At 68.7% G+C, this 49,654-nt stretch carries 44 protein-coding genes; 22 read left to right on the forward strand and 22 right to left on the reverse strand.

The window, feature by feature from the left end:
• Positions 1-335: 335 nt before the first annotated feature.
• The gene (locus tag DMC61_RS40300) at positions 336-1,382 is read right to left on the reverse strand and encodes a LacI family DNA-binding transcriptional regulator (protein WP_199750224.1); all 1,047 of its coding nucleotides are present in this window, start codon (positions 1,380-1,382) and stop codon (positions 336-338) included.
• A 179-nt stretch (positions 1,383-1,561) separates the two neighbouring features.
• Here DMC61_RS40300 and DMC61_RS40305 point away from each other — a divergent pair, with 179 nt between their 5' ends.
• The 5 genes from DMC61_RS40305 (at position 1,562) to abc-f (ending at position 7,961) form a co-directional block, all read left to right on the forward strand.
• Positions 1,562-2,863: an ABC transporter substrate-binding protein gene (locus DMC61_RS40305; protein ID WP_125695685.1), complete on the forward strand. Its 1,302-nt coding sequence runs from the start codon at positions 1,562-1,564 to the stop codon at positions 2,861-2,863.
• 3 nt (positions 2,864-2,866) lie between these two features.
• The gene (locus tag DMC61_RS40310) at positions 2,867-3,847 is read left to right on the forward strand and encodes a carbohydrate ABC transporter permease (RefSeq protein ID WP_125695686.1); all 981 of its coding nucleotides are present in this window, start codon (positions 2,867-2,869) and stop codon (positions 3,845-3,847) included.
• Positions 3,844-4,701 carry a carbohydrate ABC transporter permease gene (locus tag DMC61_RS40315; RefSeq protein ID WP_125695687.1) on the forward strand — a complete coding sequence of 286 codons (858 nt, stop codon included), beginning with the start codon at positions 3,844-3,846 and terminating at the stop codon, positions 4,699-4,701. The genes DMC61_RS40310 and DMC61_RS40315 overlap by 4 nt, the downstream gene beginning before the upstream one ends.
• Positions 4,698-6,107: a GH1 family beta-glucosidase gene (locus DMC61_RS40320; RefSeq protein ID WP_370456454.1), complete on the forward strand. Its 1,410-nt coding sequence runs from the start codon at positions 4,698-4,700 to the stop codon at positions 6,105-6,107. Before DMC61_RS40315 ends, DMC61_RS40320 begins: the two co-directional genes overlap by 4 nt.
• 234 nt (positions 6,108-6,341) lie before the next feature.
• Positions 6,342-7,961, forward strand: a complete 1,620-nt coding sequence (gene abc-f / locus DMC61_RS40325; RefSeq protein WP_125695688.1) for a ribosomal protection-like ABC-F family protein — start codon at positions 6,342-6,344, stop codon at positions 7,959-7,961.
• A 644-nt stretch (positions 7,962-8,605) separates the two neighbouring features.
• Here the strand turns inward: abc-f and DMC61_RS40330 are convergent.
• Positions 8,606-8,950 carry an MmcQ/YjbR family DNA-binding protein gene (locus tag DMC61_RS40330; protein WP_016334665.1) on the reverse strand — a complete coding sequence of 115 codons (345 nt, stop codon included), beginning with the start codon at positions 8,948-8,950 and terminating at the stop codon, positions 8,606-8,608.
• A gap of 131 nt (positions 8,951-9,081) precedes the next feature.
• On the opposite strand from DMC61_RS40330, the gene DMC61_RS40335 reads away from it, so the two are divergent.
• The gene (locus DMC61_RS40335) at positions 9,082-9,711 is read left to right on the forward strand and encodes a class I SAM-dependent methyltransferase (protein ID WP_016334666.1); all 630 of its coding nucleotides are present in this window, start codon (positions 9,082-9,084) and stop codon (positions 9,709-9,711) included.
• A gap of 2 nt (positions 9,712-9,713) precedes the next feature.
• The gene (locus tag DMC61_RS40340) at positions 9,714-10,508 is read left to right on the forward strand and encodes a glycosyltransferase (protein WP_199750225.1); all 795 of its coding nucleotides are present in this window, start codon (positions 9,714-9,716) and stop codon (positions 10,506-10,508) included.
• Here the strand turns inward: DMC61_RS40340 and DMC61_RS40345 are convergent.
• Positions 10,426-11,022: a TetR/AcrR family transcriptional regulator gene (locus tag DMC61_RS40345; RefSeq protein ID WP_125695689.1), complete on the reverse strand. Its 597-nt coding sequence runs from the start codon at positions 11,020-11,022 to the stop codon at positions 10,426-10,428. The two genes, DMC61_RS40340 and DMC61_RS40345, sit on opposite strands and share 83 nt — an antisense overlap.
• Before the next feature lie 90 nt (positions 11,023-11,112).
• On the opposite strand from DMC61_RS40345, the gene DMC61_RS40350 reads away from it, so the two are divergent.
• Positions 11,113-12,489 (forward strand): cytochrome P450, encoded by a 1,377-nt coding sequence (locus DMC61_RS40350; RefSeq protein ID WP_125695690.1) that lies wholly within the window; start codon positions 11,113-11,115, stop codon positions 12,487-12,489.
• Between the two features lie 72 nt (positions 12,490-12,561).
• Complete coding sequence (locus tag DMC61_RS40355) at positions 12,562-13,014, forward strand: carboxymuconolactone decarboxylase family protein (RefSeq protein ID WP_125695691.1); 453 nt, start codon at positions 12,562-12,564, stop codon at positions 13,012-13,014.
• Positions 13,015-13,019: 5 nt separating this feature from the next.
• Here the strand turns inward: DMC61_RS40355 and DMC61_RS40360 are convergent, their stop codons facing one another.
• Complete coding sequence (locus DMC61_RS40360; RefSeq protein WP_125695716.1) at positions 13,020-13,736, reverse strand: metalloregulator ArsR/SmtB family transcription factor; 717 nt, start codon at positions 13,734-13,736, stop codon at positions 13,020-13,022.
• 136 nt (positions 13,737-13,872) lie between these two features.
• Between DMC61_RS40360 and folE the strand changes: the two genes are divergently transcribed.
• A complete protein-coding gene (gene folE, locus DMC61_RS40365; protein ID WP_016334671.1) occupies positions 13,873-14,469 on the forward strand; it encodes a GTP cyclohydrolase I FolE in 597 nt (198 codons plus the stop codon).
• Here folE and DMC61_RS40370 read toward each other — a convergent pair.
• Positions 14,459-15,700 (reverse strand): MFS transporter, encoded by a 1,242-nt coding sequence (locus tag DMC61_RS40370; protein ID WP_125695692.1) that lies wholly within the window; start codon positions 15,698-15,700, stop codon positions 14,459-14,461. The two genes, folE and DMC61_RS40370, sit on opposite strands and share 11 nt — an antisense overlap.
• A gap of 107 nt (positions 15,701-15,807) precedes the next feature.
• Here DMC61_RS40370 and DMC61_RS40375 point away from each other — a divergent pair, with 107 nt between their 5' ends.
• Complete coding sequence (locus tag DMC61_RS40375; RefSeq protein ID WP_125695693.1) at positions 15,808-18,363, forward strand: P-loop NTPase fold protein; 2,556 nt, start codon at positions 15,808-15,810, stop codon at positions 18,361-18,363.
• Here DMC61_RS40375 and DMC61_RS40380 read toward each other — a convergent pair.
• Complete coding sequence (locus tag DMC61_RS40380) at positions 18,294-19,019, reverse strand: flavin reductase family protein (RefSeq protein WP_199750226.1); 726 nt, start codon at positions 19,017-19,019, stop codon at positions 18,294-18,296. The genes DMC61_RS40375 and DMC61_RS40380 overlap by 70 nt on opposite strands.
• Positions 19,020-19,275: 256 nt before the next feature.
• Between DMC61_RS40380 and DMC61_RS40385 the strand changes: the two genes are divergently transcribed.
• Entirely contained in the window at positions 19,276-21,345 is a 2,070-nt protein-coding gene (locus tag DMC61_RS40385; protein ID WP_125695694.1) for an AMP-binding protein, read from the forward strand.
• A 94-nt stretch (positions 21,346-21,439) separates the two neighbouring features.
• Here DMC61_RS40385 and DMC61_RS40390 read toward each other — a convergent pair whose 3' ends face one another.
• Positions 21,440-23,065 carry an AMP-binding protein gene (locus DMC61_RS40390; protein ID WP_125695695.1) on the reverse strand — a complete coding sequence of 542 codons (1,626 nt, stop codon included), beginning with the start codon at positions 23,063-23,065 and terminating at the stop codon, positions 21,440-21,442.
• 107 nt (positions 23,066-23,172) lie between these two features.
• Between DMC61_RS40390 and DMC61_RS40395 the strand changes: the two genes are divergently transcribed.
• Positions 23,173-23,988: a helix-turn-helix transcriptional regulator gene (locus tag DMC61_RS40395; RefSeq protein ID WP_016334677.1), complete on the forward strand. Its 816-nt coding sequence runs from the start codon at positions 23,173-23,175 to the stop codon at positions 23,986-23,988.
• Position 23,989: 1 nt separating this feature from the next.
• On the opposite strand, the gene DMC61_RS40400 is transcribed toward DMC61_RS40395, so the two are convergent.
• The gene (locus DMC61_RS40400; RefSeq protein WP_125695696.1) at positions 23,990-24,568 is read right to left on the reverse strand and encodes a hypothetical protein; all 579 of its coding nucleotides are present in this window, start codon (positions 24,566-24,568) and stop codon (positions 23,990-23,992) included.
• Positions 24,569-24,673: 105 nt separating this feature from the next.
• On the opposite strand from DMC61_RS40400, the gene DMC61_RS40405 reads away from it, so the two are divergent.
• Together DMC61_RS40405 and DMC61_RS40410 are read left to right on the forward strand one after the other, a co-directional pair.
• Complete coding sequence (locus DMC61_RS40405) at positions 24,674-25,651, forward strand: GlxA family transcriptional regulator (protein ID WP_125695697.1); 978 nt, start codon at positions 24,674-24,676, stop codon at positions 25,649-25,651.
• A 64-nt stretch (positions 25,652-25,715) separates the two neighbouring features.
• A complete protein-coding gene (locus DMC61_RS40410; protein ID WP_125695698.1) occupies positions 25,716-26,702 on the forward strand; it encodes an alpha/beta fold hydrolase in 987 nt (328 codons plus the stop codon).
• A 168-nt stretch (positions 26,703-26,870) separates the two neighbouring features.
• On the opposite strand, the gene DMC61_RS40415 is transcribed toward DMC61_RS40410, so the two are convergent.
• The gene (locus tag DMC61_RS40415; protein ID WP_125695699.1) at positions 26,871-27,836 is read right to left on the reverse strand and encodes a DUF6528 family protein; all 966 of its coding nucleotides are present in this window, start codon (positions 27,834-27,836) and stop codon (positions 26,871-26,873) included.
• Positions 27,837-27,912: 76 nt separating this feature from the next.
• A complete protein-coding gene (locus DMC61_RS40420) occupies positions 27,913-28,869 on the reverse strand; it encodes a hypothetical protein (RefSeq protein WP_125695700.1) in 957 nt (318 codons plus the stop codon).
• A gap of 177 nt (positions 28,870-29,046) precedes the next feature.
• On the opposite strand from DMC61_RS40420, the gene DMC61_RS40425 reads away from it, so the two are divergent.
• Positions 29,047-29,322: a dsRBD fold-containing protein gene (locus DMC61_RS40425; protein ID WP_228688146.1), complete on the forward strand. Its 276-nt coding sequence runs from the start codon at positions 29,047-29,049 to the stop codon at positions 29,320-29,322.
• 7 nt (positions 29,323-29,329) lie between these two features.
• Here the strand turns inward: DMC61_RS40425 and DMC61_RS40430 are convergent, their stop codons facing one another.
• The gene (locus DMC61_RS40430) at positions 29,330-31,069 is read right to left on the reverse strand and encodes a GAF domain-containing sensor histidine kinase (RefSeq protein WP_125695701.1); all 1,740 of its coding nucleotides are present in this window, start codon (positions 31,067-31,069) and stop codon (positions 29,330-29,332) included.
• Between the two features lie 129 nt (positions 31,070-31,198).
• On the opposite strand from DMC61_RS40430, the gene DMC61_RS40435 reads away from it, so the two are divergent.
• Positions 31,199-32,176 carry a nitroreductase family protein gene (locus DMC61_RS40435; protein WP_125695702.1) on the forward strand — a complete coding sequence of 326 codons (978 nt, stop codon included), beginning with the start codon at positions 31,199-31,201 and terminating at the stop codon, positions 32,174-32,176.
• 61 nt (positions 32,177-32,237) lie between these two features.
• Here the strand turns inward: DMC61_RS40435 and DMC61_RS40440 are convergent, their stop codons facing one another.
• Positions 32,238-32,870, reverse strand: coding sequence for a response regulator transcription factor (locus DMC61_RS40440; protein ID WP_125695703.1), 633 nt, complete (start codon positions 32,868-32,870; stop codon positions 32,238-32,240).
• Positions 32,871-33,058: 188 nt separating this feature from the next.
• On the opposite strand from DMC61_RS40440, the gene DMC61_RS40445 reads away from it, so the two are divergent.
• Together DMC61_RS40445 and DMC61_RS40450 are read left to right on the forward strand one after the other, a co-directional pair.
• The gene (locus tag DMC61_RS40445) at positions 33,059-33,355 is read left to right on the forward strand and encodes an ANTAR domain-containing protein (RefSeq protein ID WP_072030882.1); all 297 of its coding nucleotides are present in this window, start codon (positions 33,059-33,061) and stop codon (positions 33,353-33,355) included.
• 101 nt (positions 33,356-33,456) lie between these two features.
• Positions 33,457-33,831, forward strand: a complete 375-nt coding sequence (locus DMC61_RS40450) for a response regulator transcription factor (protein WP_125695718.1) — start codon at positions 33,457-33,459, stop codon at positions 33,829-33,831.
• A gap of 8 nt (positions 33,832-33,839) precedes the next feature.
• Here DMC61_RS40450 and DMC61_RS40455 read toward each other — a convergent pair whose 3' ends face one another.
• Genes DMC61_RS40455 through DMC61_RS40465 form a run of 3 tightly spaced genes read right to left on the reverse strand, consistent with a single transcriptional unit; the run spans position 33,840 to position 40,164 of the window.
• Positions 33,840-38,354, reverse strand: a complete 4,515-nt coding sequence (locus tag DMC61_RS40455; RefSeq protein ID WP_125695704.1) for a HAMP domain-containing protein — start codon at positions 38,352-38,354, stop codon at positions 33,840-33,842.
• A gap of 23 nt (positions 38,355-38,377) precedes the next feature.
• On the reverse strand, positions 38,378-39,451 hold the full coding sequence (locus tag DMC61_RS40460) for a PAS domain S-box protein (protein WP_370456455.1): 1,074 nt from the start codon (positions 39,449-39,451) through the stop codon (positions 38,378-38,380).
• Between the two features lie 32 nt (positions 39,452-39,483).
• The gene (locus tag DMC61_RS40465; RefSeq protein ID WP_125695705.1) at positions 39,484-40,164 is read right to left on the reverse strand and encodes a response regulator transcription factor; all 681 of its coding nucleotides are present in this window, start codon (positions 40,162-40,164) and stop codon (positions 39,484-39,486) included.
• Between the two features lie 311 nt (positions 40,165-40,475).
• Here DMC61_RS40465 and DMC61_RS40470 point away from each other — a divergent pair, with 311 nt between their 5' ends.
• Positions 40,476-40,745, forward strand: coding sequence for a hypothetical protein (locus tag DMC61_RS40470; RefSeq protein ID WP_125695706.1), 270 nt, complete (start codon positions 40,476-40,478; stop codon positions 40,743-40,745).
• 129 nt (positions 40,746-40,874) lie between these two features.
• Here the strand turns inward: DMC61_RS40470 and DMC61_RS40475 are convergent, their stop codons facing one another.
• From DMC61_RS40475 to DMC61_RS40505, 7 genes are all read right to left on the reverse strand, one after another.
• Positions 40,875-41,432 (reverse strand): hypothetical protein, encoded by a 558-nt coding sequence (locus tag DMC61_RS40475; protein ID WP_125695707.1) that lies wholly within the window; start codon positions 41,430-41,432, stop codon positions 40,875-40,877.
• Between the two features lie 122 nt (positions 41,433-41,554).
• The gene (locus DMC61_RS40480) at positions 41,555-42,274 is read right to left on the reverse strand and encodes a GAF and ANTAR domain-containing protein (RefSeq protein ID WP_233595109.1); all 720 of its coding nucleotides are present in this window, start codon (positions 42,272-42,274) and stop codon (positions 41,555-41,557) included.
• Positions 42,275-42,391: 117 nt separating this feature from the next.
• The gene (locus DMC61_RS40485; RefSeq protein WP_125695708.1) at positions 42,392-43,252 is read right to left on the reverse strand and encodes a spermidine synthase; all 861 of its coding nucleotides are present in this window, start codon (positions 43,250-43,252) and stop codon (positions 42,392-42,394) included.
• Positions 43,252-43,623, reverse strand: a complete 372-nt coding sequence (gene speD, locus DMC61_RS40490) for an adenosylmethionine decarboxylase (RefSeq protein ID WP_016334696.1) — start codon at positions 43,621-43,623, stop codon at positions 43,252-43,254. Before speD ends, DMC61_RS40485 begins: the two co-directional genes overlap by 1 nt.
• Entirely contained in the window at positions 43,613-44,755 is a 1,143-nt protein-coding gene (locus DMC61_RS40495) for a type III PLP-dependent enzyme (RefSeq protein WP_125695709.1), read from the reverse strand. The genes speD and DMC61_RS40495 overlap by 11 nt, the downstream gene beginning before the upstream one ends.
• A 45-nt stretch (positions 44,756-44,800) precedes the next feature.
• Complete coding sequence (locus DMC61_RS40500) at positions 44,801-44,989, reverse strand: hypothetical protein (RefSeq protein ID WP_125695710.1); 189 nt, start codon at positions 44,987-44,989, stop codon at positions 44,801-44,803.
• Between the two features lie 138 nt (positions 44,990-45,127).
• Positions 45,128-46,312: an MFS transporter gene (locus DMC61_RS40505; protein ID WP_125695711.1), complete on the reverse strand. Its 1,185-nt coding sequence runs from the start codon at positions 46,310-46,312 to the stop codon at positions 45,128-45,130.
• Positions 46,313-46,405: 93 nt separating this feature from the next.
• Between DMC61_RS40505 and DMC61_RS40510 the strand changes: the two genes are divergently transcribed.
• Positions 46,406-46,909: an Lrp/AsnC family transcriptional regulator gene (locus tag DMC61_RS40510; RefSeq protein ID WP_016334700.1), complete on the forward strand. Its 504-nt coding sequence runs from the start codon at positions 46,406-46,408 to the stop codon at positions 46,907-46,909.
• Between the two features lie 144 nt (positions 46,910-47,053).
• On the forward strand, positions 47,054-49,438 hold the full coding sequence (locus DMC61_RS40515) for an excinuclease ABC subunit UvrA (RefSeq protein WP_125695712.1): 2,385 nt from the start codon (positions 47,054-47,056) through the stop codon (positions 49,436-49,438).
• The last annotated feature ends 216 nt before the right edge of the window (positions 49,439-49,654 follow it).

Genomic DNA, 49,654 nt, shown 5'->3' on the forward strand with positions numbered 1-49,654 from the left:
CTGCCGCAACGGCCGGTCACTGGAGTTCACCAGCTCGATGGCGTCACGACGGAACTGCTCCGGATACTTCGACCTGCGGGACACCAGGACATCCTCCCTCCAGACCCCTGTCTGGAATCAAGGTGTCCGCCCCCAAGGGGCAACTCCACGTGACTGCCTGGACGACACATGTGTCCCGAGGGACGACTCGCCGTGCCGTCCAACCAGTCACGCGTGTCGTCCAACCAGTCACGCGTGTCGTCCATCCAGTCACGCGTGTCGACCATCTCCGCACAAGGAGCCTCGTGAGTGGCAATTCGGGTTAGAACCCGAAACGCCACTCACGACCCCCCGGCTCAGCTGGAGGCGCGACGCGTGAGCGAGACCGGCAAGATCCGCTGTCGGGGCTTGAGATCCCGGTCGTCCATCACCGCGAGCAGGGTTTCGACCATCGCGTGGACCTGTTCCCGCGGGTCCTGGTGGACCGATGTCAGCGGCGGGTCCATCTCCGGCGCGAGGGTCGCGTTGTCGTCGAAGCTGACGACGGCGACGTCCGCGGGAATCCGCCGTCCGGCGGAATGCAGCGTGCGGAGCGCGCCGAGGGCCATCATGTCGCTGGCCACGAAGACCGCGTCGAGGTCGGGGCGCCGCGCGAGCAGGTTCGACATCGCCTTCGCCCCGCCGGTCAGGGTGAAGTCGCCCTCCTCCATCAGGTCCGCTGGGTCGAGCCCGGCGTCGAGGAGGGTCTTGCGCCAGCCGGAGAGCCGGTCGATCGCCGCACTCTGGTCCTGCGGGCCCGCGATCGTGGCGATCCGCCGGTGGCCGGCCTCGACCAGATGCGCGACGGCGAGCTTCGCGCCGCCCTCGTTGTCGAAGTCGACGACGTGGACACCGCGTTTGAGCCCGGCGGCCTGCCCGCCGTACACCACCGGGATCCTCAACTGCCGCAACGCCTTGGGCAGCGGGTCGGTGCGATGCGGCGCGAACACCAGCACCCCGTCGACGTGCCCGCCGTCGAGGAACCGGACCGTGCGGTCGAGGTCCTCACGGGTGTCGCTGAAGATCAAGACCATCTGACAGCCGATGTCGGCGAGCTCGCGATAGCCCGCACGCATGACCGCGGTGCGGTACGGGTCGTCGAGCAGCCGCGCCTCCGGCTCCGAAAGGACCACCGCGACCGCGCCGGTCCGCTTGGTCACCAGGGATCTCGCCGCCTGATTCGGGGAGTACCCGAGTTCGCGGGCAGCGGCCTGGACCTTCTCGCGGGAGCGCGCGCTGACGTAGCCGTCGTCGTTCAGCGCACGGGACGCCGTCGACCGGCTGACCCCGGCCGACGCGGCGACGTCTTCCAGCGTCGGCCTGCCGTCTTCCCCTGGTCGAGGCCCCACCAGCGCCACCTTCACTCTTCAGTTCCATCCGGACACCGACAGCTTAGTGTCCGGCGGGCCATCGCACTGAGAGCGCTCCCCTGTCGGAAACACTCTCATTACAAGCTATTGACACGGCCAAACCTTGACGACAGACTCTGCCCATCCTGGGAGCGCTCCCATTCTCTCTCACCCCATCAGCAAGGGACTACGACGTGAGAAGCATCCGGAACGGCCTGGTGCTGGCACTGGGTATCACGATGACGACGTTCGGACTGGCGGCGTGCGGCGGTGACGACGACGGCGCGCCCGCCGCGTCGGACCCGAACGCGAAGGTCGAACTGTCACTGGCGACGTTCACCGAGTTCGGCTACGAGGAGCTGATCCCCGAGTACGAGCGGCTGCACCCGAACATCAAGATCACCCATCGCAAGACCGGTCAGGGCGGGCCGTACCACCAGGACCTGATCACGAAACTGGCCGCCGGTTCCGGACTCGCCGACGTCACCGCCGTCGAGGAAGGGCACCTGTCGAACGTCCTCGACAAGGGTTCGAAGTTCAACGACCTGACCAAGATCGGCCCGGGCGAGGTGTCCCCCGACCGCTGGCTCGGGTGGAAGTACGACGCGGCGAAGACCAAGGACGGCAAGGTCATCGGCTACGGGACGGATATCGGCCCGCTGGCCATGTGCTACCGCAAGGACATGCTCGAAGCGGCGGGGATGCCGTCCGACCCCGAAGCGGTCAAACCGCTGTTCGCGACCTGGGACAGCTACTTCGCGGCGGGTGAGCAGTACGTCGCCAAGACCGGCGGGAAGGCGTGGTTCGACTCGGCCGCGCAGAATTTCAACGCCATGGTCAACCAGCTCCCCACCGGCTACATCGGCACCGACGACAAGCTCGCGGTGGAAACCAACCAGGGCATCAAGGACGCGTGGACCAAGGTGACCGGCGCCGTCGCGAAAGGACAGTCGGCCAAGCTCACCGCGTTCAGCAACGAGTGGAACTCCGGGTTCAAGCAGGGCGCCTTCGCCACGAAGGTGTGCCCCGCCTGGATGCTCGGTGTGATCGAGGAGCACTCCGGCCCGGAGAACGCCGGCAAGTGGGCGGTCACCGCGGCGTTCCCCGGTGGCGGCGGCAACTGGGGCGGTTCGTATCTCACCGTGCCCACGCAGTCGAAGCACCCGAAGGAGGCGGCCGAACTCGCCGCCTGGCTGACCGCGCCCGAGCAGCAGATCAAGGCGTTCAAGGCGAAGGGCACCTTCCCCAGCCAGGCCAAGGCGCTGGAGGACCCGGCGCTGCTGAGCGAGACCGACGCGTACTTCGGTGGCGCCAAGATCGGGCAGTTGTTCGCCGAGCAGGCCAAGAAGGTCGCGAAGCCGCAGTACAAGGGCCCCGGTGACGGCCAGATCCAGGAGAACGCGTCAAGCCCGGCACTGCAGGCCGTCGAACAGGGCAAGTCCGCGGCCGAGGGCTGGACGCAACTGCTCGACGCCGCGAAGAAGATCACGCGCTGACCGATGACCGTCGTCGACAAGATCGCGCCGGACGCGGAGAAGGCCGGGGCGCGCACGCCGTCCCGGCCCACCCTCCGCCATCGGCTGAGCCGGTGGGACGTCAAGGTCTCGCCGTACCTCTACATCGCCCCGTTCTTCGTGGTGTTCGGGATCGTCGGGTTGTTCCCGCTGCTGTACACGGCGTACGTGTCCTTGTTCAGCTGGGAGGCGGGCGATGACGATCCCACCTTCATCGGCATGGACAACTTCAAGGAACTGTTCGCCGACACGCAGTTCTGGAACGCGCTCGAGAACACCGTCAGCATCTTCCTGCTCTCCAGCGTTCCGCAGCTGATCATCGCGGTGCTCCTGGCGGCGCTGCTCAGCGCCAGGATCCGCGGGGCGACCGGCTGGCGCGTCGGCGTCCTGCTCCCCTACGCCGCCAGCCTGGTGGCGCTCGGGATCATCTTCGCGAACCTGTTCGGGCCGAAGTACGGGCTGGTCAACGGTCTGCTCCAGACGCTCGGGCTGGACCCGGTCGACTGGCAGGCCGGCCGCTTCAGCAGCCATGTCGCGATCGCGATCATGGTGAACTGGCGCTGGACCGGGTACAACGCGCTGATCGTGCTGGCGGCGATGCAGGCCATCCCGAAGGAACTGCACGAGGCCGCCCTCATCGACGGCGCGGGGACCGCGCGCCGGTTCTTCAGCATCACGCTGCCCTTGCTGAAGCCGACGCTGATCTTCGTCACGATCACCTCGACCATCGGCGGCCTGCAGATCTTCACCGAGCCCAAGCTGTTCGACGCCATGCCGGGCTCGAACAACGGCGGCTCGTCCAACCAGTTCCAGACGGTGACGCTGTACCTGTACCAAACGGCCTTCGAGAACTACGAACTCGGCTACGCCTCGGCGATCGCGTGGGTGCTGTTCGTGATCATCGTGCTGATCGCGCTGGTGAACTTCTTCCTCACCGGCAGGCTCACGGCGGTGAAGAAGAAATGACCACGATCCACAATGGACTCAAACGGGGCGTGTCGGCGCTCGGCAAACCACGCCGGGCGACCTACGTCGTGCTCACGATCTTCGTGCTGGGCTCGCTCTTCCCGTTCTACTGGTCGTTCCTGGTGGCCAGCCGGGACAGCGGGATGCTCACCGAGCGCGTGCCGCCCTTCCTGCCGGGCGGGAACTTCTTCGCCAACGCGGCGAGGGTGTTCGACACGGTGCCGTTCTGGAAGGCGCTCGCGAACAGCCTGATCGTGTCCGGCACGGTCACCCTCACCACGGTGCTGTTCTCGGCGCTCGCCGGGTTCGCGTTCGCCAAACTGCGGTTCCGCGGCCGGAACGGGCTGTTCGTGTTCATCGTCATCACCCTCGCCGTGCCGACCCAGCTCGGCATCATCCCGCTGTTCATGGCCATGTCGGAATTCGGCTGGGCGGGCGGGTTGCAGTCGGTGATCGTGCCGAACCTGGTGACCGCGTTCGGCGTCTTCTGGATGCGGCAGTACACGCTGGACGCGGTGCCGTACGAACTGATCGAGGCGGCCCGGGTCGACGGCTGCAGCATGATCCGGATCTTCTGGAACGTCTGCCTGCCCGCGGTCCGCCCGGCGGCGGCGATCCTGGCGATGTTCACGTTCATGACGTCGTGGAACGACTTCCTCTGGCCGCTCGTGGTGCTGGACGCCGGCAACCCCACCGTCCAGCTGGCCCTGGAGAAGCTGCAGAGCGGTTACTACGTCGACTATTCGCTGGTGCTGGCCGGAACCACCCTGGCCACCATCCCGATCCTCATCGTCTTCCTCCTCCTCGGCCGCCAGATCGTGGCCGGGATCATACAAGGTGCCGTGAAAGGGTGACCATGTCCGCTCATCCCGACAGTGTCCGGGCGAAGACCGCGCTGCTGTTCCCGCCCGGATTCGTGTGGGGCGCCGCCACCGCGGCCTTCCAGGTCGAAGGGGCGACTTCCGCCGACGGCCGGACCGACTCGATCTGGGACGTCTTCGCCCGTCGCCCGGGCGCCGTCGTCGGCGGCGACACCGGGGAGCCCGGCGCCGATCATTACCGGCGCTATGCCGAAGACGTCGACCTGATGCGGCGGCTCGGGCTCGGCGCGTACCGGTTCTCCCTGTCGTGGCCCCGGATCCGGCCCGACGGCGGCGCCCCGAACCCGCGGGGGCTCGCGTTCTACGACCGGCTCGTCGACAAGCTGCTCGAAGCCGGAGTGGAACCCTGGGCGACGCTGTATCACTGGGATCTCCCCCAGTCCCTGGAAGACCAGGGCGGCTGGGCGGCACGCGAGACCGCGTTCCGGTTCGCCGAATACGCCGAAACGGTCGTCGCTCGACTGGGTGACCGTGTGCCGCGCTGGTCCACCCTGAACGAGCCGTGGTGCGCCGCGATGCTGGGCTACGCGCGCGGGATCCACGCGCCCGGAAGGCAGGAACCCCGCGCCGCCGTCGCGGCCGCGCACCATCTGCTGCTCGGGCACGGGCTCGCGATGGACGTCCTGCGGCGGCATGCCCCGGCCGCGTCGTCGGGGGTGACGCTGAACCTGTATCCGGTGTCGGCGGTCGACCCGTCGTCCACTGTGGACGCGGAGGCGGCGCGCCGGATCGATGGCCTGCAGAACCGGTTGTTCCTGGATCAGGTGCTTCGTGGCTCCTACCCCGCGGATCTGCGGGCCGACCTGGCACCGCTCGGCATCGAGGAACTCGTCCGGGACGGCGATCTCGAGACCATCGCCGCCCCGATCGATTGGCTGGGCATCAACTACTACCGCGGCTACCAGGTCGCGGGCACTCCCCTGCCCGGCAGTGAACCGGCGGGCGCCGACTGGCTCGGCGCCCCCGACGTCCATTTCGTCCCCGACGAGGCGGCGCCGCGCACCGACTCGGGCTGGGAGGTCCAGCCGTCGCGGCTCACCGAATGCCTGCTGCAGGTCCACCGCGACTATCGGCCGATCCCGTTGTACATCACCGAAAACGGCGCGTCGTATCCCGACGCGCTGATCGCCGGGGACATCGCGGACACCGACCGGATCGCCTTCCTCGACTCGCATCTGCGCGCCGCGCACGACGCGATCGAGGCGGGCGTCGACCTGCGCGGCTACTTCTACTGGTCGCTGCTCGACAACTTCGAGTGGGCCGAGGGGTATGCCAAGCGGTTCGGCCTCGTGCACGTCGACTACGAGACCCAGCGGCGGACGCCGAAGCGGAGTGCGCTCTGGTATGCCAGAACGATCAGCCTGAACGGGCTGAGCTGAGTCACCCCGCCGGGATTGCGGTGGCCGCGTCCCGGCGGGTCTTGTTATCGTGGAGCGGACCTGATCGAGAAACAGGGAGACCAGACGTGGCAGGTGAAGACGACATCTCCGGGTGAGCCGGAGTTGGCAGGCCACCGGCGTTGACGCCGAAGTGGCCACTTTGTCGTCCCCTTGAAGCCACGTCCACCGCGGTGCTGCCTTGCGGCGCCCGCTGTCTTTCACGAGGTCATTTCCATGTCAGACGCCTTCGTCGTCGTGTCCGCTTTGTCGTTCGCCTGGCCGGACGACACCCAGGTCTTCGACGACCTGTCCTTCACCGTGCCCGGAGGCCGCACCGGCCTGGTCGCGCCGAACGGGGCGGGCAAGAGCACGCTTCTCAAACTGATCGCCGGTGAGCTGCGGCCGCTCTCCGGATCCGTCTCCGTCCAGGGAGTCCTCGGCTATCTTCCGCAGTCGCTGCCGCTCACCGCCGACCTGAACGTGGCCGAAGTGCTGGGCATCGCGCCGCAGCTCGCGGCACTGAGCGCCATCGAGTCCGGTGACGCGAGCGACGAGCACTTCACCACCATCGGGACCGACTGGGACATCGAGGAACGCACCCGCGCGCAACTCGACCGGCTCGGCCTCGACGGCATCTCGCTGGACCGGAGCCTGCGGACGTTGAGCGGCGGGCAGATCATCTCCCTCGGCCTGGCCGCCCAGCTGCTCAAACGGCCGGACGTCCTGCTGCTGGACGAACCGACCAACAACCTCGACCTGGACGCCCGCCGCAAGCTCTACGGCGTGCTCGAGGACTGGTCCGGCTGCCTGCTGCTGGTGAGTCACGACCGGGAACTGCTCGACCGGATGGACCGGATCGCCGAGCTCGACCGTGGCGATCTCCGGTACCACGGCGGGAACTTCACCCAGTACGAAGCGGCGGTCAAGGCCGAGCAGGAGGTCGCCGAACGCAACGTCCGCAGTGCCGAGCAAGAGGTCAAACGCGAGAAGCGGGAGATGCAGCAGGCGCGCGAACGGGCGGCGCGGCGGGCGGGCAACGCGGCCCGCAACCTCGGCAACGCCGGTCTGCCGAAGATCTTCGCCGGCACCATGAAACGCAACGCCCAGGAGTCCGCCGGCAAGGCGAACGAGACGCACGCGGCCCGCGTCAGCGACGCGAAGAACCGTCTCGACGAGGCCGAACGCTCCCTTCGCGACGATCACAAGATCTCGCTGATCCTGCCGGGCACCAACGTCCCCGCCGGGCGCACGATGTTCCACGGCGAGCACATCCAAGTCCGCTACGGCGACCGGAACGTCTTCGCGGGCGACGGCGTCGACCTGACGATCCGCGGCCCCGAGCGGATCGCGCTGACCGGCGGGAACGGTACGGGGAAGTCGACGCTCCTGCGGGTGCTCAACGGCGACCTCGTCCCGGACAGCGGCGTGCTGAAGCGGTCGGAGGGCCGGATCGCGTACCTCTCCCAGCGGCTCGATCTGCTGGACCTCGACCGGACCATCGCCGAGAACTTCGCCACGTTCGCCCCGAGCCTCCCCGAGTCGCAGCGGATGACCCTCCTCGCCCGCTTCCTGTTCCGGGGCGCGCGAAGCCAGCTTCCCGTCGGCGTGCTCTCCGGCGGCGAGCGCCTGCGAGCCACGCTGGCCTGCGTCCTGTTCGCCGAACCCGCGCCGCAACTGCTCCTGCTGGACGAACCGACCAACAATCTGGACCTGGTCAGCGTCGGACAGCTGGAGAGCGCGCTGGGTGCCTATCAGGGGGCCTTCGTGGTGGTGAGCCACGATGAACGGTTCCTGAAGGAGATCAAGGTGGATCGGCGGGTTCGATTGGCCGACGGGGCTCTTGTGGAGTCCTGATTCGGCGGCGGCGGTTGGGTGGGCTGGCTCGTGAGCGGTAAGGACGGTTCTAACCGTCCTTACCACTCACGAGGGCTTTGTTCCGCATTCAGTCGACTAACTGCGGCTCGTTCTCCTCGATCGAATGGAGACAATCCCCCGCAGAAAGAAAAGGTCCCGCTTCCGCTCAGCGAAGGCTGGGGGTTCCTGCGAGCAGGAAGCGGGAGTTTGTGGCCGGTACGGGGGCCGCCTCTCGGCGAGTGGCTCGACACGGCTCCGGCCGGACCGGTATTCCGTGAAGGCGAAGGGTGAGGCCCGGGGGCACCATCCGTACCGACACTCTCTACAACGCTCCACCGCCGGAAATGTTCCCCGGCGGCGAGCCCGGATCGATGTGACCCGCGTCTACAACGAACAAAAAAGACCCGCTCCCGCTCAGCGAAGGCCTGGGGGTTGCCTGCGAGCGGGAGCGGGAGCAAAGGCCGATACGGTGGGCCGCCTCTCGGCGAAAGGCACGACATGGCTCCGGCCGGACCGGTATTCCATGAAGGCGAAGGGTGAGGCCCGGGGGCACCATCCGTACCGACACCCTCTACAACGCCACGACACCGAAAACGTTCCCCACGAAAAGGGTGACGCGCGTCAACACACGAATGCGCTAACGGTCAGCAGGGCGGCGGAACCTGGGCGACGAGTTCCTCGGGAGCGGAAAGCCGCCACGCCTCGTAGACCAATTCGGTGAGCTCGTCGGATTCGATGCCGTCGAGGTAGACCACCACCCAGCCGAATCCCCCGGCCGTGAACTGCACCTCGAAGACGTCGGGCCGTTCGGCCACGAGGGCTTCCTGCTCCGAGAGGGTCTGCTTCAGGCCGACGGTCTGGGTCCGCGGCCAGTAGTAGCCGAACCGCTTCCCGCGCACGCTGTACGACTCCCACTCCTTCGCGTCGGAGCGCTCGACGTCGGCGAGCGTCTTCAGCATCCGGTGGAACTCGTCACTCGACACGCTCATCTGAACCCCAAACCCCAGGAACTCCGTCCGCCCCAGTCTAAACAGCCACTTCCTTTGAGGACGCGAGACGGCGACCCGAGGCAGCGGTAGATTCGCCCGAGGAAGATCCACTCGATCCGGGGAGCTGCGCAATGGACCGACCCGTCACCGCGGCGGAACTGTTCGACGCCATCGGTTCCGACTACGAAGACGTCTTCGGGCGGGCTCCGGCGGTCGACCGGGCGGTGCGGCATCTGCTGGACGCCCTGCCACCCTCGTCGAGGGTGCTCGACATCGGCAGCGGTACCGGAAAGCCGGTCGCCGGGGACCTGTCGTCCGCAGGCCATCGGGTGACCGGGCTGGATGTTTCGTCGGTGATGATCGACATCGCGCGCGAGCAGGTTCCGGCCGCCACGTTCGTGCACGCCGATGTTCGCGAGTGGACCTCGCCACCCGAGACCTGGGAAGCCGTCTGCGCCTTCTTCCCGTTCCTCCAGATGCCCCGCAAGGACACCGAAGCCGTACTCGCCGACATCGCGCGTTGGCTGGTCCCGGGAGGTCTTTTCGCTCTGATCACAATTCCGAAGGACGCCGAGGACGCTCCGGCGGAGTTCTTCAACCACTCGTTCCTGGTGACCAGTTTCGCGCCGGACGACCTCGTCCGGCGGGTCGAGGCGGCCGGGCTGGAGGTCACCGGCACGCACTCCGAGGTCTTCACCGCCGACGAGCCGGGGACCCCGCCGGAGGAACACCTCCTGATCACCGCCCGGCGCCCGGCCTGATCATGCCGACCATCAGCGTGATCACCCCGGTCCATCCGCCGAGCCTGCCGTACCTGACCGAGGCGTACGAATCCCTCGCCGCGCAGGAACTCCCGCCGGGCTGGGCCTGGGAATGGCTGGTGCAGGAGGACGGCGAGACCGGACTGCTCGACGGCGCCCTTCCCGCGGACGCACGGGTGCTGCCCGGCTCGGGCCGCCGGGGCGGCCCCGGGGTCGCGCGGATGATGGCCCTGTCGCGCTCCTCCGGGGAGCTGATCAAAGCCCTCGACGCGGACGACCTCCTGGCGCCCGGGGCGCTCTCGCGGGACATCGCCGCGCTCGCGGACCCCGCGATCGGCTGGACCACTTGCCGGGTCCTCGACCTCCTTCCGGACGGGACCACGGCCGGCTTCGACAGCGACCCCGACGAGGGGCCCATCGAGCGCGGCGCGATCCTGCGGCACTGGCAGCGCAACGGCTACGTCTCGTCGGTGGTGGCCGGGACCTTGTGCATCCGCCGCGAACTGCTGCTGGACCTCGGCGGCTGGATGGCGCTGCCCGCGTCGGAGGACACCGGGCTGATCCTCGCCGCCAACGCCTGCTCGGACGGCTACTTCATCGCCACGTGCGGCATGTTCTACCGCAAGTGGCCCGGACAGGTCACCAAGTCCGCGGCGCACAACGACGACGGCGAGCGGCTCGCGCGGATGAGGCTGATCGAGGAACGCGCCGAGGTCATGTTGGCAGGTCGACGATGTCGAGCAACGCCTTCGCGCACAGATCCCGGATCTCCTCCCGGGTCAGTCTCCGGTACTTGAGCCAGTCGAGGCAGACCGCCACGACGAAGGCCAGCCAACCGCGGACGAGCACCCGCAGGGCCTCCGGTGGCTCGCCGTCCGGGCACAGCACTTCGAGGATGCGGCGGCCCTGTTCGGCGAAGTTGTTGTCCAGGACCTCGCGGACGCCGTCGACGGCGATCGACGTGCCCGAGTGCAGCGCCCGGTACCCGTCCTCGTTGGCTTCGACGTAGCGGAGGTACGCGTCGAGGCCGGCCGTCAGCTGCTCTTCGACCGGCAGCGTGGGGTCGGACTTGGTCATCTCGAGCAGGCGTTCGCCCTGTGACCTGATGACCTCGGTGACGAAGTCCCGTTTCGTCGGGAAGTAGTGGTACAGCAGCCCTCGGGACACTTCGGCGATGTCCGCGACCTGCTCGATCCACACGTCGTCGTACGGCCGCTCCGCGAACAGGCGGGCACCGATCCGCAGCAGTTGTTCCCGCCGCTCGGCGGTGGTCAGCCTGCTGCGGGGCTTCCCGGAAGTACTCGGCGCCATCCGGGCATCGTACTTACTTGACACGGGTTCAGTAACAGGCCACGCTCGCTATTGGATGCCGGTTCAACAGCGCTCACCTGGAGGGGCTCGATGGCCACCGCTCTCCCCCATCCCCCGCGACGGATCCCGCTGATCGGCGACGTGCTCGGCGTCTCGCCGAAGACGCCGGTCCAGGATTCGATGCGGCACGCCGCCGAGCTGGGTCCTGTCTTCGAGCGCAAGGTGTTCGGCCGCAGCATCGTGTTCGTCCACGGCGCCGGGATGGTCGCCGACCTCTCCGACGAGAAGCGGTTCGCGAAGCACGTCACCCCCGCGATCGCGAATCTCCGCCCGCTCGGCGGCGACGGGCTGTTCACCGCGCACAACGAAGAGCCGAACTGGCGGCGCGCGCACGAGATCCTCGCGCCCGCGTTCAGCCGCAACGCCATGCAGCGCTACCACCCCACGATGCTGGCGATCACCCGCGAACTGCTGGCGACGTGGGACAGGGGCGGCGAGGTCGACGTCGCGGACGACATGACCAAGCTGACGCTGGAGACCATCGGGCGGACGGGCTTCGGCTACAGCTTCTCGTCGTTCGAACGCGCCGAACCGCATCCGTTCGTCGCCGCGATGGTCCGCACGCTGCGGCACGCGCAGCGGACGGCGATCCAGCCGCCGGTCATCGGCCCGCTCCTGAGCCGCAAAGCCAACCAGCGCAACGAAGCAGACCTCGCGTTCCTGCACTCCGTCGTCGCCGACGTCATCGAGGCACGCCGGAACGATCCGAGTACCGAAGACCTGCTCGGGCTCATGCTGAACACCACGCAGCCGAGCACCGGCGCGGCACTGGACGAGGACAACATCCGGCACCAGATCATCACCTTCCTGGTGGCGGGCCACGAAACCACGTCGGGCGCGCTGTCGTTCGCCCTGTACTACCTCGCCCGCAATCCGGACGTCCTTGCCCGCGCGCGGTCCGAAGTGGACAAGGTCTGGGGCGAGAACCCGGATCCGTCCTACGAGGAGGTCGCCAAGCTCCGCTACGTCCGGCGGGTGCTCGACGAAGCACTCCGGCTCTGGCCGACGGCGCCCGCGTTCGCCCGCCAAGCCCAGGTGGACACCGTCGTCGGCGGCGAGTACCCGATGCGGAAGGGGCAGTGGGCCCTGGTCCTCATCCCGGCGCTGCACCGCGATCCCGTCTGGGGCGACGATCCCGAGTCCTTCGACCCGGATCGCTTCTCCCCGGAACGCAACCGTGCCCGTCCGGCACACGTCTACAAACCCTTCGGAACCGGCGAGCGCGCCTGCATCGGACGGCAGTTCGCCCTGCACGAGGCGACGCTGGTGCTCGGCATGCTGCTGAGCCGGTACGACCTGCGAAGCGAACCGTCCTATCGGCTGAAGGTGCAGGAACTGCTGACTCTCAAGCCGGAAGGCTTCAAGCTGGAGGTCTCGCTCCGCGATCGCGCGTCGGTGCCCGCCTGAGCGTTGAGCAGGCGGTACGGCGAAACCTGCCCTAGTAGGTCACATCTCCGCTTCGGGATCCGTCAGCACGGTATGGAAACCCGAATCCCGAACCCCGCCCTGTCGAACCCCGCCACGCTCAAGGCCCTGATCGCGCTGTCGGAGTCGGCCGGCGACACCGGTGTCCCGAAGACCACGCACTACCTCATGCACGTCCGCGCGAGCCAGATCAACGGATGCAGCGGCTGCCTCGAGATGCACACCAAGGAGATGCGCAAGGCGGGCGAGTCCGACGAGCGGATCTTCACCGTGGCCGCGTGGCGTGACACGGCCTACTACACCGACGCCGAACGCGCTGCACTCGCGCTGGCCGAGGCCCTCACCCGCATCGCGGACCGGACCGACCCGGTCGACAACGTGGTCTGGGACGAGGCCGCTCGTCACTACGACGAAAAGCAGCTCTCGAGCCTGGTTCTCTCCATCGCCGCCATCAACACCTGGAACCGGCTCAACGTCGCCACACGGCAGATCGCCGGCGCCGCCTGACCGGGTTATTCGGCCTGCCGTAACTCCACACAGCACTCGGCCACGCCGGGGACGAGGGCCGCTTCCACGTTCCCGGCGCGGACGCCGTTCAGGAAACCGGCCAAGAACGCCTGGTTGATCCCGCAGACGAGGTCCGGGGCCTTCGCCGCCAGCGGGTGGAACGGGCAGTTCCGCAGCCGGACGCAGGTCCTGCTGTCCCGGCTCGGTTCGAAACCGTAGCGGCGGAGCATCCCTTCGGCCACGGTGAGCGCGCGTTCGGGGCCGAGCCTGCCGGGCCGCGTCCGCGCGCGTTCCTCCTCGCCCACCGCGAAGCCGCGCTCCCCCGCGACCCGGCGCACCGCTTCCCTCGCGGTCTCGCCGCTCTCTTCGGCGAGCACGGCCTCGGCGAGGATCCCCGCGAGGACCTCGTGCCGCCGTGCGGGAAGCTGGACCTGGATGGTGTCGTCGACGGGTTCGTAGACCTTCGGCCTGCGGCCCACCTTCACCACCGGGCCCGCCGCGAACCCGAATCTGAGCAGGCCGGCGTCCACGAGTTTGTCGAGATGGAAGGCGGCGAGCTTGCGCGAGATCCCCACCGCGGCCGCCGCCTCGTCCCGGGTGACCGGGCGCCGCGCGCGCCGCGCGTAGGCGTACATACCCCGGCGAAGGTCGTCGTCGAGAGCGGCCACCGCGGCGATGGCGGGGACGTCGAGGCCGTCCGGATCGGGCACTGTCACGTACACCACGATATCGCCTATCTCAACCGGCGGAACAGCCTGGATCAGGGATCTACCATGTAAGATGAGCCCGCGGGTGGCAAAACACCCAAAAGTCTTGGTTAAATAACCACTGGGGACCACGTCCAGCCTAGGAGGCCCAATGTCCACTCCCGCCTTGCGCGTTGTGCATGAAACCGGGCCGGGGCCGGACCTGGTGGCCGCCGAGGCAGCGGCCGCCGATCTCCTCACCGCGCTGGGCATCCCGCTGGACTCCGAGAGCCTCCGCGGCACGCCGGGCCGCATGGCGCGCGCGTACGCCGAGCTGTTCACCCCTCGGCCGTTCGACCTCACGACCTTTCCCAACGACGAGGGCTACGACGAACTCGTCCTCGCCAGGGGAATCCCGGTCCGGTCGGTCTGCGAGCACCACCTGCTGCCGTTCGTCGGCGTCGCGCATGTGGGTTATCTGCCCGGCGACCGGATCCTCGGCCTGTCCAAGCTGGCGAGGATCGTCGAGCATTTCGCTTGCCGCCCCCAGGTTCAGGAGCGCCTGACGAAGCAGGTCGCGGACTGGCTCGAAGAGCAGCTCGAACCCCGCGGCGTCGGTGTGGTGATCGAAGCGGAGCACTCGTGCATGACGTTGCGCGGGGTCCAGGCCGTCGGGTCGAGCACCGTCACCTCCACCCTGCTCGGCACGCTCCGCGAAGACGCCCGCTCCCGGCAGGAGTTCTTCGCTCTCACCGGTATCAACGGCTGACAGCGGGCTCTTCCGCGTAGGCCGCGGAGACGACTGCACGGTCGAACACCCGCCAAGTGAGCGCGGAAACGAGCACCGCCACCACGAAACCGGCCCAGTACGGCGTCGTCAGCCCGAACTTCGACGCCACCGCCCCGCCGAGCAACGCGCCGACGCAATTGCCGCCCGCGATGATGAACAGGCTGGTGCTACCGACCCGGCCGAGCATGTCCGGCGGGGTGAGCCGTTGCCGCAGGGAGCTGCCGACGATGCCCCACAGCGCACCGTGCACCCCGAACAGGAACAACGTCACCCCGACCACCGGCGCGTTCGTGCTCGTCGCCAGCACCAGATGGGTCGCGGCCTCGATCAGCAGCCCGATCCGCAACGTCCAGGTCGGTGTGCACCACGCGATCAGCCGGTCCCCGGTGACCGAGCCGAGCAACCCGCCCACCGCCATGCAGGTGAAGAGCAGGCCGTATCCGACGGCACCCAGCTGGAGCCGCTCCTTCGCCAGCAACACCAGCACCGAGGTCGCCGCGACGAGTGTCAGGTTCAGCATGCCGATCAGCCCGACCATGGTCCGCAGCAGCCGCTGACCGGCCAGCCACCGAAATCCCTCGGCCACCTCCGACCGCATCGAACGGCGCACGCCGGGATCGTCGCCGGGGCGCGAGCGGTAGGCACCGGCGATGAGCCCGAGCAGCAGGGCACTGACCGCGTACGTGCCGGCGTTGACGTAGAACGGGATGCTCGCCGCGATGCCGAACAGGAATCCGCTCAGCGGACCGGAAAGCATGCCGTGGGACAGCGTCGTCCCCGCGTACAGCCGTCCGTTCGCCCGCTCCAGCAACGACTTCGGGACGATGGCGGGCAGCATCGCCCCGCTCGCCGTCCGGAACACGACCTCACTCGCGTTGATCACGAAAAGGACCGAATACAGCAGGGCGATTTCGACGTCCCCCGCCGTGATCGCGACGGCCAGCAGCGCGACGACGGGTACGCGGATCCAATCCAGGATGATCATCAGCTTCCGCCGGTCCACCCTGTCGACCAGCACCCCGCCCGGCAGCGCGAAGAGCAGCCAAGGCAACCACGCCACCGCGAATCCGCCCGAGACCACGAGCGGTTCGTCCGTGCGGGAAGCGATCAGCAGTGGCGCCGCCACCGTGGCGAGCCCACTGCCCAGCGCGGACGTCGTACTGGCCGCCCAGAGCTTCACGTACCTGCCGTCCAACCGCTCCCCAGTCATGAGATCGAACGTAGCGACCGGTGACCGAGCGGATGCGGAGTTTCACCCACAGCTGAGTACTCGCCCTCTAGACTGCCCTTCCGTTCGGCCTTGGGAGGGGACCACGGATGGTGCTGGTGCGCGACGTCGATCCGGCGATTCTGCTGAAGAACCTGCCCATCGGCGGGGAGTTGCACCCCTACCTTCCGCGGGATGTCGATCAGGACGTCCGGGCCGCGTTGTCGGCCGCCCCGTTCACGCTGATCGTCTACGAGCACAACTCGGGAGTCCGGCGGACCGCCTACGAGGCGCTGCTGGCGTCGTACCCGGACTACGAACTGATCGTCAAGCCGCGGAGCACCGACCTCGCTCGCCAGCGGGGTGCGGCCACCGCCGTCGTCTGGCTGGACGGCGAGCTGGACGTGAACACCGGGCTTTCCCGCTCGCTGGCGGCCTGGCTTCGACAGAACACCGCTCGCCGGGCGCTGGGAGTCATCCGGGAAGACCGGTACGAGAGCGAGGTGCTGCGAGAGGCCCTCGACCCTCTTCGCCCCACCATCGTGCGACTCGCCGCCGGCCTTTCCGGCGGCGAGCGTTTCGTCGCCGACCAGATGTTCCCCGAAGCCGCGCCTGTCCGTCAGGCCGGGCAGCTCGCCGGCCTGCCCGCCAAATCACGGCCGCCGAAGCCGATCCAATCCCCGGACCCGTTCGCCGCCCACGTCGCCGATTACCGGCCGGATACCGACGACGGCGTCGACCGCCTCGGCATCGGCACCGACGTGCGCATGCTCGCCGACCTGGTGGTCTCCCGGATGATCACCCCTCCCCTGTCGATCGGCCTGTTCGGCAGCTGGGGTTCGGGCAAGAGCTTCTTCATGCGGCAGATGCAGCTGCGCGTCCGCGAACTCGCCGATTCGGCGCGGGAGGCCGAAATCGAGGCGGGCGCGCACGGGAAGTCCGTGTCGTCCTACTGTTCGAGTGTCCGTCAGATCAGCTTCAACGCCTGGCACTACAGCGAAGCGAACCTGCTCGCCAGCCTCGCCACGCATATCTTCGACAACCTCGCCGCGAGCGGTGCCGAGAACGACCTCCAGCGCCAGGCCGATCTGCTCGCGGAGCGCCGCAAGACCGAGAAGACCCTGCTCGGCAGGCTCAGCGCGGTCCGCCTCGAACGCAGAACCCTGACGGCACAGCAGAAACAAGCGAGCCGGAGGCGACGGAAACCGCGCGAGTACGTCCGCGCCGTCTTCGACAGCCTCACCGACGCGGACAAGGCGTGGATCGCCTCCAGGATCGGTGTCGACCGGCCGACCGCCGAAGACCTCGAACGGCTGGCCCAGGAAACCGGCGGGCTGCGTTCGGACGTCGCCGAATTCTGGCGACGGCTCCGGCAGGACCCCGTCCCGCTGCTGGTCCTGATCGGCGGGCTGGTGACGGTACTGGTCGTCACGCTGCTCGTCGGCCGGTCGCAGGTGTCCGGCGTGCTCGGCGGGCTCACGGTGGTGAGTTCCGCGCTGACCATCGTCCTGCGGATGCGCGCCAGCGCGGAACGGATCCACCAGGCGCTGGACAAACTCGGCGGTCCGTCCGAAGAGGACGAAGAGACCGAGCGGCGCCTCGCCGAACTGGACGCGGAATCCGACCGGCTCGAAAAGGCGGTCGCCGAACTCGCGCCGGGGCTGGACCTCGTGTCGTTCGCCGAGTCCCGGGTCTCGGACTACGTCGAGCATCTGGGCGTGGTTTCCTTGCTGCGCAAGGATCTCGAAACGTTCGCGACGATGCTCGCCGAGGTGCCGCACGGTTCCGGCAAGATCGAGCGGACCGTGCTCTACATCGACGACCTCGATCGCTGCCCGCCCAAGGTGGTCGTCCAGGTCCTCGAAGCCATCCACCTCCTGCTGGCCTTGCCGGTGTTCGTCGTCGTGGTGGGGGTCGACTCCCGGTGGCTCAAGAAGGCCGTCGAGCAGCATTACGAGCAGATGCTCGGCGACGACCCGGAAACCTTCGCCGAGAACTACCTCGAAAAGATCTTCCAGGTGCCGTTCACGTTGTCCCCCATGGACGATCCAGGGTTCGCGGGGCTCGTGCGCGGGCTCGCCGAAACCGAGGCCCCGGATTCCACCCCGGCGCCCGCACCCGCCGGAACGGGTCGGGCCACCGGCGACCGCCCTCCGGCGACGGTCGCTCCGTCTCTTCCCTCGGAAGAACCGGCACCGTCGTCCGAGCAGTCCACAATAGACGTTCGCCCTCCTCGTCTGGTGATCTCTTCGGCCGAGCTGGACTTCCTGCCGACGCTGGCCCCGTTCATCCGGTCACCGCGGGCCGCGAAGCGACTGCTGAACCTGTATCGCCTGCTACGAGCGCGCTTCTCCGGAGAGGAACTGGCCGGCTTCCTCGCCGACGGCGACCGCGAGGCACCGTTCCGCGCGGTGCTGGTGCTGCTCGCGGTCCACGTCGGGCATCCGGACGCCGTCCGGTGGTTCACCAACCTCGACGGGACGGATCCCGGCGACAGCGCCCTCGAGGTCGTGTCGTCGATGAACGACCACGAACTGCGGCCGAAGCTCGAACGCGGCCTGTCCGGCGACTCGTGGCCACTGCTCGCCGGGTCCTATCAGCGCTGGCTGCCGTTGGTGAACCGGTTTTCGTTCGCCCGCGAACGCTCGATGTCGGGCCCGCGGTAGAGCCGCTCCGGGATCTTCGCCAGTGTCGACGGATGGACCTGCGGACCGAGGCCGTAAAGCTTCTGGAAGCTCATGATCAGCGGCCGCCACCGGTCGGGGTCGATCCGGTCTTCGGTGCCCGGCATCCGCACGTCGTCGTGAACGTGGACGCGCTGGACGCGCACCTCGAACACGAGCACGCCGCCGCGTTGTTTCGGATCGTCCTCGGCGAGGGGGTGCACGGCCTCGACGACGGCCTCCATCGTCACCGGGCATTCCGCGACGCGGGGCGGCCGGACCGTCTCCGAGCCGACCGGGGTCAGCCCGGCGCGGACGAACTTGTCCGGTTCGTGCCGGTAGCCGCGTTCGTACTTACGGGACGGGACCGGATCGGCTCCGGTGGTCAGCGCCAGCCGGTCGACGGCGGCCGCCAGCGCGTCGGAAGGGAGATTCAGAACACATTCACGGTTGCGCATGAGATTCTGCGCCGTCTTGGATTTCGCGCCCAGCCCGAGCATGCCCCGCCAGCCGAGCCAGAACGCCGACGACATCGGGGCCAGGTTCGCGGTGCCTGCCTGGTCGACCGTCGAAAGGAGCACCACCGGGGTGCCGAAGTAGAGGATTCCGGGCTCGATACGGGTGTGCGCGGCCTCGGCCGCCGTCGTGGAAATTGTCACGTTCGTCAGCTTCGCCGCCTCGCGCAACGGAGGCTGGCGAGAATCGGACGTCGCGATCAACACCGTCGGCGGAGGGCAGAGCACCGTCCGAGCACTTACCCTCTTCCGAGACGGTTCCCTTGGGCGGACGCGAACCCGCGGTCGTTCGGAGTATTGCGTTCGGCCGATTGCTGGTAGGTTCGCCGAACTTGAACGACGAAGGAGGCGCCGGCAGCTGCCCGGTCAACACCCGAACGCGCGTGGTGAGGCGAATCGCATGCGAGACGATGTGGTCCAGGCGAGCTCGATTCTCGGGCATTCCCCCGGCCAGGTTTGGGAAGTGATCGGCGATCCCGAGTCCTACTCGAGGTTCGTCGCGGAGATCAGCTGGTGCGAGATCCAGCGTCCCGCCGAACGCGGGCGCGGCCCGAGATGCCTTGTCCGGCTGGAACCGCGGCCGGGAACGCTCGTCGTCGGCGACATCGAGGCCCGCGTCTGGCGGCCGGGCGAACACGTCGTGTGGTGCGGTGTCGAGAACGACGGCATCTGGGTCTCGGTCGAGCTGCGGCAGGTTCCAAATGGCGGCACGGAACTCCTCGCGCAGCTGATGCTTCCCGCGCCGCACTCCCCTCTCGTGTCCGCCGCGTCCTTCAAACGCACCGTCCGCGCCGCGGCCCGGCGGATCGATCTGCACCTTTCGGGCCGGGCGGCGTCACCCCAGGACGAACCGGCGCACACCAAGGCCACCACACTGCACACGGCGAGCACGCTGATCAAGGCCGGAGTGCTCGCGGCCGCGCGGCCGGACAAGATCGCGCGGCAGCTCACCTCGCTTTCGCAGTGGGGCGCCACCGTCGCCGGCGGATACTCGGCCAACGCCGCCCGCGTCCCCGAAGAAGTCGCACTGCACGACGAACGCAACGTCCGGACGTTCAAGCAGGCGGCCGATCGCAGCAATCAGCTCGCGAACGCGCTGGCGGCCCGCGGCGTGCGCGCCCGCGACCGGATCGCCTTGCTGTGCCGCAATCACGCCGCGATGGTCGAGTCGCTGATCGCGTGCAGCAAACTCGGCGTGGACGCGATCCTGCTCAACACCGGGCTTTCCGCCGGCGCGGTCGCGGACGTGATCGGGCTGCACAAACCGGTCGCGGTGCTCGCCGACGACGAGTTCTCGCGGGTCATCGCCGACATCCCCGGCGATTTCCTGCGGTTGTCCACCTGGCCGGAGACCGAGAACGGCTACCCGACGATCGATCAGTTCATCGCCGGCGTCCCCGCCACCAAACTCAAACCGGTGGACCGGATCGGCAGGCTCGTCGTGCTGACCTCGGGCACCACCGGAACTCCGAAAGGCGCACGCCGTCCGACGCCGAAGGGACTGTCGACGTCGGCCGCCATGCTCGACCGCATTCCGCTCCATTCCGGAGACCGTTTCGTCGTGGCCGCACCGCTGTTCCACAGCTGGGGGCTCGCCGGGATGCAGATCGGGATGGCCGTGCGGGCGTCGCTGTCGCTGATCCGCCGGTTCGACGCCGAAGAGATCCTGCGGACCATCGCCGAACACCGGTGCGGCGTGCTGTTCGCCGTGCCCATCATGTTGCAGCGCATTCTCGACCTGCCGGAACGGATCCGCACCCGCTACGACCTCTCGTCGCTGCGGATCGTCGCCAGCAGCGGATCCGCGCTGCCGGGCACGATCGTCACCGAGTTCATGGACACCTTCGGCGACGTGCTCTACAACTTCTACGGCTCCACAGAGGTTTCGTGGGCCAGCATCGCCACGCCCGAGGACCTGCGCGCCGCGCCGACCACCGCCGGCCGCTGCCCGCCGGGCACCCGCGTCGCCATCCTCGACGACGACCACAACCGCGTCCCGCCGGGCTGGGAGGGACAGATCTTCGTCGGCAACGACATGCTGTTCGAGGGCTACACCGACGGCGCCAGCGTGCCCCGGGCGGAGAACCTGATGGCGACCGGCGACGTCGGCTACCAGGACGCCGCCGGCCGCCTCTTCGTCACCGGCCGGGCGGACGAGATGATCGTGTCCGGTGGGGAGAACGTGTCCCCGCGCCCGGTCGAGGAGGCCATCGTCGCCCTCCCCGGCGTCCACGAAGCCGCCGTGATCGGCGTGCCGGATCGCGAGTTCGGGCAACGGTTCGCGGCGTACATCGTCCCGAAACGCGGCGCGCGGATGAGCGCGGACGACGTCCGCGCCTACATCCACCACCGCCTGGCCCGCTTCGCGGTCCCGCGGGACGTGTACTTCGTCGAGGAACTGCCCCGGAACGCGACCGGAAAGGTGCTCAAGCGGTTGCTACGGGACGAAACCTGGCCGATCGATCAGTGAGCGGAGCCGCAACTCGCGTGTTTGAAGGCGGATCACGCGTGATTGGGGGCGCAACACGGTGTTGCGCCCCCAATCACGCGAGTTACGCCTCCGATCACGCGAGTTCCGAGTCGGCGTGCCGCTTCCGCAGGAGGAATCGCTGGATCTTCCCGCTGGGCGTCTTGGGCAGCTCCGGCACGAAACGCACTTCACGCGGATAGGCATGCGCGGCGAACCGGGTCTTCACCAGCTGCTGCAGTTCGGAAACCAGTGCGGCATCGGCGGAAACGCCGTCGCGCGTCACCACGTACGCCACGACCACCTCGCCGCGCAGCTCGTCCGGGACGCCGATCACGGCGCATTCGGCCACCGCGGAATGCTGCTGCAGAACGCTTTCCACGTCGAACGGGCCGATGCGGTAGCCGGCCATCAGGATGACGTCGTCGTCCCGCGACGCGAAGGTGAGGTAACCGGAGGCGTCCTTGGCTGCCACGTCGCCGGTGTAGTACCAGCGGCCGTCGGGGCTGAAGCGCGCGGCGGTGCGCTCGGGGGCGTCGCGGTAGCTGCGGAACCACACCAGCGGACTCGCCGAGAGGTCCACGGCGACGCGTCCGCGTTCGCCCGGCTCGGCCACCACGTCGGCGTCCTCGCGGAGGACCTCGACGGCGAAGCCCGGCAGGACCCGTCCCATCGAACCGGGCTTGACCTCCGAGCGGAGGTCCGGATGCCACGCGTTGCCGACCACCATGCCGAGTTCCGTCTGTCCATAGTGGTCGTAAACGCCGACACCGAGCTTCGACTCCGCCCACTCCAGGACGTCCGGGGTCAGCGGTTCGCCCGCCGACGAACAGTGCCGCAGCCGCAGGCCGTCCGGCACCGGGGCGGCCGAATTCCGGAGCGCGCGGTACACCGTTGGCGCGGCGGCGAAGTTGGTGACGCCGTACTTCTCCAGCACCGCCCAGGTCAGCTCGGCCGAGAAACCCGCGTGCAGCAACAGGCTCCGCCTGCCGGTCGCCATCGGGGTCATGATCGCGTAGTACAGACCGTAGGCCCAGCCCGGGTCGGCGGCGTTCCAGAACACGTCGTCGGCGCGGACGTCGAGCGCGAAGTCCTGGTACGCCTGGAAACCCGCGAGCGCGCGGAGGGGGATCGGGACGGCTTTGGGCGTGCCCGTGGTCCCGGAGGTGAACAGCTCGACCAGGACTCCGGCCCCACCGGTCTCCGCGGCTCCCGACAGCGGCGCGGCGCCGGCCAGCATCTCGCGGAACGACAGGTCGCCGTCCTCGCCGTCACCGACCACCACGATCCGCCGCGACGGGTCGGCGGGCAGATCGGCGGACGGCGTCAGCTTCGAACGCTGGTTGGCGTCGGCGATGACGACCTTCGTGCCGTTGCCGGTGATGCGCAGCGCGATGGCGGGCGGCGCGAACGCGGTGAACAGCGGGACGTGCACCGCGCCCAGCCGCCAGATCGCGAGCAGTGCCACCACGAGTTCCGCGGACTTGCCCATCAGCGTCGCCACCCGGTCCCCTGGCCCGATCCCGAGTTCGAGCAGCGCCCCGGCGAACCGTTCCGACCGTTCACGCAGCTCGCCGTAGGTGAGGTCCACACTGGTCAGATCGGCCTCGACCACGGTGAACGCGACCGCCTCCGCCGGATGCCGGTCGCACAACAGCGTCGCCGCACTGGCCCGCTCGTCGTCGTAGACCTCGAGCAACCGCCGGACGTGAGCTTCGGTCATCGTTTCTCCCGGGGCATGGCGAAGGCGTACAGTTCCGGAAATCGTGCGGGCGGGCCCGACCTGCCCACCACCCCCGATCGAGGGGGATCACCGAGGAGGGTGAGCCGATGCCGGTCGACGACGCCCAGCTGCTCGGCGCGGTCTCGGACCTGCGCCGGGACACCGGCCTGCCGGTCGGTTTCGCCGGGATCGCCGGCACCTCGCCGCGGATGCGCCTGACCGCGTTCCTCGGCAACCGGGGCACCGCGCTGAACGGTCTGTCCGTCCGCGCGGGCTGCGGCCTCGGCGGCAAGGCGCTCGCGCTGACCAGGCCGGTGGTCGCCAACGACTACCACCGCGCCACCACGATCAGTCACGACTACGACGAGCCGGTCCGCGACGAGGGCATCCACTCGGTGGTCGCCATCCCGGTCGTCGTGCGCCGTCGCGTCCGCGCCGTGCTCTACGGCGGCCTGCGTGACGAGGCGACCCTTTCCGACCGGACCATCACCGCCGCCCTGCACGCCGCGCGCGATCTCGAACAGACGCTGGCCGTCGAGGACGAGATCGAGAAGCGGCTGGCCGAGGCACAGCCGCTGGCCGAACATCGTGAGGAGGCCGCGCCGCGTGAGCGCCTTCGCGAGGTCTACGCGGAATTACGGGCGCTCTCCGGCCAGATCGGTGACGGCGTTCTCCGTGACCGCCTCGACGCGGTGTGCGAGAACCTCACCGGCGCGGTTTCCCCGGCACTGCGCCTCGCGCCGCGGGAACTGGACACCGTCTCACTCGTCGCGCTCGGGCTGACGAACGCCGAGATCGCGCACCGGCTGGGCCTGACCGCGGAGACGGTCAAGAGCTACCTGCGGGACGCGATGCGCAAACTCGACGCGACCTCGCGGTTGCAGGCCGTCACGCACGCGCGCCGGGCGGGGCTGCTCCCCTGACTCACCCCGCGGGAACGGGCGAGACCGAGGAAATGCAGTACTTGTCGCCCGCCTCTCGCCGGACCTCCATCGTCCCGTTGTGGGGCTCGGTCCGGTCCAGGGTGCCGGTCATCGTCACCATGATCAGGTCCGGGCTCACCTCGCGAGGATCCTTCGCGCTGAGCGACGCGTTGCGGTCGCCGTACTCCTTCGCGGCCTGACGGACCTTGTCCTTGGCGTCCGCACAGGCCGACTCGGCGGCCTTGTCGGGCTCGTCGCCGAACACCGCGAGGATGAACTTGCCCGCGAGCACCGGGCCCCAGTTGAGCTGCAACGGGGTCTGCGTCGCCTTGGCCGAGCTCGAAGACTTGCCGTCACTCAGCAGGAAGCCGGGCGCGACGAACGCGAGGATCACGAAGACGACCACCACGAGCGCGCCACCGCCGGCGATCAAGCCGATCAGCAGGCCGTTGCCCTTCTTCGGCGGCGGGTACCCCTGCTGCGGATAACCCTGCTGGGGATACTGCTGGTGCGGGTATTGCTGCTGGGGATACTGCTGCGGATGCCACTGCGGCCCTTGCGGCCCCTGCGGATACGACATCGACGGTTCCTTCCCCCGGCCGGCTGGTGCGCGAGGAATCTACCGTCCCCTTCGGACAGTCGAAAACCGGCTCCATCGCAGGTCGGGTCTCCCTAGAATCGACCCATGAGACGGCTGGCCGTGGTGGTCTTCAACGGGGCGTCGCTCGGCGCGATGTCCTTCGCGTTCGGGGTGTTCGAGATGGCTTCGGCCTTCGGCGAGCTGCCCGACCTGGACCTCAAGGTCGTCGGCGGCGAACCGGGCACCGCGCTGCGGGGCGGCGGCCTGACCGTCCCGGTCCCCGAAGACCTCGACGCGGTCCGGAACGCGGACCTGGTGCTGGTCCCCAACTGGCGGTCGCCGATGGAGGATCCGCCGGAAGCGGCGCTGGCGGCTCTCCGCGCGGCGCACGACCGAGGCGCCCGGGTGGCCGGACTGTGCAGCGGAGCCTTCGTGCTGGCCGCCGCCGGACTGCTCGACGGGCGCCCCGCGACCACGCACTGGGCGATGGCGCCGCTGCTCGCGGCCCGGTTCCCCGCCGTCCGCCTCGACGAGTCGGTGCTCTACATCGACGACGGCGACATCCTGACCGCGGGCGGCGGCGCGGCGGGCATGGACCTCGGCCTGCACCTGATCCGCTCCTGGTGCGGCGCGGAGGTGGCGAACCGGCTGGCGAAGGGCATGGTCGTCCCGCCGCACCGGCCCGGCGGGCAGGCGCAGTACATCGAATCGCCGATGCCGGAACTCGACGAGGGCGACCCGGTGTCGGAGACGATGGCCTGGGCGCTGACCAGGCTGGACACGGCGCTCCCGGTCGACGAACTCGCCAGGCGGGCGCATATGAGCAGGCGCAACTACGACCGCCGGTTCCGCGAGATCACCGGCGCCGCACCCGGCACGTGGCTCACACATCAGCGCGTCATCCGCGCTCAGCAACTGCTCGAATCCACCGATCTCCCGGTCGACGAGATCGCCAGGTACTGCGGGTTCTCCTCGTCCGCGGCGCTCCGGCCGCATTTCCGCCGCCAGGTCGGCGTCACGCCGGTGTCGTATCGGGAGACGTTCGGGACCAGGCTGGGCGTGCCGGAACCCATGCTGTCCTGAAACAGACCCCGGTTGGCGAAAACACCACTCACGGCGGGTGCCGCCGCCGGGCCACGATCAGGACATGACCGAAAACAGCCGTTCCTTCCTCAACCGCCGGTCCATGCTCACCCTCGGCGCGGGGGCCGCGGCCGCGCTGGTGGCCTCGGGTGGCGTCGCCGAGGCGAGCAGGCCGACCGCCTCCGACGCCGAACTCGCGCGGTCGCTGCCCGGCGGTTTCCGCAGCGAGTACGCCCAGGTCAACGGGGTCCGGCTGCACTACGTCGCCGGCGGCCGGGGTGAACCGCTGATCCTGCTGCCGGGCTGGCCGGAGACCTGGTGGCAGTACCGCAAGGTCATGCCGGAGCTGGCGAAGCGGTACCGCGTGATCGCCGTCGACCTGCGGGGCATGGGCGGCTCGGACAAGCCCCAAGGCGGGTACGACAAGAAGACGATGGCCCGCGACATCTTCGAACTCGTCCGCGCGCTGGGCCACCGGCAGGCGCATATCGCCGGGCACGACATCGGCGCCATGGTCGCGTTCGCCTTCGCCGCCAACCACGCCGAAGCCACGAAGACCGTCACGCTCATGGACGTCTCCCACCCCGACGAGAGCCTGTACCAGCTCCCGATGCTGGCCCCGCCGGGGCAGCCGGTGAACGTCTGGTGGTTCGCCTTCAACCAGGTCGCGACGCTGCCCGAGCAGCTGCTGGCCGGCCGGTCGCGCTTCCTCGTCGACTGGATGTTCGACCACCTGGCGGCCGACCCGGCCTCGATCGGGAGCCGGGACCGGGCCATCTACGCCGCCGCGTACGACCGCCCGGACGCCATCCGCGCCGGGAACGGCTGGTACCAGGCTTTCGGCCAGGACATCGAGGATCAGAAGGCGTACGGGAAGGTCACCGCGCCCATGCTGGGGCTGGGGTCGGAATTCAACTACGACTACCTCGCCGCCGTCCTGCCGTCCAAGGCGGCCGACGTCCGGGTGCGGAAGGTCGCCGGTTCGGGCCACTTCGTCGCCGAGGAGCAGCCGCGGACGGTCATCGACGAGTTGCGGTCCTTCCTCGGGTGAGGCGTATACCCCGAATGGGTCAACGCCGCGCGCCGAGCGGGCCGATTCACTCGGTCAGGTGAAAGACGCGGCGACGCGTCATTCTCGCGGCGAGGTCCCGTCTTCTCTGGTGTGTCGGTACCGGCCGGGCAGCCCCCCGAACGGCCGGTACCGACATGGAAGTTCAGCTCAACCGATCCACCAGCGGGCCTTGTAGATCCACGCGCCGTGCAGCGCCAGCTCGGCGCGTGGAAAGGCCAGCCGGACGGTGTCCGTGCACCAGGTGCACAGATGACCTTCCTGCACCGACGCCGTCAGGATCTGCCCGGTCCGCGGGTTCGTCGACACACTCTTCACATGCGGTCGGTCGATCTCCCGGGCACCCGCGTAGCGCTGGTTGAACCCACCACTCGTCTTCGAGAACTGGTACACGCCCGCTTCCGTCGTCACCCACAGCAGATCCGGCCGGTCCGGGACCGGCTGGAGGTCGTGCCCGCCCTTGGTCGGCACAGGGACGGACCACTGCTCGGTGAGGACCGGAGCGGCGGGCGTCCCGCCGACGCTCAACGCGACGAGCGCGTCCGTGCCCAGGGCCCACAACACGTTCCGGCCGGCGTCCCACACCACGCCGTGCGCCCCCACCAGCCGGTATTCGGTGTAGGTCGTCGAGCGCTGCCCCTGTGAAGCGGTGTAGACCCGCACCCAGCCGCCGGTGCTGGCCGCCACCGCGACATTCCCGTCCGGCAGCAGTTCGATGCTGTGGGGATTCGCAGGGCCGCCCACGTTCGCGGCCCAGTACGCCCGGTCCCCCGCCGGGTACGGCACGACGGCCGCGAAACCACCCGACGCCGACGTCAGCAGGTACTTCTCGCCGCCTCGTTCGGCGAGCTTCGCGTCGCTCGGGTTGCTCCAGGAGCCCGCCAGGTCCGCCAGCCCGTTGGCGGCGTTCGGTGCCCACGCCCAGCTCACCTTCCGCTCCCGCCAGGAGGCACGGTCGGCGGGCAGGATCAGGATCCGCTTGGACGCCTGCTCGGTGATGACGATCGAGCCGCGATCGCGCCCGGCGGCGTCCGCGTCCGCCACCGCCGGCGCGGACGCCGCGACCGAAAGGCCCGCGATGGCCAGCGCCACCAAGGATTTCCGCATGATCTTCATACCCAGACCGAACCCGCCCGGGATGACCGGTGGGTGGCGGCGATCGGAAACGTGGATGTCGACGAGGTGACTCTGCTCAGAGGCTCGCCTCGGACCGCCGGAACAGCACTTCACCGATCGGACGGCGTGCCGTCATCGGAGCCGGGCGGCCGTATCCGAAGCGCAGCACGGCGTGCGGGCGGCCGAGGTCGGCGAACACCCGGTCCATCGCCGCCCGGGTCTCCGGGGTTTCGAACGGCCTGCCGACGAACGACGTCGCGAGACCGGCGGCCGTCGCGGTCAGCAGTACCCGCTGCAGCACCATTCCCGCCCGCAGGTCCGCGGCGGGCCCGCCGTCGGCGGTGAGGACCGCGCCGAGTACCGGCTCACCGCCCTCGGGTTCGGCGGCGATGAAGGACTCCTGCGCGGGAATGCCGTGCGGTGACGGCGGTCTGGCCGGCGCCTGGACACCGTCCGGCGCGTGGGCCGTCCGCCGCGTCCACAGCGCGACCTCCGCCTGGAACGCGCCGTTGCGCGCCTGCGCGGCCTCGGCCCGGTGGAGCAAGCGCGCGACCGCGTTCGCCCGGTCGCCGCGGCCGAACAGTTCCAGCAGGCCGCCTTCCACCAGTGCCGCCGCGCGCAACGTCGTCCGCGCCCAGACGGGCACCGGCCGGTCCGAGAACGGACGGCGGTTCGTGTGACGGCGGAAGACGACCTCGGCCAGTTTCCGTTCCTCCGGCGACGAGAACCGGTCGCCACCGATCACGAGTTCGGCGAGCAGATCCGGCTCCTCCGGCTTCGGCACCACCCGCAGCGAGACGGTCTTGCCGTTGGACCGCAACGAAACGATCAGGTTGAACAACGCCGCGCCGCACGAAAGCCGCGCCTCGCGAGCGTCCGGGTCGGCGATCCGCAGCACCCTGGCGCGATCGAGCCGCACTTCGATCCGCCTCCGGTCGACGACGAACCGCCACGGCTGGGTGTTGAGCGGGGACGGCGCGCGGACGGCGGCCGCCACCGCCTGGTCGACGTGGGTCGGCAACGGGATCTTCATCGTGGACTCCCAAGGAAAGCGGTTGATCCACCATCCGCCGGGGTATCCGGCGACCGCAGCGGCCGCCGGTCACGAGTTCCGAGGACTTTCGCCCCCGATTCGCGGAGAGCGAGGACCAAGGACCCTGTGCCACGGACGCCCGCGATGAGAGTCTCGATGACCGGAACGGAGCCCACGATGACGGACAAATGGACCATCGACGTGTCCCTGCAGCACGAGCCGTACCGGGTACGCGCGGAAGCATTGCTCCGTCTCGAAGACGGTGGCGAGTTCGTCGGTGTCGGAATCGCGGAGGCCGGACTGAGAAACGGTTCGACCTCCCAGATCGGCGCCTATCTCGCGGTGACCCGGGCGCTTTCGGACCTCACCGCGGAACTGCTGGAGACCGTCGCCTCCGACGTCGCCCGCTCGATCGAAGTCGACGGGCTCCTCGCCACGCCGTCGACGAACTGAACACCGGTCAGCGCAAGGGGGCGGACCAGTCGATCCTGGTTCCGCCCCCTTCGCGCGTCTCCGCCCGGAAGGTACCGCCCGCCTTCTCCGCGCGCTCACGCAGATTCCGCAGCCCGCCGAAACCACCGGATTCGCCGATCCCCGTGCCGTCGTCGGTGACCACGATCCGCAGGACGTCGTCCTTCACCGCGACACTGACCGAAACGCCGCTCGCCCGCGCGTGCCGGACCACGTTGCCTACCGTCTCCCGCACCACGGCCTCGGCGTGTTCGGCGAACGGGAGCGGGATCGAGTCGAGCGGTCCGGAAAGGCTGACCGTCGGATGGATCGGGGTGTCGTCGGTGAGCTCGGTGATCGAGTCGTAGAGGCGATGCCGCAGCCGCACGCCCTGCTGGCCTGCCTCGCCGCCGTGGAGATCGAAGATCGCCGTGCGGATCTCGTGCACGATCTCGTGCATCTGGTCGATGCTCTCGCCGATCCGCCGCCGCAGTTCCGGCGAGTCCGCGCGGCGATGCGTGCTCTGCATGGCGAGACCGACCGCGAACAGCCGCTGGATGACGTGGTCGTGCAGATCCCTGGCGATCCGGTCGCGGTCGGCGAGCACGTCGAGCTCCCTGGCGGTGCGCTGCCGCGCGGCCAGCTGGAGCGCGAGCGCGGCCTGGTCGGCGAACGAGGCCACCACCGGCAGCTGGGCTAGCTCGAACGGGACCGCACCCGCGTTCCGCACCGCCATCAGCACGCCGGACGTCCGTTCCCGCGCGCGGAGCGGCACGACGAGCGTCGGGCCGAGACCGATCTCCCCGTCGGGACCGAGCACCAGTTCCGGGACGCTGCGCGGGGTGCGGTCGCGGTAGACCGCACCGGGCAAGGACGTGGCGACGCAGATCCGCACCCCGGTCAGCTCCGCCGCCCGCGCGCCCGCGCAGACGGCGATGGTGAGTTCGTCGGCCTCTTCCTCGCCGTCCGGGCTGACGTCGAGCCTGCCGGAACCGGGCAGTGCCAGCAAAGTGAGATCGGATCCGGTGAGTTCGAGCGCCCGGCCGGCGATCAGGTTGAGCGCGTCGACGGGGTCGGTGCCACCCAGCAGTTCCGTAGTGACCTCGCTGGTGGCCGCCTGCCACCGCTGGCGGATCCGCGTCTGTTCGTACAGGTGGGCGTTCTCGATCGCTATCCCGGCCGCGGCGGCGAGTGCCTGGACGACCACCTCGTCGTCGTCGGTGAAACTTTCCCCACGTTTCTCGGTGAGGTAGAGATTCCCGAACACCTCGTCGCGGACCCGGATCGGCACGCCGAGGAACGACCGCATCGGCGGATGGCGCGGCGGGAAGCCGACCGACGCGGGATGCCGGGAGATGTCGGCCAGGCGCACCGGTTTCGCCTCGTCGATGACGAAACCCAGCAGGCCGTGACCTTTCGGGAGATGCCCGATCTGTTCCTTCGTTTCGCCGTCGATGCCGTGATACACGAATTCGGCGAGCGAACCGTCGTCCGCGATCACCCCGAGTGCGCCATAAGTGGCTTCGCCGAGATCGATCGCCGCCTGCACGATCCGGTGCAGCGTCGTGTCCAGCTCCAGCCCCGACGCGACCGCGAGCACCGCTTCGAGGAGGCCGTCCATCTTGTCGCGCGTGCCGATGAGCCGCTCGATCCGGTCCTGGAGATCACGCAGCACCTCACGAACCCTCAGCTGGGACAGGGCGCCGGTGATCCGGTCGTCGCTTCCGCCCAGCCGGTCATGAGCCGACATCCTGCTCCGCCTCCGAAGATCGGGACGACTCCCGGCCGTGGTGACTTTCTCCTCTTTCGGCCCCGCACCGCGGGCGGGACCGTCTCATCAGACAACCGTATTGCCCGTGGCGCAGCGGCGGGGGAAACCATGACCATACAAGTCACCAGGGTCGGACGTTTGAACTCCGAACAGGTGAATTCCGTGCTCCGGTCGGCCATGCTGGCCCCGTCGACGCACAACACCCAGCCGTGGCTTTTCCGGTGTACCGGCACCGGGATCGAACTCCACGCCGATCCGCGCCGTATTTTACCCGTCACGGACCCGGACGGACGCGAACTCGTGCTCTCGTGTGGTGCCGCCCTGTTCACGCTCCGGACGGCGATTCACGCACTGGGCTTCCACCCGGCGACGACCCTGATGCCCAGCCGCACCGATCCGGATCTGCTGGCCGTCGTCCGCCCGCTCGCCGAACGCATGCCCGATCAGAAGGTCGTGCGGCTCGCGCGCGCGATCCCCCGCCGCCGGACCAACCGGCGGCCGTTCCTCTCCAGCGTCGTCCCGAAACCGACGCTCGCCGTGCTCCGCCACGCCACCGAGCTGGAGCACGCGTGGATGCCGAACTTCGACGCCGAGCAGTGCCATCTCCTGCGCGACCTCACCGCCCGCGCCCGCCGGGAGCAGCTCGCCGACCCCGCCTTCCTCGCCGAACTCGGCCGCTGGACCGGACTGGGTGCGAACGTCCGCGACGGTGTGCCGTCCTATGCGCTGGAAGGCAGCCCCGCCGACGAAAGCTGGCTCCTCGACGAATTCGGCGAAACGGCGGGCGATCCGCGGCCCGCCCCGCTCGTGGTGGCGATCGGATCGCTGACCGACGACCGGCTCGACCGGCTCCAGGCAGGCCAGGCCCTGCAACGGGTGCTGCTCACCGCGACCGGCGCGGGACTCGACGCGTCGTTCATCTCGCCGCCGATCATGGTCCGCGAGGCACGCGCCGAACTGCGGCGGATTCTCGGCTGCGGGGTGTGGCCGCAGGTACTGCTTCGGCTCGGCTACGGCTCTCCGCTGCCGTGGACGCCGCGCCGCCCGTTGGACGATGTGCTGCTGGATACGCTCATTTCGGCTTGACCCACGCGGCCCCGCCCTGTGTATGAACGACCCTTTCAGGACATCCCGCGCCTCGAAAGCGTCACTGCCGCCGCAGTTCCGTCGCCAGCACCGCCGCCTGGGTGCGCCGCTGCATCCCGAGTTTCGTCAGCAACCGCGAAACGTAGTTCTTCACCGTCTTCTCGGCGAGGAACATCCGCTCGGCGATCTGCCGGTTGGTCAGCCCCTCGCCGATCAGCTCCAGCAGCGTGCGTTCCTGGTCGGAAAGGTCCGCCAGCGGGCCCTTCTTGCCGGCGTCGTCGCGGAACTTCGCCATGAGCGTCGCGGCGGCCCGCGCGTCCAGCAGCGACCGGCCGAGGCCGACCTCCTTGACCGCCGCCACCAGATCCATGCCGCGGATGTCCTTGATGACGTAGCCGCTCGCGCCCGCCATGATCGCGTCCAGCATCGCCTGTTCGTCGGTGTAGGACGTGAGCATCAGGCATTTCAGTTCGGGCATCCTGGATCTCAGTTCCCGCGCGAGTTCGACGCCGTTGCCGTCCGGCAGCCGCACGTCGAGCACGGCGACGTCCGGCCGCAGCGCGGGGATCCTCGCCAGCGCTTGGGAAAAGGTGGCGGCCTGTCCGACGACGCACAGGTCGGCATCCTCCTCGAGCATGTCCGCGACCCCTCGACGGACCACCTCGTGGTCGTCGACCAGAAACACCCGGAGCATTCCGACCTCCACGGTTTCCCCTCCTCGGCTGAGCGTACGGTGCACGGCCGGTCACTGCGACAGGCCAAAGGGCCCTGTTCGGCGCCCGTTCGGGTGGCTGCCGCCGACCGGACCAGGTTCATTTGCATCATTCGAGTCAGGACGTTCTCTTCTTCCCGGCGCAGTCCCGCCGCTGCGACGATCGCTTCATGTCCGAGACCACGCTTTCGCCTTCCCCGTCGTCCGACCCGGCCGACGACCTCGTGGCGATGCGCGACCGCATCCGCTTCTACCGGAACCGCGCCGAACAACTCCAGTACGCGCTGGATCACCGGCTTCCCATCGAGCAGGCGAAGGGGATTCTCGCCGAGCGCTACCAGATCGACATCGACGCCGCGTTCGAGCTGCTGCGCTCGTTCTGCCGCAACAACAACATGAAGATCCACGACGTCGCGCGGACGCTCATCGAGCAGCCGAGCGAAGGCGACCGCCGGATCTCCTGCTGAGTCACGCCATGTTCGGAGGGGGGCCCGCGACCACCACCGGCGCCGCAGACCGCGCGGGCACGGACTGGGTGATGAACCGTACGCCACCCCCCAGACTTCGGGTGCTCGTCGCGGACGACAACCCGGTCATCGGCGAAGCCCTGCGCGCCCTCCTGGAGTCCGAGCCCGACATCGAAGTGGTCGCCGTCGCGCTGGACGCCGGCGAAGCGGTCGCGCTCGCCGAGCTGCTGTCCCCCGAGGTCGCCGTGCTGGACGTCCGGATCCCCGGTGGTGGCGGCGCGTGGATGGCGCGGGAGATCCGGCGGCGGGTGCCCCACACGCGGTTGATGGCGTTCTCCGCGCACAGCGACACCCGCTCCATCGCCCAGATGGCGTCCGCGGGCGTCACCGAGTACCTCGTGAAGGGCAGCCCCAACACCGAGATCGTCGCGGCCATCCGCCGCATCTGCGCGAACAGCGCCAACGGGACCGAGTAGCCGGGACGTCAGTCCGTGAGCCAGCGTTCCATACAAGCCAGGAGTTCCTCCGCGTTCACGGGTTTGGTCACGTAGTCGCTCGCCCCGGCGGCGAGGCTCTTCTCGCGGTCCCCTTCCATCGCCTTCGCGGTCACGGTGATGATCGGCAGGCCGGCGAACTTCGGCATCTCGCGGATCGCCGCCGTCGTCGCGTGGCCGTCCATCTCCGGCATCATCACGTCCATCAGGATCAGGTCGATCCCGTCGTCGGACAGCAGCTCCTCGATGCCCTTTCGGCCGTTGGGCGCGTGCACGACCGAGAGTCCGTGCAGTTCGAGCATTCCCGAGATCGCGTACACGTTGCGGGCGTCGTCGTCGACGAGCAACACCTTGCGCCCCTGCAGCCTCGCCGGTCCGGCGGGCGGATCGGACGGCTGCTCAAGGGCGGGCACCGTCCCTTCCGGGGACACCTCGGGCTGGCGCATCAGCGGCAGGATGCCTTCGAGTTCGCTGGCCGAGATGTGCAGCATGATCCGCTCCCGCAGCATGTCCAGCGAAGGCAGCAGTTCGACGGGATGCACCCGCGCGTGCCCGTGCAGCAAGCGGTCCTGCGCGGCGCTGAGCTTGCGGGTCGCGTACGCCAGCACCGGGACCTCGACCGGATCCGGCCCGTCGACGAGTCGTTTGAGGAACGTCAAGGCGCTCGTCCCGGGGATGCTGGTGTCGAGCACGACGCAGCGGTAGCTGTCGCGCCGCAGTTCCTCGAACGCTTCCGCCGGATCCGACACCGCGCGGACCTGGACCGAGCCGTGGCTGTCCGCGATGTCGGCCGCGACCCCGCGGGCGAGGAGGGTCAGCAGACTGTTCTGCTCGCTCTCCACCACCAGTACCCGTCGCTCCGCGGCCGCGCTGTCCACAATGGACTCATCGAGGCTCGCGGGCGCGGTGAACCTGGCCACCGGCAGGTAGAGGGTGAACGTGCTGCCGGTCCCCAGGACGCTGTCCGCCCGGATCTCACCGCCGAGCAGGTACGCGACCTCGCGGCTGATCGACAGGCCGAGCCCGGTGCCGCCGTACTTGCGGCTGGTGGTGCCGTCGGCCTGCTGGAAGGCGCCGAAGATCGAATCGAGGTTCTCCTCGGCGATCCCGATCCCGGTGTCGGTGACGCTGAAGGCCACCAGGGACTCGTGCGACAACCCTCCCGACGGCGAAACGACCGTGTCGACCAGCTTCACCCGGAGCTCGACACTGCCGTCTTCGGTGAACTTAACCGCGTTCGACAACAGGTTCCGCAGCACCTGCCGCAGCCGCTGCTCGTCGGTGAACAGCAGCTCCGGCACGTTGGGTTCGACGGTGACCTGGAAGTCGAGCCCCTTCTCCGCGGTCAGCGGCCGGAAGGTCGTGCCGACGTAGTCCAGCAGCTGGCGCAGCGGGAACGGCTCGTGGTGGATGTCCATCTTGCCCGCCTCGACCTTCGACAGGTCGAGGATGTCGTTGATCAGCTGCAGCAGATCGGTGCCCGCGGACTGGATCACCTTCGCGAACTCGACCTGTTTGGGCGTCAGGTTCTGGGTCGAGTTCTGCGAGAGCACCCCGGCGAGGATCAGCAGGCTGGTCAACGGGGTCCGGAGCTCGTGCGACATGTTGGCCAGGAACTCCGACTTGTACTTCGACGCCAGCGCGAGCTGCTGCGCGCGTTCCTCGATCTCCTGGCGGGCCTGCTCGATTTCGAAGTTCTTCACCTCGATGTCGCGGTTCTGCCTGGCGAGCAGTTCGGCCTTCTCCTCCAGTTCCGCGTTGGACACCTGCAGTTTCGCCTGCTGCGCTTGAAGCTCCTCGGAGCGGGCCTGCAGTTCCTCGGCGAGCCGCTGGGATTCCTCCAGCAGGGAGTCGGTCCGCGCGTTGGCGATGATCGTGTTGACGTTGACCCCGATGGTCTCCATCAGCTGTTCGAGGAAATCCTTGCGCACGGCGGTGAACTCGCCGAACGACGCCAGTTCGATGACGCCCAGCACCTGGTCCTCGAACACGATCGGCAGCACGATCAGGGTGACCGGCGGGGCCGAGCCGAGACTCGACGAGATTTTCACGAAGCCCGGCGGCGTCCGGTCGACCACGATCGGTTTCTTGGTCTGCGCCGCCTGCCCGATCAGCGACTGCCCCATCGCGAACTCCGACGGCGCGTCCGGCGCCTCGCTGTGCCCGTAGCTGGTGATCAGCCGCAGCCGGGTGCCGCTCTCCCCGGATTCGGTGAGGAACAGCGTCCCGTGCTGGGCACCGACCAGCGGGGTCAGCTCGTTCATGATGAGCGTGGCCACCACCCGCAGGTCCCGGTGGCCCTGCATCAGGCCCGAGATGCGGGCCAGGTTGGTGTTGAGCCAGTCCTGTTCCTCGTTCGCCCGCGTGGTCTCGCGCAGCGACTGGACCATCGCGTTGATGTTGTCCTTCAGCTCCGCGACCTCGCCCTGCGCCTCGACGGAGATCGACCGCGTGAGGTCGCCGGTCGCCACCGCGCTGGTCACCTCGGCGATCGCCCGGACCTGCCGGGTCAGGTTGCCGGCGAGTTCGTTGACGTTCTCCGTCAGCCGTTTCCAGGTGCCCGACACGCCTTCGACCTCGGCCTGGCCGCCTAGCCGTCCTTCGCTGCCGACTTCACGGGCCACGCGGGTGACCTCCGCGGCGAACGCGGAAAGCTGGTCGACCATCGTGTTGATGGTGGTCTTGAGTTCCAGGATCTCGCCCCGCGCGTCGACGTCGATCTTGCGGGAAAGGTCGCCCTGCGCGACCGCGGTGGTCACCTGGGCGATGTTGCGGACCTGGCCGGTGAGGTTGTTCGCCATCGAGTTGACGTTGTCGGTGAGGTCCTTCCACGTCCCGGCGACGTTCGGCACCCTGGCCTGACCGCCGAGGATGCCCTCGGTGCCGACCTCCCGCGCCACGCGGGTGACCTCGTCCGCGAAGGCCGACAGCGTGTCGACCATCGTGTTGATCGTCTGCGCGAGCGCGGCGACCTCGCCCTTGGCCTCGACGGTGATCTTCTGGGACAGGTCTCCCCTAGCGACCGCGGTCGCCACCTGGGCGATGGACCGCACCTGATCGGTCAGGTTGTCGGCCATGACATTGACCGACTCGGTCAGGCCCTTCCACGTACCCGACACACCCTTGACGTCCGCCTGACCGCCCAGCCGTCCTTCGGTGCCCACCTCACGGGCCACGCGCGTGACCTCGTCGGCGAACGACGACAACTGGCCGACCATCGTGTTGATGGTGTCCTTGAGCTCCAGGATCTCGCCCCTCGCATCGACGCGGATCTTCTGCGAGAGGTCGCCCTTCGCGACCGCGGTGGTGACTTCGGCGATGGACCGCACCTGATCCGTGAGGTTGTCGGCCATGACGTTCACCGACTCGGTCAGGCCCTTCCACGTACCCGACACACCCTTGACGTCCGCCTGACCGCCCAGCCGTCCTTCGGTGCCCACCTCACGGGCCACGCGCGTGACCTCGTCCGCGAACGACGACAACTGATCCACCATCGTGTTGATCGTGTTCTTCAACTCCAGGATCTCGCCCCGCGCGTCCACGGTGATCTTCTGCGAAAGATCGCCCTTCGCCACCGCGGTCGCCACCTGGGCGATGGAGCGCACCTGCGCGGTGAGGTTGCCGGCCATGAAGTTCACCGACGTCGTCAGATCCCGCCACGTCCCCGCTACCCCGGGCACCTGGGCCTGCCCGCCGAGCGCGCCCTCGGTGCCGACCTCACGGGCCACGCGCGTGACCTCGTCCGCGAACGAGGACAGCTGATCCACCATCGTGTTGATCGTGTTCTTCAACTCCAGGATCTCGCCCCGCGCGTCGACCGTGATCTTCTGCGAGAGATCGCCTTTCGCCACCGCCGTGGTGACCTCGGCGATCGACCGCACCTGATCCGTCAGGTTGCCGGCCATGAAGTTCACCGACGTCGTCAGATCCCGCCATGTCCCGGCGACCCCGGGGACTTCCGCCTGTCCGCCCAGCCGTCCCTCGCTGCCGACCTCGCGCGCGACCCGGGTGACCTCGTCGGCGAACGACGACAACTGATCCACCATCGTGTTGATCGTGTTCTTCAACTCGAGCATCTCGCCCTTGACGTCGACGGTGATCTTCTGCGAGAGATCGCCTTTCGCCACCGCGGTCGCGACCTCGGCGATGTCACGGACCTGGCCCGTGAGGTTGCCCGCCATCGCGTTCACCGAATCGGTGAGGTCCTTCCACGTCCCCGAAACCGAGGGCACCGCCGCCTGCCCGCCGAGCTTCCCGTCGGTCCCCACCTCGCGCGCGACGCGGGTGACCTCGGAGGTGAACAGCGCCAGCTGATCGACCATCCCGTTGAAGACGAGCGCCATCTCGTCCATCAGGACGTCGTCCACCTGGGGCAGGCGGGTGCTGAAATCGCCGTCGCGAACGGCTTTCAGCCCCTCCAGCAGCCGCTGCAGGCCCTGGTCGTCGATCGCACCGCCCACCCGGACCGCTTCTCTCGACCCGCGTTTGGCTCCCGGTTCCGGCATCGAAGTGCCTCCTTCGTTCATCTTCACGCGGGTCGCGGAGGGCCGAGCGGAATCCAGAAGGCCACCGACGTGCCTTCGCCCGGTCTGCTGGAAATCCGGAACCAGCCTTGCGCCGCTTCCGCACGTTCACGCATCGATGCCATTCCGATGTGCTCGCCCGACAGGGTTTCGTGCGTGTTCTCGCCGTCCGGTTTCAGCCCGTCGCCGTCGTCGGCGACGGTCACCAGCAGGCCGCCGTCCTGTCCCGTCAGCGAGACCACGACGGACCGCGCGTTCGCGTGTTTACGCACGTTCACCAACGCTTCCTGGAGAATCCGGAACGCGGTGACGACGAGATCGGGCGGCGGTTCGACGGCGAGATCGTGCCGCAGCGTGCAGTCGAGCCCCCAGCCGCGGACGACCTCGTCGAGGTAATCGCGGACGGAGGCGACCAGATCCTCGTCGTTCAGCGCGGGCGGGCGCAATTGCGCGACGAGGATCCGCAATCGTCGGATCGCCCCTTGAATCGCTTCGTCGAGTTGCATCAGGGCCGGATCACGCCGTTGTGCGGCGAGCATCTGCAACCGCATGCTCACCGCGATCATCGACTGAATGGAATCGTCGTGAACATCCCACGCGATACGGCGCCGTTCGGTTTCCTGTGCCCGGACCAAATGCGCGAAGGCCTGTCGCCGTTCGGTCCTTTCCTCCTGCGTTTTCCGGCGTTCGGTGAGATCACGGGTCACCTTGCCGAAACCGACGAGGCGGCCCTGATCGTCCCGCAACGCGGTGATCACGGTGTTGGCCCAGAACCGTGCCCCACCACGGCGGACACGCCAGCCCTCGTCCTCGCGGCTCCCCATCTCCGCGGCGACCAGCAGTTCCGCCGCGGGTTTGCCGTCGGCGACATCGGCCTCGGTGTAGAAAACGGAGAAATGGCGGCCGAGGATCTCGTCCTCGGTGTACCCCTTGATCCGTTCCGCACCCGGGTTCCAGCTGATCACCCGTCCGTCGACGTCCAAGAGGTAAATGGCATAGTCGACCACGCTGTGCATGAACAACTCGAAGAGCACAGCGCTGCGGTGATCGGGCGTCTGTTCCGATGGCAGCATGGCCATAGTGCAGCTTGGCACTCGGATACGTCTCCCCGCTACGGCCGTTCGAGGAGGCCATTCTTCCGTGCGTGCACCACGGCTTCGAGTTTCGAATGGGTGCCGGTCTTCACCAGGATCCGCTGCACGTGATTCCGCACGGTATTCCGCGCCAGCCGCAGTTCTTCGGCGATCCGGTCGGTTCCGGCGCCTTCGGCGATCAACCCGAGCACCTGCCGCTCCCGCAGGGTCAGCACCGGGCCGAGCCTGCCCGGGCCGCCGGCCAGCATGGCCAGCGCGCCGCTGAGCAACTCCGGGTCGATGACCATGTCGCCCGCCGCGATGGTCCTGATCGCGGTGACCAGTTCGTCGAGGAGACCGGATTTCAGCAGCAGCCCGGCCCCGCCGACCTCGAGGATCCTGGCGACGATGGCACTGTTCGCGTCGCCGGTCAGCACCAGCACCCTGCTCGACGGGGAGACCTCGCGGAACCCGGCGATCGCCTCGATCCCGTCGCCGTCCGGCAGCCGCCGGTCGAGCAGCACGATGTCGGGCAGGTGTTCTCCGGCCGCGATCATGCCGTCCGCCAACGACTCCACCGACGCCACCAGGTCGATCTCCGGAAACTCCTCGAAGGCCGCGCCCAGGGCTTCGGCCACCATCTTGTGGTCCTCGACGAGCAGCACCCGGATCGGGGCCGCGGCCGGGGGCATGGGCTGCGGGGAGTTCGGGTTCGGCATGCACCTTCTCCGTCGATCGTGGTCTCGCCGGACCATTGTCCGGCAGATTCCCCGAAATCAATCCCGCCCACGGCCGTATTCACCCGCGTGCGGATTCACGATCACCGCGCCGGCGCATTGTCCCACCACCGCCGATCCGGATGTCGTTTCGACGCCAACCCGTGACCCGCCGTACCCGCCTGACGACCGAGTGGGGTCTTTGTGCCCTCGATGGCACAACCTTCGGCGCTGACCGGAACGGCCCTCGGTACCTCATCGTCGTAGGTGACGAAATCGGACGGCCGTGACCACGGGAAGAGGGTGACCGGGACGTGACCACGAGAATCTGCGAGACCCGTCGCCGCCCCGGCACGCGCGCCCCCGCCCGCCGGGCCCCGCTCGCCGCCGAACTCGAACGGCTGCCGAGGGTCGTGGCGACCCCGGAGACACACGCCTCCCTGCTCGACGACGTCCTGGCCGCCATCCGGCACCTCGACGGCGCGGCCCTCGCCACGCGGTCCCGGCGCCGGTTCCCGCGATGGAACCCGAGGGACCGGCGCGTCCAGCGCCTGCGCGGCTGGCTCAGCGGCGTACCCGGCTGACCCGTCACACGCGTGATTGAAGGCGGAACTCGCGTGATTGAAGGCGGAACTCGCGTGATTGAAGGCGGAACTCACGAGTTTCGCCTCCAATCACGCGAGTGACGGCCTCAAGCACGCGAGTTCCGCCTGTCATACCGGGCGCCACCGGCCGATGTCGGACTCCATCGGCACGATCCGGGTCAGCGTCGAGCGGATCTTCAGCTCCATCGCCCTGTCCCGGCCGCGGGTCCCGCGAGGCGCGTACGGGTAGAACGTGCCGCGCTCCCGGCGGTAGACCATCGTCAGCCTCGGGTGACGCATGTCCCGCAACTCGGCGAAGTCGACCGTCGTGTGCAGCAGCCACGACGCGAACCCGGCCTGAGCCAGCCTGTCGTTGACGTCGACGAGATCGTCGAGCAGCCAGCCGAAGTCCCCGTTCTCCCGCCAGCAGCGGACGATCGTCCTGCCGTGCGCGTCGTGGGTGACCACGTTGCGGCGGGCGGAATCCCCGGCGAGACCGGCGATGATCTCCGCCTCCGTCCCCGCGCCGGGACGTCCCTCCGCGACGAAGCAGACCGTCCCCGAACCGGTCGGCGCGAGCGCGTGCCCGGATCGCAGGGCCAGCACCCCCGACCTCAATTCCAGCAACGGGAGCAGGCTCGGCCGTACCGACCGGCTCTTCCCGAGTAGGCTTCCCAACAACACCATGACTCCACCGCACCTTTCTTCTGGGTGAAGCCTTTCCGATTACGTCTTCGCGCCCAAGGGCCGCACGGTCGCGCATCGCCGGGACAAGTCACCGGTTCCGGTGACCAACGGCCCTACCAGCGTCACCGCTTTCTCGGCCGAAGAAGTTTCCGGGTGTCCAGCGTTCCTTCGACGACGCCGCGCGCGACGTCCGACAGCTTCCTGTTCGAACTGCGGGCGTAGGAGCGCATGCGGTGGAAAGCGGTGCCGAGGTCGATACCGGCACGCTCGGCGAGCATGCCCTTCGCCTGCTCGATGACGACCCGGCTGTCGAGCGCCTTCTGCAGCTGCGCCGAGAGCGTCCGATAATGACGCAATTCCCTTTGCTGCAGGAGACACAGCGTCGCAACGTCGGCGAGAGCACGGCCCAGCCGCCTGTCTTCGACGCTCAGCACGACGGTTTCGGCACTGAGGAAGGCGATCGACCCGACGGTTTCATCCATCGTGCGCAACGGAAGCGCGGAAACCGCGGCGTAGCCCTTCCCCGCCATTCTGGCGACGTAACCCGGCCAGCGTGAGACCTCGGTGGAAAGGTCGTGGACGGCGACGTCCTTCCCGGTTTCGAAGGATTCCAGCGCGGGCCCTTCCTCCGCCACCGCGGAATGGCGTTCGAGTTCCACGCCCGGCAGGAAGACCTCGGTGGAATCGATCGGCAGCAGCCGTGCGCATTCGCTGGACAAGGTGTCCACGACCCGGTCCGGTCCGAGATCTTCCGTGACACTCGCCGTCAAACTCGCGAAGGCGGCACAGACCGCGGGTTCCCTGTTCGCTCCTGCGGCGATCCCCGCGTCTCGGCTGCCCATTCGAGCGATTCTGGCCCGCACCGCGACAACCGGCAACGACCAGATGGAGGATCCTGTGATCGAGCGCCACGCACAGCGACGAACGTTGATCTCGGCGGGGTAACGGCCGCCGGGTTCTCAGTGGCTCCGCAAGGAAAACGGCGGCACCGTGTTCGCCCTCAGCGCGTCTTCGTCCATAGTGGACTCCCCGATGCCCGCCTTGCCGATCTTCTCCGCGACGAGGGCGCCGGGATCGGCGATCGCGTCGGCCCTGCCGGTCAGGAAGGCCCACTCGTGCTCGTCCGAACCGTAGTAGAGCACGGTCCCGAACGATTCGGTGAACCGGCGCCACGCCGTGATCAGCGTCTGGTTGCGCCACAGCGTCGGGCAGCCGGCCTGACAGCCGACCACTCCCCCGTCGGTGAGCAGCGCCGTGCACCGGGCCAGGAAGTCGGTTCCGTACAACCGGTTGTGCTGCGCCGCCGGATCGTCGTTCTCGTCCGGCAGGTCGATCACGACCACGTCGTAGGAGTCGCCGCGCTCCTGGGCTTCGGCGAGGAACTCCCAGCCGTCGCGGTAGTGAACCCGGACCTTTCCCTCCCCGCGTTCGGCACGGGCCAGTTCGTCGAGGGTGTAACCGTAGGGAAGGTGTTCGGCGCAGGCACGTACCGCTTCGGCGTCGATGTCGACGTGGTCGACCACCTCCGCCCCCGCCGCGACGGCGAGCTGGGAGGCGACCCCTTCGCTGGACCCGATGATCAGCACCCGCTCGACGCGTTCGGCGAGCAGCAGTGTCGGGACCATCAGCGCCTCGTGGTAGACGAGCTGGCTCAGCTCGGTGCTCTGCCGTTCGTCGTCGCAGAAGAGCGAGATCCCCTGCGCGGTCCGTCCGATGAGGACGTTCTGGAACGCGGTGCGGCCCTCGAACAGGACCTCCTCGACGTCCCAGTTCCGGGTGAGCCCCGCGCCCATCGGCTCGACGATCACTCGCTGCGCCATCAGTTCTCTCCTCGTTCCACAGTGGACATGCGGACGGTGCCCGCGCCCAGCATCTTCGCCAGCAGCGCGACCGCGCGCTCCGGATCCGCCCGGTCCCCGCAGGTGAACACGTCCACGAACACCGAGCCGATCTCCGGATAGGTGTGCACCGACGCGTGTGATTCGGCCAGCAGCGCGAGCACCGTGACCCCTTGCGGGGCGAAGGAATGCGACACGACCTCGCAGACCGTCGCCCCCGCCTCGGTCACCGCTTCGGCGAGGGTCTTCTTGAGGAGTACGGCGTCGTCGAGCAACGACGGCTCGATCCCCTCGAACTCCGCGAGTACGTGGCGGCCGGCGAACCGGCCGACGAGTGGTTCTTCACCCGGCATCGGCGAACCTCCCCACACAATAGGTGCGCAACGGCTCGATTCCGTTGAAAGCGACGGAAGAATAGCTGGCGGTGTACGCCCCGGTGCCCGGGATGTCCAGCCGGTCGCCCGCCTTCAACGACCTCGGCAGCGCGCACGGCGTCCGCTGGTACAACACGTCGTCACCATCGCAGGTCGGCCCCGCGAGGACCACCGGTCCTTCCGGTCCCTTAACGCCGACGGGCTCCAGCCGATACGCGACGGCTTCGTTCTCACACTCCGCCATTCCGTTGTACCTGCCGACGTCGAGATAGACCCAGCGGCGTTCGTCGGCGGCGGCGCGAGTGGTCACCAGGACGACTTCGGTCCTGATCAGCCCGGCGTCGGCGACGATCACGCGGCCGGGTTCCAGCAGCAGCTCCGGTTCCGGCAGATGCTCGCCGAGGGCGGCGTGGATCGCCGTCGCGTAGTCCGTCAGCGACGGCACGGGCTCCCGGTGTTCGGTGGCGAAGCCGCCGCCGATGTTCAGCCGCTCCAGTACGACGCCCGCTTCGGCGGCGACCTTGGCCGCGGTCGCGATCCCGATCTCCCAGGCGGCCGGATCCGGCTGCTGCGAGCCGACGTGGAACGCGATCCCCGGGCGCAGCCCGGCTTCCACGGCCTGACGGAGCAGGGCGGCCGCCACCGCCGGTTCGCAGCCGAACTTGTGGCCGAACGGCGTCACGGAGTCCGGGCCGCCGGTCAGCAGGCGGACCGAGACCAGCGAACCGGGCGCGTGCTCGGCCAGATTCGCCAGATCACCGGCGGAGTCCGTGGTGAATTCACGGACTCCGCGCGCGTAAGCGAAGGCGATGTCCGCCGGTTTCTTGATCGTGTTGCCGTACGCCAGTTCCGCCGGCCGCGCGCCCCGTGACAGGCACAGCTCGATTTCCGCCGTCCCCGCCACGTCGAAGCCCGCGCCGGTCGACGCCACCGCGTCGAGCACTTCGGGAGCCGGATTCGCCTTGACCGCGTAACGGATCAGCGCACCCGGGAAAGCCGCCGAGACCGCGGCCGCACGCTCCGCGACGAGGTCGGTGTCGACGACCAGGCACGGCGTCGGCGGCTCGCGATCCGCCAGGAAGGCGCGGATCCGTTTCAGGCTTTCGGTCACACGCCCCAGGGTGTCAAAGGCCGATCATCGGCCCGGAACCCGGGGTCACGCGCGGGCGTCACCCGAGGCCTGCTCCGGCAGGTCGACCCCGTGTTCGGCGGCCAGTCGCTCCAGGTTGGCCAGATCGGCGCCGACGGCCGAGGCCCTGTCCTCGTCAGAGGCCTGCTTGGCGATCTGAACGTCCTCCCTCGCCTGCCGTACCCGGTCCCGCAGATTCACCGCGAACTCGCTCATCGTGCACCCCCGATCTCCCGCACCTTGTCTGCTTTCACCCTAGGACCCTCCGAATCGGTCACCCACGTGATCTGCGTCATCACGGGTTCGTTCGCGTCGGAGTGAAGCAGTATGACGGCTGCGCCCGGGTTTCGCAGATCAGCGGAGCCCGGCTTTTTCACCGGCCTCCCGCACGGCCGGCCGCCGGGCGAGCACCGCGAGCGGGACGAGGGCGCACAAACCGCCCGCGACGCCGACCAGGACGTAGCCACCCAGGCCGAACAGTTGCCCGGCGAGCAGGCTCGCCCCGGCCGAAGTGCCCCAGACGAAGGCGTCGACCGTGCCCTGCGCCCTCGTCCGCTGGGCGGCCGGGAGATCGCGGCTGAGCATGCTGCTGCCGCCGACGAACACCAGGTTCCAGCCGTAGCCGAGCAGGAAGAGCGCGACCGGGATTCCCACGTGATGCGAATCGGGGGCGCCGATCACGGTGACCGCCGCGACGGTGATCGTCCCGATCCCGCCGAAGATGGTCGCGCGGCCGCCCCAGCGGTCGGCGATCCAGCCGGACAACGGCGCCAGCGCGAACATCCCCACCAGATGGGCACTCAGCACCCAGCCGACGACGTCGAGCCCCTGACCGTGCTCGTGCAACTGGACCGGGGTCATCGTCATCACCGCCACCATCGCCAGCTGCGCGCCGACCATCGCCACGAGCGGCCCGAGGACCACCGGGTTCCGCACGGACATCCGTTCCCGCTTGGGCACGCCCTCCACCGGGGCGGCGAGGCCGCGCGGCAGGGTGGCGACGGCGACCACGGCGATGGCCACGACGATCGCCCCCGCCGCGATCGGACCGGACAGGGCGGGGAGCTCGGCGGCTTCCGCCCGTGCGGCGGCCGGTGCGATCAGGGCGGGCCCCGCGACCGCGCCGACGGTGCCCGCCCAGACCATTGTGGACAGTGCGAAACCCTTGCGGTGCTCGGACGACAGATCGGCCGCGGTGTATCGGGAGAGCTGCGCCCCACTGTTGCCGAAGCCGATCAAGGGCATCCCCGCCACCAGCGCGAGCACGGATCCGCCGAGCACACCGGCGAACGAGATCAGCGCGCCCGTCACGGCGGCTCCGTACATCAGCACCAGGACGAACCGCCTGCCGTACCGCGCGGCCAGCACGCCCGACCACAACGAGCCCGCGGCGGAGCCGAGAACCAGCACGGCGCTCGGCAATCCGCTCCAGGCGGCGCCGGCGTGCTCGACCATGATCAACGCGGCCGTGGTGGACAGCCCGACGACCGCGGTGCTGAGACAGGCGACACCCATGAAGAGCGCGAACATCGGTTTCATGATTCAAACCTAGGGATTCCGGGCGCCTCGGCGAATAGGCTGACGAAGGCCTCGCGGGGGTGCGGGGCGCAACATGGAAGGAATCCGGGCGCGATGACCTTACGATCGGAAAGGGCGCTGGACGACCTCGACTGGCGGCTCCTCGAAACGCTCCAGGCCGACGGGCGGCTCTCGTTCAAGGAGCTGGGCCGTCGCGTGAACCTCTCGGCGCCCGCCGTCGCCGACCGGGTCCGGCGGCTGGAGGAGGCGGGCGTCATCACCGGGTATCGCGCCCAGGTCGACGCGAACCGCGCCGGGTACGGCCTCCAGGCGTTCGTCGAGATGCGCTGCTCGCTCGGCAGTTGCCTGCTGCGCACCAGCAAATCGGACGACTATCCCGAGGTGGTCGAGCTGCACCGGCTCAGCGGCGACCGGTGCACCATGCTGAAGGTGCGGGCCGTATCGCTCGAACACCTCGAAGGCCTCTTCGAACGGCTGGGCAAACACGGCGAGATCAGGTCGTCGGTGGTGCTGTCCACCCAGTACGAGGGCAGGCCGGTCGGCCCTCCGGTCGAGGACTACCTGAAGGCGACCAAGAGCGAGGGCTGGAGCGTCTGAAGACGGATCAGGAATCGAGAAGCGAAAGGCCCCCGAACTCACCTAGCGTGACCATCGTCGAGGACGAACGGCTCGAAGCTGGTTAGATCGAGCCCGGTGAGGCTGACGGAACGTACACGCGGCCCCCATGAGGATGGAGAAACGATGCGCAAGACCTCCCGGCCGCAGGTGCCCGAGGAACACCCCGCCGACAGTCACGACCTGATCCGCGTCTTGGGGGCGAACGAGAACAACCTCAAGAACGTCGCCGTCGAGCTGCCGAAGCGACGGCTGACGGTGTTCACCGGTGTCTCCGGATCGGGCAAGAGCTCCCTGGTCTTCGACACCATCGCGGCCGAGTCGCAGCGGCTGATCAACGAGACGTACAGCACCTTCGTGCAGGGCTTCATGCCGACGCTGGCCCGGCCCGAGGTCGACGTGCTCGACGGCCTGACCACCGCGATCATCGTCGACCAGCAGCGGATGGGCTCCGACCCCCGCTCCACGGTCGGCACCGCCACCGACGCGTACGCGATGTTGCGCATCCTCTTCAGCCGGATCGGGAAGCCGCACATCGGTTCTCCGCAGGCGTTCTCCTTCAACGTCGCCTCGATCTCCGGCGCGGGCGCCGTGACCGTCGAGAAGAGCGGCCGGACCACCAAGGAGCGCCGCGAGTTCAGCATCACCGGCGGGATGTGCGCCCGGTGCGAAGGCCGGGGCAAGGTAAACGACATCGACCTCACCGCGCTGTACGACGACACCAAATCCCTCAACGAGGGCGCGCTGACGATCCCCGGTTTCTCCATGGAGGGCTGGTACGGCCGCATCCTGCGCGGCTGCGGCTTCTTCGACCCGGACAAGCCGATCAAGAAGTACACCAAGCGACAGCTGGACGATCTGCTGTACAAGGAGCCGGTCAAGCTCAAGATCGAGGGCATCAACCTGACCTACTCGGGTCTGATCCCCACGATCCAGAAGTCGTTCCTGTCCAAGGACCGCGAGGCGATGCAGCCGCATATCCGCACGTTCGTGGACCGGGCGGTCACCTTCGCGGTCTGCCCGGAATGCGACGGGAGCAGGCTCAGCGAACTCGCGCGATCGTCGAAGATCAAGCGGATCAACATCGCCGACGCCTGCCGGATGCAGATCAGCGACCTCGCCGACTGGGTCCGCGGGCTCAAGGAGCCGTCGGTGGCGCCGCTGCTGGAGAAGCTCCAGCACACGCTCGACTCCTTCGTCGACATCGGACTCGGCTACCTCTCCCTCGACCGGCCGTCCGGCACGCTTTCGGGTGGCGAGGCGCAGCGGACGAAGATGATCCGGCACCTCGGGTCGTCGCTCACCGACGTCACCTACGTGTTCGACGAGCCCACCATCGGGCTGCACCCGCACGACATCCAGCGAATGAACAACCTGCTCCAGCAGTTGCGGGACAAGGGCAACACGGTGCTGGTCGTCGAGCACAAACCGGAGACCATCGCCATCGCCGACCACGTCGTCGACCTCGGCCCCGGCGCGGGCACCGAGGGCGGGACGATCTGCTTCGAGGGCACTGTCGAAGGCCTGCGCGCCAGCGACACCATCACCGGCAGGCACCTGGACGACCGGGCGTCGCTCAAGGACAGCGTCCGCGAGCCCACCGGCAAACTGGAGATCCGCGGCGCGGACCGGCACAACCTCCGGAACGTGGACGTCGACGTCCCGCTCGGCGTTCTGTGCGTCGTCACCGGTGTCGCGGGCTCCGGCAAGAGCTCCCTGCTTCACGGGTCGATCCCGGCCGACGAGGGCGTGGTCTCGGTCGACCAGACCCCCATCCGCGGCTCGCGGCGGAGCAACCCCGCCACCTACACCGGGCTGCTCGAACCGATCCGCAAGGCCTTCGCCAAGGCCAACGGCGTGAAGCCGGCGCTGTTCAGCGCCAACTCCGAGGGCGCCTGCCCGACCTGCAACGGCGCGGGGGTCATCTACACCGACCTCGGCATCATGGCGGGCACCGCGACCACCTGCGAGGAATGCGAAGGCAAGCGGTTCCAGGCTTCGGTGCTGGAGTACACCTTCGGCGGCAAGAACATCAGCGAGGCGCTGGAGATGCCGGTGTCCGAGGCCGTGAAGTTCTTCGGTGAGGGCGACGGGCGCATCCCCGCCGCGCACGCGATCCTCAGCAGGCTCGACGACGTCGGGCTCGGCTACCTCAGCCTCGGTCAGCCGCTCACCACGCTTTCCGGCGGCGAGCGGCAGCGGCTGAAGCTCGCGACGCACATGGGCGACAAGGGCGGCGTCTACATCCTCGACGAGCCGACCACCGGTCTGCACCTCGCCGACGTCGAGAACCTGCTCGGCCTGCTGGACCGGCTCGTCGACTCGGGCAAGTCGGTGATCGTGATCGAGCACCACCAGGCGGTCATGGCGCACGCAGACTGGATCATCGACCTCGGCCCGGGCGCCGGGCACGACGGCGGCAAGATCGTCTTCGAGGGCACGCCGTCCGACCTCGTCGCGAAGGCCTCGACGCTGACCGGTGAACACCTGGCGGCCTACGTCGGCAAGTGACGCCCTCCTTCCCGCGTTTAGTCCTCTAAATGCGGGGCGTCGCGGGCTCGCACGCGTCGCGAAAGCCACTTTCGAGACATCTGGTGTCCCGAAAGAAGCTTCTATGTCAAGTCTGCTTTGAGTGCTTGGTAGATGGTGTTGGTGAGGTGTCGTTTGAGTGCTCGGAGTGCGGCTTTGGTGGTGGCGTGGGGGTGGTTTGTGGTCCAGGTGTCGCGG

Source organism: Amycolatopsis sp. WAC 04169 (assembly GCF_003947535.1).
Lineage (GTDB): Bacteria > Actinomycetota > Actinomycetes > Mycobacteriales > Pseudonocardiaceae > Amycolatopsis > Amycolatopsis keratiniphila.

Coding starts and splice junctions, on each gene's coding strand:
- DMC61_RS40310 (WP_125695686.1), top strand. CDS start 2,867: ATGACCGTCGTCGACAAGATCGCGCCGGACGCGGAGAAGGCCGGGGCG.
- DMC61_RS40315 (WP_125695687.1), top strand. CDS start 3,844: ATGACCACGATCCACAATGGACTCAAACGGGGCGTGTCGGCGCTCGGC.
- abc-f (WP_125695688.1), top strand. CDS start 6,342: ATGTCAGACGCCTTCGTCGTCGTGTCCGCTTTGTCGTTCGCCTGGCCG.
- DMC61_RS40330 (WP_016334665.1), bottom strand. CDS start 8,950: ATGAGCGTGTCGAGTGACGAGTTCCACCGGATGCTGAAGACGCTCGCC.
- DMC61_RS40335 (WP_016334666.1), top strand. CDS start 9,082: ATGGACCGACCCGTCACCGCGGCGGAACTGTTCGACGCCATCGGTTCC.
- DMC61_RS40340 (WP_199750225.1), top strand. CDS start 9,714: ATGCCGACCATCAGCGTGATCACCCCGGTCCATCCGCCGAGCCTGCCG.
- DMC61_RS40345 (WP_125695689.1), bottom strand. CDS start 11,022: ATGGCGCCGAGTACTTCCGGGAAGCCCCGCAGCAGGCTGACCACCGCC.
- DMC61_RS40350 (WP_125695690.1), top strand. CDS start 11,113: ATGGCCACCGCTCTCCCCCATCCCCCGCGACGGATCCCGCTGATCGGC.
- DMC61_RS40355 (WP_125695691.1), top strand. CDS start 12,562: ATGGAAACCCGAATCCCGAACCCCGCCCTGTCGAACCCCGCCACGCTC.
- folE (WP_016334671.1), top strand. CDS start 13,873: ATGTCCACTCCCGCCTTGCGCGTTGTGCATGAAACCGGGCCGGGGCCG.
- DMC61_RS40370 (WP_125695692.1), bottom strand. CDS start 15,700: ATGACTGGGGAGCGGTTGGACGGCAGGTACGTGAAGCTCTGGGCGGCC.
- DMC61_RS40375 (WP_125695693.1), top strand. CDS start 15,808: ATGGTGCTGGTGCGCGACGTCGATCCGGCGATTCTGCTGAAGAACCTG.
- DMC61_RS40385 (WP_125695694.1), top strand. CDS start 19,276: ATGCGAGACGATGTGGTCCAGGCGAGCTCGATTCTCGGGCATTCCCCC.
- DMC61_RS40390 (WP_125695695.1), bottom strand. CDS start 23,065: ATGACCGAAGCTCACGTCCGGCGGTTGCTCGAGGTCTACGACGACGAG.
- DMC61_RS40395 (WP_016334677.1), top strand. CDS start 23,173: ATGCCGGTCGACGACGCCCAGCTGCTCGGCGCGGTCTCGGACCTGCGC.
- DMC61_RS40400 (WP_125695696.1), bottom strand. CDS start 24,568: ATGTCGTATCCGCAGGGGCCGCAAGGGCCGCAGTGGCATCCGCAGCAG.
- DMC61_RS40405 (WP_125695697.1), top strand. CDS start 24,674: ATGAGACGGCTGGCCGTGGTGGTCTTCAACGGGGCGTCGCTCGGCGCG.
- DMC61_RS40410 (WP_125695698.1), top strand. CDS start 25,716: ATGACCGAAAACAGCCGTTCCTTCCTCAACCGCCGGTCCATGCTCACC.
- DMC61_RS40415 (WP_125695699.1), bottom strand. CDS start 27,836: ATGAAGATCATGCGGAAATCCTTGGTGGCGCTGGCCATCGCGGGCCTT.
- DMC61_RS40420 (WP_125695700.1), bottom strand. CDS start 28,869: ATGAAGATCCCGTTGCCGACCCACGTCGACCAGGCGGTGGCGGCCGCC.
- DMC61_RS40425 (WP_228688146.1), top strand. CDS start 29,047: ATGACGGACAAATGGACCATCGACGTGTCCCTGCAGCACGAGCCGTAC.
- DMC61_RS40430 (WP_125695701.1), bottom strand. CDS start 31,069: ATGTCGGCTCATGACCGGCTGGGCGGAAGCGACGACCGGATCACCGGC.
- DMC61_RS40435 (WP_125695702.1), top strand. CDS start 31,199: ATGACCATACAAGTCACCAGGGTCGGACGTTTGAACTCCGAACAGGTG.
- DMC61_RS40440 (WP_125695703.1), bottom strand. CDS start 32,870: ATGCTCCGGGTGTTTCTGGTCGACGACCACGAGGTGGTCCGTCGAGGG.
- DMC61_RS40445 (WP_072030882.1), top strand. CDS start 33,059: ATGTCCGAGACCACGCTTTCGCCTTCCCCGTCGTCCGACCCGGCCGAC.
- DMC61_RS40455 (WP_125695704.1), bottom strand. CDS start 38,354: ATGCCGGAACCGGGAGCCAAACGCGGGTCGAGAGAAGCGGTCCGGGTG.
- DMC61_RS40460 (WP_370456455.1), bottom strand. CDS start 39,451: ATGGCCATGCTGCCATCGGAACAGACGCCCGATCACCGCAGCGCTGTG.
- DMC61_RS40465 (WP_125695705.1), bottom strand. CDS start 40,164: ATGCCGAACCCGAACTCCCCGCAGCCCATGCCCCCGGCCGCGGCCCCG.
- DMC61_RS40475 (WP_125695707.1), bottom strand. CDS start 41,432: ATGGTGTTGTTGGGAAGCCTACTCGGGAAGAGCCGGTCGGTACGGCCG.
- DMC61_RS40480 (WP_233595109.1), bottom strand. CDS start 42,274: ATGGGCAGCCGAGACGCGGGGATCGCCGCAGGAGCGAACAGGGAACCC.
- DMC61_RS40485 (WP_125695708.1), bottom strand. CDS start 43,252: ATGGCGCAGCGAGTGATCGTCGAGCCGATGGGCGCGGGGCTCACCCGG.
- speD (WP_016334696.1), bottom strand. CDS start 43,623: ATGCCGGGTGAAGAACCACTCGTCGGCCGGTTCGCCGGCCGCCACGTA.
- DMC61_RS40500 (WP_125695710.1), bottom strand. CDS start 44,989: ATGAGCGAGTTCGCGGTGAATCTGCGGGACCGGGTACGGCAGGCGAGG.
- DMC61_RS40505 (WP_125695711.1), bottom strand. CDS start 46,312: ATGAAACCGATGTTCGCGCTCTTCATGGGTGTCGCCTGTCTCAGCACC.
- DMC61_RS40510 (WP_016334700.1), top strand. CDS start 46,406: ATGACCTTACGATCGGAAAGGGCGCTGGACGACCTCGACTGGCGGCTC.
- DMC61_RS40515 (WP_125695712.1), top strand. CDS start 47,054: ATGCGCAAGACCTCCCGGCCGCAGGTGCCCGAGGAACACCCCGCCGAC.